This is a genomic window from Haloarcula halobia (assembly GCF_029338255.1).
Taxonomy (GTDB): domain Archaea; phylum Halobacteriota; class Halobacteria; order Halobacteriales; family Haloarculaceae; genus Haloarcula; species Haloarcula halobia.
On the sequence record NZ_CP119787.1, the window covers coordinates 1,434,309 to 1,489,863 of the forward strand.

Annotated in this window: 53 protein-coding genes and 1 pseudogene (2 of these 54 only partly in view); 26 read left to right on the plus strand and 28 right to left on the minus strand. The window is 68.2% G+C overall.

All coding sequences use genetic code 11. The features are described 5' to 3' along the window. The 3 genes from P1K88_RS07610 to P1K88_RS07620 all read right to left on the minus strand — a co-directional run. Positions 1-439, minus strand: the beginning of a protein-coding gene (locus tag P1K88_RS07610) for an MFS transporter (protein ID WP_276413864.1). The gene continues 782 nt to the left of window position 1, outside the view; 439 of the gene's 1,221 nt are visible here — the first part of the coding sequence; the start codon lies at positions 437-439; its stop codon lies beyond the left edge, outside the window. A 3-nt stretch (positions 440-442) separates the two neighbouring features. Next, a complete protein-coding gene (locus P1K88_RS07615; RefSeq protein ID WP_276413865.1) occupies positions 443-856 on the minus strand; it encodes a zinc ribbon domain-containing protein in 414 nt (137 codons plus the stop codon). 1,039 nt (positions 857-1,895) lie between these two features. Next, entirely contained in the window at positions 1,896-2,888 is a 993-nt protein-coding gene (locus tag P1K88_RS07620; protein WP_276412812.1) for a transposase, read from the minus strand. A gap of 624 nt (positions 2,889-3,512) precedes the next feature. Here P1K88_RS07620 and P1K88_RS07625 point away from each other — a divergent pair. Then, complete coding sequence (locus P1K88_RS07625) at positions 3,513-4,889, plus strand: cytochrome P450 (protein WP_276413866.1); 1,377 nt, start codon at positions 3,513-3,515, stop codon at positions 4,887-4,889. A 944-nt stretch (positions 4,890-5,833) separates the two neighbouring features. On the opposite strand, the gene P1K88_RS07630 is transcribed toward P1K88_RS07625, so the two are convergent. Together P1K88_RS07630 and P1K88_RS07635 are read right to left on the minus strand one after the other, a co-directional pair. Then, positions 5,834-7,111 (minus strand): amidohydrolase, encoded by a 1,278-nt coding sequence (locus tag P1K88_RS07630; RefSeq protein ID WP_276413867.1) that lies wholly within the window; start codon positions 7,109-7,111, stop codon positions 5,834-5,836. 25 nt (positions 7,112-7,136) lie between these two features. After that, positions 7,137-7,466, minus strand: coding sequence for an uS10/mL48 family ribosomal protein (locus tag P1K88_RS07635; protein WP_276413868.1), 330 nt, complete (start codon positions 7,464-7,466; stop codon positions 7,137-7,139). A gap of 196 nt (positions 7,467-7,662) precedes the next feature. Here P1K88_RS07635 and P1K88_RS07640 point away from each other — a divergent pair, with 196 nt between their 5' ends. The 3 genes from P1K88_RS07640 (at position 7,663) to P1K88_RS07650 (ending at position 10,018) form a co-directional block, all read left to right on the plus strand. Next, entirely contained in the window at positions 7,663-8,097 is a 435-nt protein-coding gene (locus P1K88_RS07640) for a bis(5'-nucleosyl)-tetraphosphatase (protein ID WP_276413869.1), read from the plus strand. Positions 8,098-8,242: 145 nt separating this feature from the next. Continuing rightward, positions 8,243-8,935 (plus strand): DUF4013 domain-containing protein, encoded by a 693-nt coding sequence (locus P1K88_RS07645; RefSeq protein WP_276413870.1) that lies wholly within the window; start codon positions 8,243-8,245, stop codon positions 8,933-8,935. A gap of 45 nt (positions 8,936-8,980) precedes the next feature. Then, positions 8,981-10,018, plus strand: coding sequence for a DUF5787 family protein (locus P1K88_RS07650; protein WP_276413871.1), 1,038 nt, complete (start codon positions 8,981-8,983; stop codon positions 10,016-10,018). Here the strand turns inward: P1K88_RS07650 and P1K88_RS07655 are convergent, their stop codons facing one another. Next, positions 10,019-10,498, minus strand: coding sequence for a DUF5797 family protein (locus P1K88_RS07655; protein ID WP_276413872.1), 480 nt, complete (start codon positions 10,496-10,498; stop codon positions 10,019-10,021). A gap of 105 nt (positions 10,499-10,603) precedes the next feature. On the opposite strand from P1K88_RS07655, the gene P1K88_RS07660 reads away from it, so the two are divergent. From P1K88_RS07660 to P1K88_RS07670, 3 genes are read left to right on the plus strand one after another with little or no spacing between them, the layout of a single operon-like run. Beyond that, positions 10,604-12,187 carry a COG1361 family protein gene (locus tag P1K88_RS07660; RefSeq protein ID WP_276413873.1) on the plus strand — a complete coding sequence of 528 codons (1,584 nt, stop codon included), beginning with the start codon at positions 10,604-10,606 and terminating at the stop codon, positions 12,185-12,187. Then, entirely contained in the window at positions 12,184-12,924 is a 741-nt protein-coding gene (locus tag P1K88_RS07665; protein WP_276413874.1) for an ABC transporter ATP-binding protein, read from the plus strand. The genes P1K88_RS07660 and P1K88_RS07665 overlap by 4 nt, the downstream gene beginning before the upstream one ends. After that, positions 12,917-14,047, plus strand: a complete 1,131-nt coding sequence (locus P1K88_RS07670; RefSeq protein ID WP_276413875.1) for an ABC transporter permease — start codon at positions 12,917-12,919, stop codon at positions 14,045-14,047. Before P1K88_RS07665 ends, P1K88_RS07670 begins: the two co-directional genes overlap by 8 nt. 1 nt (position 14,048) lies before the next feature. Here P1K88_RS07670 and P1K88_RS07675 read toward each other — a convergent pair whose 3' ends face one another. From P1K88_RS07675 to P1K88_RS07685, 3 genes are read right to left on the minus strand one after another with little or no spacing between them, the layout of a single operon-like run. Then, a complete protein-coding gene (locus tag P1K88_RS07675; protein WP_276413876.1) occupies positions 14,049-14,528 on the minus strand; it encodes a Mut7-C RNAse domain-containing protein in 480 nt (159 codons plus the stop codon). A gap of 60 nt (positions 14,529-14,588) precedes the next feature. Then, positions 14,589-16,331: a DNA polymerase/3'-5' exonuclease PolX gene (gene polX / locus P1K88_RS07680; protein ID WP_276413877.1), complete on the minus strand. Its 1,743-nt coding sequence runs from the start codon at positions 16,329-16,331 to the stop codon at positions 14,589-14,591. 1 nt (position 16,332) lies between these two features. Then, positions 16,333-16,785: a DUF5788 family protein gene (locus P1K88_RS07685; RefSeq protein ID WP_276413878.1), complete on the minus strand. Its 453-nt coding sequence runs from the start codon at positions 16,783-16,785 to the stop codon at positions 16,333-16,335. Positions 16,786-16,967: 182 nt separating this feature from the next. Between P1K88_RS07685 and P1K88_RS07690 the strand changes: the two genes are divergently transcribed. Then, complete coding sequence (locus tag P1K88_RS07690) at positions 16,968-19,043, plus strand: hypothetical protein (RefSeq protein WP_276413879.1); 2,076 nt, start codon at positions 16,968-16,970, stop codon at positions 19,041-19,043. 84 nt (positions 19,044-19,127) lie between these two features. On the opposite strand, the gene P1K88_RS07695 is transcribed toward P1K88_RS07690, so the two are convergent. Then, on the minus strand, positions 19,128-19,262 hold the full coding sequence (locus tag P1K88_RS07695; protein WP_276413880.1) for a DUF7503 family protein: 135 nt from the start codon (positions 19,260-19,262) through the stop codon (positions 19,128-19,130). 390 nt (positions 19,263-19,652) lie between these two features. Between P1K88_RS07695 and P1K88_RS07700 the strand changes: the two genes are divergently transcribed. Continuing rightward, positions 19,653-20,579, plus strand: coding sequence for a response regulator (locus P1K88_RS07700; protein WP_276413881.1), 927 nt, complete (start codon positions 19,653-19,655; stop codon positions 20,577-20,579). 5 nt (positions 20,580-20,584) lie between these two features. Here the strand turns inward: P1K88_RS07700 and P1K88_RS07705 are convergent, their stop codons facing one another. Continuing rightward, complete coding sequence (locus P1K88_RS07705; RefSeq protein WP_276413882.1) at positions 20,585-21,622, minus strand: zinc-dependent alcohol dehydrogenase family protein; 1,038 nt, start codon at positions 21,620-21,622, stop codon at positions 20,585-20,587. Between the two features lie 113 nt (positions 21,623-21,735). On the opposite strand from P1K88_RS07705, the pseudogene P1K88_RS07710 reads away from it, so the two are divergent. The 5 genes and pseudogenes from P1K88_RS07710 (at position 21,736) to P1K88_RS07730 (ending at position 27,432) form a co-directional block, all read left to right on the plus strand. Continuing rightward, positions 21,736-22,695: pseudogene (locus P1K88_RS07710) on the plus strand (rhomboid family intramembrane serine protease). A 3-nt stretch (positions 22,696-22,698) separates the two neighbouring features. Then, positions 22,699-23,505, plus strand: a complete 807-nt coding sequence (locus tag P1K88_RS07715; RefSeq protein ID WP_276413883.1) for an endonuclease V — start codon at positions 22,699-22,701, stop codon at positions 23,503-23,505. 173 nt (positions 23,506-23,678) lie between these two features. Beyond that, positions 23,679-25,244, plus strand: coding sequence for a hypothetical protein (locus tag P1K88_RS07720; protein ID WP_276413884.1), 1,566 nt, complete (start codon positions 23,679-23,681; stop codon positions 25,242-25,244). 50 nt (positions 25,245-25,294) lie between these two features. Next, the gene (locus tag P1K88_RS07725) at positions 25,295-26,113 is read left to right on the plus strand and encodes an SDR family oxidoreductase (RefSeq protein ID WP_276413885.1); all 819 of its coding nucleotides are present in this window, start codon (positions 25,295-25,297) and stop codon (positions 26,111-26,113) included. 2 nt (positions 26,114-26,115) lie between these two features. After that, on the plus strand, positions 26,116-27,432 hold the full coding sequence (locus P1K88_RS07730) for a glycerate kinase type-2 family protein (protein ID WP_276413886.1): 1,317 nt from the start codon (positions 26,116-26,118) through the stop codon (positions 27,430-27,432). On the opposite strand, the gene P1K88_RS07735 is transcribed toward P1K88_RS07730, so the two are convergent. The 5 genes from P1K88_RS07735 to P1K88_RS07750 all read right to left on the minus strand — a co-directional run bounded on the left by P1K88_RS07735 (position 27,429) and on the right by P1K88_RS07750 (position 34,233). After that, positions 27,429-28,490, minus strand: coding sequence for an ArsA family ATPase (locus P1K88_RS07735; RefSeq protein ID WP_276413887.1), 1,062 nt, complete (start codon positions 28,488-28,490; stop codon positions 27,429-27,431). The two genes, P1K88_RS07730 and P1K88_RS07735, sit on opposite strands and share 4 nt — an antisense overlap. A 50-nt stretch (positions 28,491-28,540) precedes the next feature. Beyond that, complete coding sequence (locus P1K88_RS18425) at positions 28,541-28,702, minus strand: DUF7563 family protein (RefSeq protein WP_276276834.1); 162 nt, start codon at positions 28,700-28,702, stop codon at positions 28,541-28,543. Positions 28,703-28,776: 74 nt separating this feature from the next. Continuing rightward, positions 28,777-31,212 (minus strand): ATP-dependent DNA helicase, encoded by a 2,436-nt coding sequence (locus P1K88_RS07740; protein ID WP_276413888.1) that lies wholly within the window; start codon positions 31,210-31,212, stop codon positions 28,777-28,779. A gap of 346 nt (positions 31,213-31,558) precedes the next feature. Further along, positions 31,559-33,823: an amino acid permease gene (locus tag P1K88_RS07745; protein WP_276413889.1), complete on the minus strand. Its 2,265-nt coding sequence runs from the start codon at positions 33,821-33,823 to the stop codon at positions 31,559-31,561. Further along, positions 33,820-34,233, minus strand: coding sequence for a universal stress protein (locus tag P1K88_RS07750; protein ID WP_276413890.1), 414 nt, complete (start codon positions 34,231-34,233; stop codon positions 33,820-33,822). Before P1K88_RS07750 ends, P1K88_RS07745 begins: the two co-directional genes overlap by 4 nt. Positions 34,234-34,441: 208 nt before the next feature. Between P1K88_RS07750 and P1K88_RS07755 the strand changes: the two genes are divergently transcribed. Next, a complete protein-coding gene (locus tag P1K88_RS07755) occupies positions 34,442-35,203 on the plus strand; it encodes an Lrp/AsnC family transcriptional regulator (RefSeq protein WP_276413891.1) in 762 nt (253 codons plus the stop codon). A 118-nt stretch (positions 35,204-35,321) separates the two neighbouring features. On the opposite strand, the gene P1K88_RS07760 is transcribed toward P1K88_RS07755, so the two are convergent. After that, complete coding sequence (locus tag P1K88_RS07760; RefSeq protein WP_276413892.1) at positions 35,322-36,242, minus strand: sodium:calcium antiporter; 921 nt, start codon at positions 36,240-36,242, stop codon at positions 35,322-35,324. A 459-nt stretch (positions 36,243-36,701) separates the two neighbouring features. Further along, on the minus strand, positions 36,702-37,172 hold the full coding sequence (locus P1K88_RS07765) for a YbaK/EbsC family protein (protein ID WP_276413893.1): 471 nt from the start codon (positions 37,170-37,172) through the stop codon (positions 36,702-36,704). A gap of 97 nt (positions 37,173-37,269) precedes the next feature. Between P1K88_RS07765 and P1K88_RS07770 the strand changes: the two genes are divergently transcribed. Both P1K88_RS07770 and P1K88_RS07775 read left to right on the plus strand, forming a co-directional pair. Then, a complete protein-coding gene (locus tag P1K88_RS07770; RefSeq protein WP_276413894.1) occupies positions 37,270-38,259 on the plus strand; it encodes an ABC transporter ATP-binding protein in 990 nt (329 codons plus the stop codon). Beyond that, positions 38,252-39,037, plus strand: a complete 786-nt coding sequence (locus tag P1K88_RS07775) for an ABC transporter permease (protein WP_276413895.1) — start codon at positions 38,252-38,254, stop codon at positions 39,035-39,037. Before P1K88_RS07770 ends, P1K88_RS07775 begins: the two co-directional genes overlap by 8 nt. A gap of 9 nt (positions 39,038-39,046) precedes the next feature. Here the strand turns inward: P1K88_RS07775 and P1K88_RS07780 are convergent, their stop codons facing one another. Continuing rightward, on the minus strand, positions 39,047-40,165 hold the full coding sequence (locus P1K88_RS07780; RefSeq protein ID WP_276413896.1) for a pyridoxal phosphate-dependent aminotransferase: 1,119 nt from the start codon (positions 40,163-40,165) through the stop codon (positions 39,047-39,049). 43 nt (positions 40,166-40,208) lie between these two features. Next, entirely contained in the window at positions 40,209-40,352 is a 144-nt protein-coding gene (locus P1K88_RS07785; protein ID WP_276413897.1) for a hypothetical protein, read from the minus strand. An 86-nt stretch (positions 40,353-40,438) separates the two neighbouring features. On the opposite strand from P1K88_RS07785, the gene P1K88_RS07790 reads away from it, so the two are divergent. Both P1K88_RS07790 and P1K88_RS07795 read left to right on the plus strand, forming a co-directional pair. Then, entirely contained in the window at positions 40,439-40,951 is a 513-nt protein-coding gene (locus tag P1K88_RS07790; RefSeq protein ID WP_276413898.1) for a CinA family protein, read from the plus strand. 36 nt (positions 40,952-40,987) lie between these two features. After that, positions 40,988-41,494: a metal-dependent hydrolase gene (locus P1K88_RS07795; RefSeq protein ID WP_276413899.1), complete on the plus strand. Its 507-nt coding sequence runs from the start codon at positions 40,988-40,990 to the stop codon at positions 41,492-41,494. Here the strand turns inward: P1K88_RS07795 and P1K88_RS07800 are convergent. Beyond that, on the minus strand, positions 41,491-42,291 hold the full coding sequence (locus P1K88_RS07800; protein ID WP_379786846.1) for a PHP-associated domain-containing protein: 801 nt from the start codon (positions 42,289-42,291) through the stop codon (positions 41,491-41,493). The two genes, P1K88_RS07795 and P1K88_RS07800, sit on opposite strands and share 4 nt — an antisense overlap. Before the next feature lie 25 nt (positions 42,292-42,316). After that, positions 42,317-44,800, minus strand: a complete 2,484-nt coding sequence (locus P1K88_RS07805) for a PAS domain S-box protein (protein WP_276413901.1) — start codon at positions 44,798-44,800, stop codon at positions 42,317-42,319. 190 nt (positions 44,801-44,990) lie between these two features. Here P1K88_RS07805 and P1K88_RS07810 point away from each other — a divergent pair, with 190 nt between their 5' ends. Further along, positions 44,991-45,287 carry a DUF7565 family protein gene (locus P1K88_RS07810; protein WP_276413902.1) on the plus strand — a complete coding sequence of 99 codons (297 nt, stop codon included), beginning with the start codon at positions 44,991-44,993 and terminating at the stop codon, positions 45,285-45,287. A gap of 299 nt (positions 45,288-45,586) precedes the next feature. Here the strand turns inward: P1K88_RS07810 and P1K88_RS07815 are convergent, their stop codons facing one another. The 5 genes from P1K88_RS07815 to P1K88_RS07835 form a co-directional block, all read right to left on the minus strand. Next, entirely contained in the window at positions 45,587-46,024 is a 438-nt protein-coding gene (locus tag P1K88_RS07815; RefSeq protein WP_276413903.1) for a transcription elongation factor Spt5, read from the minus strand. 4 nt (positions 46,025-46,028) lie between these two features. Then, a complete protein-coding gene (locus P1K88_RS07820; RefSeq protein WP_276276844.1) occupies positions 46,029-46,208 on the minus strand; it encodes a protein translocase SEC61 complex subunit gamma in 180 nt (59 codons plus the stop codon). Between the two features lie 101 nt (positions 46,209-46,309). Next, positions 46,310-47,467, minus strand: a complete 1,158-nt coding sequence (gene ftsZ / locus P1K88_RS07825; protein ID WP_276413904.1) for a cell division protein FtsZ — start codon at positions 47,465-47,467, stop codon at positions 46,310-46,312. Between the two features lie 103 nt (positions 47,468-47,570). Next, the gene (locus P1K88_RS07830; RefSeq protein ID WP_276413905.1) at positions 47,571-48,926 is read right to left on the minus strand and encodes a D-aminoacyl-tRNA deacylase; all 1,356 of its coding nucleotides are present in this window, start codon (positions 48,924-48,926) and stop codon (positions 47,571-47,573) included. Beyond that, on the minus strand, positions 48,926-50,311 hold the full coding sequence (locus P1K88_RS07835) for a sodium:calcium antiporter (RefSeq protein ID WP_276413906.1): 1,386 nt from the start codon (positions 50,309-50,311) through the stop codon (positions 48,926-48,928). The genes P1K88_RS07830 and P1K88_RS07835 overlap by 1 nt, the downstream gene beginning before the upstream one ends. Positions 50,312-50,423: 112 nt before the next feature. On the opposite strand from P1K88_RS07835, the gene P1K88_RS07840 reads away from it, so the two are divergent. Genes P1K88_RS07840 through P1K88_RS07860 form a run of 5 tightly spaced genes read left to right on the plus strand, consistent with a single transcriptional unit; the run spans position 50,424 to position 54,854 of the window. After that, the gene (locus P1K88_RS07840; RefSeq protein ID WP_276413907.1) at positions 50,424-51,221 is read left to right on the plus strand and encodes a shikimate dehydrogenase; all 798 of its coding nucleotides are present in this window, start codon (positions 50,424-50,426) and stop codon (positions 51,219-51,221) included. A 45-nt stretch (positions 51,222-51,266) separates the two neighbouring features. Beyond that, on the plus strand, positions 51,267-51,857 hold the full coding sequence (locus P1K88_RS07845) for a helix-hairpin-helix domain-containing protein (RefSeq protein ID WP_276413908.1): 591 nt from the start codon (positions 51,267-51,269) through the stop codon (positions 51,855-51,857). A 44-nt stretch (positions 51,858-51,901) separates the two neighbouring features. Next, positions 51,902-53,374 carry an aminodeoxychorismate synthase, component I gene (pabB, locus tag P1K88_RS07850; RefSeq protein ID WP_276413909.1) on the plus strand — a complete coding sequence of 491 codons (1,473 nt, stop codon included), beginning with the start codon at positions 51,902-51,904 and terminating at the stop codon, positions 53,372-53,374. Continuing rightward, the gene (locus tag P1K88_RS07855; RefSeq protein ID WP_276413910.1) at positions 53,371-53,997 is read left to right on the plus strand and encodes an anthranilate synthase component II; all 627 of its coding nucleotides are present in this window, start codon (positions 53,371-53,373) and stop codon (positions 53,995-53,997) included. Before pabB ends, P1K88_RS07855 begins: the two co-directional genes overlap by 4 nt. Next, complete coding sequence (locus tag P1K88_RS07860; protein ID WP_276413911.1) at positions 53,982-54,854, plus strand: aminotransferase class IV; 873 nt, start codon at positions 53,982-53,984, stop codon at positions 54,852-54,854. Before P1K88_RS07855 ends, P1K88_RS07860 begins: the two co-directional genes overlap by 16 nt. 6 nt (positions 54,855-54,860) lie before the next feature. Here the strand turns inward: P1K88_RS07860 and P1K88_RS07865 are convergent, their stop codons facing one another. Continuing rightward, the gene (locus tag P1K88_RS07865; RefSeq protein WP_276413912.1) at positions 54,861-55,301 is read right to left on the minus strand and encodes a pyridoxamine 5'-phosphate oxidase family protein; all 441 of its coding nucleotides are present in this window, start codon (positions 55,299-55,301) and stop codon (positions 54,861-54,863) included. 93 nt (positions 55,302-55,394) lie between these two features. Here P1K88_RS07865 and P1K88_RS07870 point away from each other — a divergent pair, with 93 nt between their 5' ends. Beyond that, a protein-coding gene (locus P1K88_RS07870) for a Rieske (2Fe-2S) protein (protein ID WP_276413913.1) crosses the window boundary here: on the plus strand, positions 55,395-55,555 show its 5' portion. 256 nt of this gene lie beyond the right edge of the window; 161 of the gene's 417 nt are visible here — the first part of the coding sequence; it begins with the start codon at positions 55,395-55,397; its stop codon lies off the right edge, out of view.

Consider the following 55,555-nt stretch of genomic DNA (forward strand, 5'->3'; position numbering starts at 1 on the left):
TGAACGCAGTCGTGACCACCCCCGTCGCCAGTCCGCGGCGGTCGGTGAACCACTTCACGGGCGTGTTGACAGCGACGGTGTAGGCCATCCCGCTGCCGACGCCCCCGAGGCCGTAGGCCAACGCGGCGACCGGGTAGGTCGTCGCCAGCCCCAGGCCGGCGTAGCCGGCACACATGAGGACTGACCCGATACCGAGCACCGCACGAGGACCGTACCGGTCGCGGATGCCGCCGGCCGGGAACTGGACCACCGTCTGGGCGACGACGAACAGGGTGAAGACGGTCCCGAGTGCCGCCGGCGAGGCGCCGACGCGGGCCCCGACGGCACCGCTGAGCGTCGTCCAGACGAACTGGTAGGTCCCGGACGCACCCATCACACCCGCGGCGACGGCGACCAGCACCCACCGTCCCGCCGACCGGTCGGCGACGTCGTCGGCCACAGTTCAGCGGTCGTGCTCGGCGTCGACCGGTTCGAGGCGGGTCGTACACCAGTGACAGAACTCGAGGTCCTCGTCGAGCTCCTGTCCGCAGTTGGGGCAGGTCTCACCGTCGACGACCTCCGTTGCCTGGTTCTCCCGGGTGGCCATCCAGTATGCGTCGGCCATGCTGAGTGCCGTGATGGCGAGCAGCGCTATCGAGGCCTCCAGCGGCAGCGCCCGGGAGGCCGCGACGATCGCCTCGATGGAGAGCTCGTCGGGCATGACGTCGCCGCCCACCAGCAGCGACGTCGTGCTGACGACGAGGCCGAACCACAGAATCGCCCGCAGCCATTCCCGCAGGTAGACGTGCCCGAGACCGGGGTAGACGAAGGCGAGCAAGGCGGCGAGCCACGGCCGCTTGCGTCCTGTCTCGCTCATTAATGGCGTCTCGGTCACGAACCACCCTATATCTTCCCCTTCGGAGAGTTTCGGCTGATTCCGGCGCTTCAGAGGCGCTCCGAATCGTTTGTTTCGCTCCGCTCGGTCCTGATCGCTCGCCGCCGCGTGCGAAGCGCCGCGCCGCCGGGCCGTGCTCGACGCCGTTTGGCCACTGCACCCGGCGACAGTCGCGCTCATACGGCACGTGGGCCCTGGCGAGTCCTCAACGGTTGATAGAACAAGAGTGCTGCACAGAGAAGACTAGCTCAGCACAACGACTGCACGTCTCTCGCACGTTTCCCGCTGAATCGGCCGTTCAAGGCATTACGCACATCCATAGAGCAGCACTATCGATACATCGAGAAGGGAGTTACGCGAGGGGGAACTGATTTACCTTCATTTCGAGAACCTCGTTGCAATCTTCACACCGATATCCGGCTGAGGAGCGAGAATCCGGACTGTCTACCGGCTGTTGAAATTCAACGCCACAGAAAGGACAATAGCTAATCTGTCTCTCCATGAGATGACAACGGCGGGAACCCGTAAAGTGTTGTTCATTTGAGAATCGAGTCGGAATTGTCATACGTTGTACTGACCGGTCGCCGGTACTCTCCGATCGCTCGTCTGAATCTGGTGCATCCGCGACCGCTGTCTTCCAGGGCGCTATCGGCCGCTCTATTCCCCGTCGGCATCACTGTGACCGATTCACGTGTCGTTATCTTGCCCGTCGCGATAGCCACTCGTCCCTGCCTCTGCCGTCGATTTAACAATCTTGACGGAATCGACGAGGACGCTCACCAGAAGGAGTGCCCCACCGACGAGGATCAGGGCGCTTGAAAGTGCGACCCTTCCGGGAGAGAGCGAGAGAGTAACTGGAGTGACCACACCGAGAAGGAACAGGCCAGGCCAATCCAGAACGCTCCATTACGCTGAGAGAGGGCTGTAAGCGGTTCCGGCATAATCCTTTGCAGGTTGATATCTATTACGTCCCTTTCTGTTGAGAGACTTGCGCGCTGTAGAGGGTGTCATAGAAGAGTTCTCACACCGTGATCACGGTACTTCCTGGATTATCTCCGCGTTCGTAGTTGGTGATTGCGACGACGAGACGAAGACACAACGCGAGAAACACCTGTGCTCGCGCGTGGACACGGCCTCGGGCGTGCGTTCGCCCGAGGCCGCAGTCCTTCACTGATTCGTTAGTTCGCTCGACTCCTGTGCGGCGATTGTACGTCTCGTCTAGCGTCGATTGCTTCAGCCGTACATCCTCGCTGTGTTCGGTGATGCGGTCTTCGACTCTGTACTCGATATCTTTCGGCTCGTCGGTGTTTCGCGCGTTGTACGGGGCGACTGGCACGACCCCTGCGGCCAGCAGGCGGTCGTGCCAGTCGAGTGTGTCGTAGGCACTGTCACCGACCATCCACATCGGCTTGGCGACGGCGAGCGCGTCACACGTGACGCGCATCGCCGTCTCCTCTGGTGCTTGCTTACTCTCGGTGAACTCTGCTGCAATTGGGATCTTTGCCCCGGTCGAAACGATCGTGCAGCCGTATCCGTGGTAGTACTCTTCGGCGGTTGGATCGTAGCACTTCGACGCGTCTTGATCGGCTGGCAACGCCCTGATATCCGTTGAATCGATGCAGTAGGTCAAGTCGAGCAGGCCGCGGCGGGCGGCCTGCTCGACGAGGTTGTCGAAGACATCGTCAACAACGTGTTCGAGGTCGGTGAGAAAGCGATCGACCGCGTCTCTCGACGGCGGTCGATCGAAGCCACAGCTCAACCAGACAACCGTGTTCCGAAGCTCTCGTTCAACGGGACGGATGCCGTAGATATCGTGGTAGTAACAATGGAGGAACCCACGCATCATCTCTGGTGGTTCGTGCTCTCGTGTTCGCCCCGTCTGCGCCGGGGCGAACACGTCGAACTCTTCGAGAAACTCGAAGGAGAGATGCTCAAACAGCGCTAACGTCTCGGTCTCCGCGACATTGAAAAACGTCTCTACCGAAGGATCATCTTGCAGGGTCGCTGAGGCCATACCATCTCAGCATTCACCCTGCTCTTTGGTGTGGTAATCGTTCTATGACACCCTCCGCTGTATGCAACAGCGCCTCCGAACGCCCCTCAGTGCCTGTCAACAGCAACGTGCGAGGTATCGAGAACGTATGCGACACGAGACGTCCGTTCTTCCCCTCGTCCAGGGATCCCACACGAACCCTGTGTAGCGACCGACGGGGCGTGGTCACCACCAGTTCCAATTTTAATTTTGCGTGATGAACACGAAGTGATGCCCTCCAGACGCACCGTGCTGGGAGTCGGTGCAGTGGCCAGCTTCTCTCTGGGAACGCTGTTTACGGTTCGCAGCGGCCCGATTCGGACCCACGACCCGCCGTCGGATTCGTGGCCACAGTATCGCTGCGACGCTTCCGATACTGCTCGCACCGACCTGCCAGTCCCGGGTGAACCGACGGTCGCGTGGTCGCGGCGCGCGGTCGGGCCCGTCTTCCCGTCGCCCGTGGTCGGGAACCCCCACCGATAGGTCGGCAAGCTCACTGCTCACCACCGTCACCCGTGAATTAGAGGCGCTAACTTCACCAGGGTGCTTCCATGACTCGCTCTACCGGGAAAATGACTATTAGCAATTATTCACACACGATTACATATGACGGGTGGCGACACCGGCTCGGGCTCGAACGGTGAGACCGACAAGCTTCCGCCGGGCCCGGATGGGCTCCCGGTGCTGGGAAACGCCCATCAGTACGTCAGGCAGCCAGTGGGGTTTTTCGACGAGCTCGCTGAGTACGGTGATGTCGTCCGCTGTGAATTTCCGCGCATCGACGCCGTCGCTGTCTTCCACCCCGAGCACGTCGGCGAGGTATTACTGGGACAGGGTACCTACGAACGGTGGAATTTCGACGAGCTGAAAGAACTCCTCGACTACGAGATCGCTCCGCGAGGTCTCACGTTCACCCGTGGTGAGGAATGGAAACGACAGCGCCACTTCCTCCAGCCGATGTTCGGGCTGAACCGGTTGCGAGGGTTCAGTTCGGCCATGGTTGCTGCCACGGAACAACTCATCGAGGAGTGGGACGACGGCGAAGCGATCGTCATCAACGAGGATTTCTCGGAGTTGACGCTGTCGATACTCACGAATTCGCTGTTCGATTTCGACCTCGGCGAGCACCGGCGAGTGATCACCGAGGCCGCCGACGAGCTACAGACCATGGCCGATATGAGTGGCCTCAGTGCCGTCGAACTGCTCTTGCCGTCGTGGGTGCCGACCCACAGGAACCGACGGTACGAGCAGGCGATGGCTGCGTTCGACGAAACGGTCGATACGCTCATCGAAGAGCGGCGAGCGAACCCCGGCCAGTACGACGACTTCCTGACGATGATGCTCGAAACGGAAGACGACAACGAGTATACGATGACCGACGCGGAGATTCACGACCACTTGATCACGTTCCTCGTCGCTGGGCACGAGACGACAGCGATGGCGCTGACGTTCACGTGGCTGTTGCTGGCGACCCATCCCGACGAGCGGGACCGATTAACGCAGGAGGCCACGACTGTGCTTGACGGCCCACCCACGGCAGAAGATCTCGCCGACCTCACCGTTACCGAGCACGTCGTCAAGGAGGCGATGCGGCTCTATCCGCCAGCGGGGATGCTCTTCCGCGAGGCTGTCGAGGAGACAACGCTCGGCGGGTACCACATTCCGGCAGGAACGAAACTTCTACTGCCACAGTTCACTGTCCACACGGACGACCGGTGGTTCGACGCGCCCGAGCAGTTCCGACCCGAGCGGTTTACCGATGCTCGGAGCGACAGACGGCCGGACTTCGCGTACTTCCCCTTTGGCGGTGGTCCCCACCAGTGTATCGGGATGCACTTTGCGATGATGGAGTTGAAACATATCGTCCCGATGCTCGCCCGAACTGTGGAATTCGAGCTGTTGAGTTCACCTCGCCCCGAGATAAACATGGAGTCGACGTTGCAGCCTTCCGAGGATGTTCGGATGCGGGTTCACAAACAGTGACTCACCGTGGCGAGTTCACGACGAAGAATCCCGGGTCTGAACCATCAGCGGGGGCTGCCACCTAGGTCATCGTGTGCAAGACACGCGCGCTGTACGCACCAGTGTCTTTTCGACTACTCAATCCCTGTCGGTAACGACGTGACCGATGTCGAGGGCGAGGGCAGCGTCGTGGCTCTATCGGTTCAGAATTACATGGCGGACTCAGCGGTTCGCTAGCTGCGCGTCGCGATCGTCCGTACGACCTGTATCTGCCCCCCGATCCTGCGCAGAGTAGTATCGTCACGGCTTCCAACGTGGTCACGCCCGGGAAAACGGTACCGAGAGGCGCGATCAATCGCCCGAGGGTCGACGTTTCGGGGATCTGGCCGACACCGCTCCACAAAATCACCACCACTGAAGCCACGGCACCTGCCCCAGCGCCGCTGTATAGAAGGCGCCTTGGCCATGTTCCGGACTACCTCCACCGTGTATGCACAGCTAACAGTCCACAACTTCCGGGACTGGGGAGTCCGAAAGCCAGCCGCATCGCAAAAAGCGAGACCAGCCAGGCTTGTCCCGCCGGGGCCAAGTTGGGAGTACGTTCTACTTGCGACAAGAGTCGCCAGTACTGAACAGAGCGATGCTCCAACGGTGCCAGTAGCTGACTGGCGAGGAGTCGGCACCCGCCGCATTCCGATAGTTCGCCAACCCGGGGATTGTCAGATTTCTGGACGGAGAGACAACCGCTAGGTCCGCCAGCTGACGTACTTCGTCGTATACCGGGGCTCCCGAACAAGCCACTTCCGCTCGTCGTTACCGGTGCGGTTTCACTGGATTCGCGCCCTCTCTGCAGCACGCCTGCTGCAACCGCTCACCGATGGCGGGTATCGACAGAGCCGGAGTATGGGGCCCGACTCACCCCGAAGCGACGGTGGGACAGCACGCCCCGCCACACGCCAGGAGACTCACTCGGCCGCCGAGAGCCGTTCAATCGCTTCCACGAGCACGTCCACACCGATGTCCAGCGTCCGCTCGTCGACGTCGAAGGTCGGCGTGTGGTGGCCGCCGGGGTGGTCGGTCCCGAGGCCGACGAAGGTGGCCGTCCCGCCGTGGCGCTGGACGCGATCCATGAGGTACGTCGCGTCCTCGCTGCCGCCCAGCGCGGCCTCGTGGCGGCGGCTGTCGACCCCGGCGACGGTCCCGGCGGCCTCGTAGACCACGTCGGCCAGGGTGTCGTCGCTCTCTGCGCTCGGCGCCTCGGCGGTGGTCTCGACTCGGCCCGAGCAGTCGTGCATCGCGGCGGCGTGTTCGACCACCGAATCCGCTCGCTCGCTCATGTACTCTTTCAGTGCAGTGGTCTCGCCGCGGACCTCTCCCTCGATGCGGGCCTGTTCCGGGACGATGTTGGTCGCCGTCCCGCCCTCGACGACGCCGGCGTTGACCCGCGTCGCGCCGTCCTCGTGGCGGCGGATGGCGTGGAGGTTCTGGACGGCCGTCGCGAGTGCCTGGACGGCGTCCCGGCCGGCGGCCGGGTGGCCCCCGGCGTGGGCGGACTCGCCCTCGAAGGTGGCGACGAACTGCCGGACGGCGAGGAACCCACCGACGCCCGCCACCACCTCGCCGGTGGGGTGGTCGAGCCCGACGTGGATGGCCAGCAGGTGGTCCACGTCGTCGAGGTGACCGCTCTCGGCGACGGGCTTGCCGCCGCCGATGACCTCCTCGGCCGGTTGGAAGAGCACCTTCAGTGTCCCCGCGAACTCGCTCTCGGCGACGGCCTCGAGCACGCCGAGACCGATAGTCGTGTGCGCGTCGTGCCCGCAGGCGTGCATGTACCCCTCGTTCTCGGAGCGGAACCCGCCCTCGGTTGGTTCGTGGTGGGCCTCGTCGCTCTCGCGAATCGGCAGCGCGTCGATGTCGACACGGAGGGCGACGGTCGGGCCGGGGCCCCGTTCGAACACCGCCAGCGCGCCCGTGAACCCGCCCGCGACCCGTTCGAGGACGTCCTCGCGCGCGCCGGCCTCGCGTGCTCGTTCGAGCCAGCCCTCGAGTTCCTCGTCGTCGGGGACGGCCATCCGCGCCTCGGCGTCGAGTATCTCCGGCCCCACGAGCAGGTCGTCCACGCCGATACGGTCCAGTTCGTCGACGATGCGACTGGTGGTGTAGTACTCGCGCCACGCCGGTTCCGGATGCCGGTGGAGAGTGCGTCGGAGCGAAACGAGTCGCTCGCGTCGGGCGTCGTCCATACCCCCCGTGACGGGCCGGACGGACTTATGACCCGCTGCCGACCTGCCGGCGCTGTTCGACGTCGACTTCCACGTGGACCCCCGCCGGGAACGACCGCTCGGTGACGTCCCGGGCGAACTCCTCGTACCCGACGATGTCGATGGTCCGCTCGTAGACGGTGTAGTTCCAGGCGTCGAAGCGGGCGCCTGGGCCGAGGGTCTTCGACTGTGGCACCCGCAGGTCCCGTGGCGGCTTGGGGTGCGGTCCCTTCAGCTCGACGCCCTTGCGTTCGGCCGATTCCTTGATGTCCGAGACGACGTCGTCGAGGCGATATCGGTTCCCGCTGGTGAGCGTCAGGGTCGTGACGAAGGGCATCTCTGTGGGATGCAGGCCGGCCGGGGGCAAAAGGGCATCTCTTTGGGCCCGGTCACGCATCCGGTGGCCCACCACACGCCGTGTGGTGGGTTCCGGACCGGCATTCCCGCGTGGCGCTCGCCGACGTGCGGCCCGTAGCACGGTTTCGCTGCCGTCTCCGATATTCTCTTAAGTACCGATGTACTACCTGTCGGTAATGATAGAGGCCACGAGCGCGGGAGCCATCCTCTTTCGCGATACGCGTGGCCGGCGTGAGTACCTGTTGCTCAAGAGTCGCCCCGGGGACTGGGAGTTCCCGAAAGGTGGCGTCGAGGGCGACGAGGAGCTCCAGCAGACGGCCATCCGCGAAGTGAAAGAGGAGGCCGGAATCGGCGATTTCCGGCTCTTGGACGGTTTCCGCAAAGACTACGACTACGTCTTCGAGGCGAACGGCAACACCATCCACAAGACGGTGCACCTGTTCGTCGCGAAGTCGTTCGAGGCATCGGCAGAGCTCTCCACGGAGCACCGCGACCTGCAGTGGCGCGACTACGAACAGGCGGTCAACACCGTCACGCAGGACGGCCCGCGCGAGATACTGAAAGAGGCCCACGAGTTCCTCGACGAGAAGCTGGAGAACGGCGAGGCGTGAGCCCTCGCGGACCGTCGCTCGCCGGCCCGCCTAGCGACAGCCCTCGCGAGCCGGTGGGCCGCCGACCGCGAGAGAGCGGCGCCCCGGGGTAAATTTCCCGTGGATTTATATATGGTTCCTGAGATGTCCGCCTGAAGGTCCCACAATGTTAGAAGACGGACTCTCCTACCCGATGCAGGGCGACAGTTGGATTGGGCGGCTGTTGATCGGCGGTCTCCTGATCTTCCTGTCGGTCCTCGTCGTACCGGCGTTCGCGTTCTACGGCTACCTCCTGCGGGTCCTTGAGTCGACCATCGAGGGCGACGCCGAGCCCCCCGACTGGGGCGACTGGGGCGGTCTCATCGTGGACGGACTGAAGGTGACGGTGGTCGGCATCGCCTACGCGCTGGTGCCGACCATCGTCATCGTCGGCCTCGGCGCGGGACTCATCGGCCTGGGCTCTGCGGCCGGCGACCAGGGCGGCGGCTTCCTGGCCGGGTTCGGCATCGCGACCATCCTCCTGATGATTCCGGTGCTGTTCCTGGTCTACTACGTCGTTCCGGCCGCGCTCTCGAACATGGCCGTCGAAGGCCGCCTCGGCGCTGCCTTCGACGTCGGCATGCTCAAGCGCGTCGTGCTTTCAACCGACTACTTCGTCGCCGTGCTGATGCCGATCGTCGTCGGCGTCGTCGTCAACGTCGTCGCACAGGTGCTCGTGCTCACCATCGTCGGTGGCCTGCTGGTCCCGTTCGTCATGTTCTACGGCCAGGTCGCCGTCTTCCGGATGTTCGGGCTCGCGTTCGCAAAGCAGGTCAACGCAGGCGGCGGGCAGCCCTCGGGCGTCGCGACGACGGTCTGAGACGCCCTCCCCGACAGTTTTTATCCGGCCACGCCAACGAGCGGTGTGGACCACGCCGACTCCGAGTTCGCGTTCGAACTGGCGGTCTGTCAGTGGGCCGAGCGCGCGTGGGACCCCGTCGCCGACGACTCGGCGGTGCTGGTCGCCCGCCAGCTCGGGACCCGGTATCGCCGCTGGGACACGCTCGTCCTCGAGTGTGACCCCGACGGCCTGCGCCAGCGCGCCGAATTCGGCCTCGACGCACTGGACTCGGACCTCCTGCACGTCGTCCGCCACGCGCCGGCCGACTGGGCGTTCTACCGCGACGCGCTCCCGGACCCGGGCTACCCCTGGCGCTACGTCCGGGAGGCGATTCACGAGGCCACCGAGCGTGACGCCCTCGAATCGCGAAAGCGGGGCAACCGCATCGAGATACGTCGGCGGCACGCCTATCCGGACTGGGTGCGACGGGTCGTCGCCATCGAGAACAAACCGGACCTCACCGCGAGCGCCGCGCGCGCACTCGTCCCGCAACTCGAACGGGACGTCGCGCTGGGACTCGCCGACGAGGTGTGGGTCGCGACGGCGGCGACGGGCGAACGCGTCGAACCCATCCTGCTCGCGGACCTGCCGGCCGAGGCGGGCGTCCTGACCGTCGACCCGGACGCGGGGGGCGCCGAGGCGGTCTGGCAACCCCGGACGCTCGCCGTCGACGACCCCGGCACCCGGATTCTGGAGCGCCCGGGCGACGGGGCGAGCGCCGCCCGCTTCGAGTACGCCGACCCCGACTGGAAAGCCGGGAAACGCCTCGAAATCGCCGAACGGGCCTACGAGCGAGGCTGGCGGGCCTACGCCGCGACGATGCGCCCGGACTGCCGGCACTTCCGACTGCACGCGGGCGACGCTGGCGTCTATCCCGCCTGTGAGGCCAAGGGGCGGGTGCCGACGCAAAACGAGTGTCGCGGGTCCTGCGGGGCCTTCGAGCCCGAACCGCCGGCCTGGCGGTCGAAGGAGTGGCCGCTCGAGGGCGGCCCGGGCAAGGCGACCAAGCGATTGCTCGCCCGGCGGCGCCGCCGCCAGCGGCCGGGCTGTGGGTCCGAGTGACTACGCCTCTATCGTCTGGACGTCCAGCGCGTCCCGCTCGACGGCGAGTCTGAACGTCGGCACCGTCTTCTGGACCGTCTCGACGAGGCCCTTGTCGACCAGGTTCCGCAGCGCCGACCGGACGGCGTCCACCTCGGGGTCCTCGCCCGCGTCACGGAGCGCGTGGAGCACCGAGACGACGCTCTGACTCTCCTCGTCCGGGCCCGCGACGACGTCGATGACGACCTGTTGCAGCGGCGTGACAGTCACTGTCTGGACGCGGTCCGGGTCCTCGCCCTCGACGAGGGTCGTCGCCTCCGGGGTCGCACAGATGAGGCTGTCCTCGTTCCGGTAGTAGTACTCCTTGAGCTCTGCCTCGAGGTACTGGTGGACCGCACTCCCGCTGTCCATCCCCCACCGTTCCTGGAGCTCGCGGTTCTTCGTCGGCTGGAGCGCGACGATGTCGGCGAGCCGCTCGCTGGCCTCCTCCGAGAGGGTCATCGGGAGTACCTAGCCGGAGGGGTGTAACAAGCGTTCTGAAGTCGCGTCGGCCGAGTTCGTTCACCCAGACAACATACTTGTCGCTCCGGCCCCTCTATCCAGTAGATGGAGACGGCTCCTCTCGCTAGACTGGTACTCTCTGTAGCCCTCCTCGTTTCGCTGCTGTCGGCGTCGGCCGTCGGACCGGCGGTCGGCGCGGACGCGCGAGTCACGCTGACCGACGCGACGGTCACGCCCGCGACGCCGGTCGCGGGCGCCCCGATAACCGCCGAGGCCACGGTCAGGCTCTCGGCCGGCAGCGATACCCAACTCCGACTCGACACCGTCAGCGTCCGTGACGCCGACGGCGATACACTGGGGACGGCGTCCGACCTGGGCCGACTCTCGCCCGGCGAGACGCTCTCGGTCCCGGTCACGTTCAGCGTCTCGGACCCTGGCACCTACGACCTCACGCTCGTCGTCGAGGGCCGCGACGGCGACGGGGAGCGCGTCCGTGCCACGCGCCCGCTCTCGGTCGGCGTCGAGCGCGCGGAACCGCTGGTCGAACTGCGGACCGACGGCCTCGTGGCCGGCGCAGAGGCCCCGGTCCAGGCCGTCGTCTCGAACCCGACGACGGCCCAGCTCCGGGGCGTCACCGTCCAGGTGACCGACCCCGCGACCGGTGAGCGCCTCCGCCGGACGGCGCCGGCGCTCGCGGCGGGCGAGTCGACCACGCTGAACTTCTCGGTCCGGGCGAGCGAACCCGGCACGACCAATCTGACCGTCGCGACGACGTACACGACGCCGACGGGCGCCGCGGTGACCGCGACGTTCGCGCGCCCGACGCCCGTCGACCCGCTGACCGACGACGTCGGCGTCCGCGTCAGGCGCGCCCCGGCCGACGACACACAGCAGCAGGTGACGACGGGCCTGGCCGGCATCCTCGGCGGGGCCGGCGGCGGCGGTGCGCTCCAGCAACAGCAGGACGACGGGGCGTCGGGTAGCGAGGACACCGTGACCGTGACGGTGACCAACTTCGGGAACGCTGCGGTCGAGGACGTGGTGCTCGCCGGCGAGTCGGAGAACGGAACCCACCTGCCCGCTGTCGGTCGGTTCGCCGTGACCGACCGACTCGACCCCGGCGAGTCGGCGACCGTCGAGGCCGACCTCGCGAGCGTCTCGGCCAGTCGTGTCGCCTTCGTCGCGACCTATCGCGCCGCGAACGACTCGACCGGGCGCGCCGTGGGCGAGTTCGCGCTCGACAGGGGCGTCGGGCAGGCGACGCTTTCCGGCCTTGACGTGGTCGTCGACGACGACGGCCGGGTGGCCATCAGCGGGAACCTGGCAAACGTCGGCGACGGCGACGTGCGGAGCGCGCTGGTCGCCGTCGAACCGACCGAGGGCGTCGAACCGGCCTACCCGCAGCGGACCTACTTCGTGGGCACCGTCGCAGCAAGCGAGTTCGCCCCCTTCGAACTGGTCGCCCGAGCTGACATGGACAACGCGACGGCGGTGACGGTCCGGCTCGAGTACACCGCCGGCGAGGCGCGCGTGACCGACCGGGTCGCGGTCCCGCTGCCGGCCGACGACGGCACCGACCGCGACGCCCCCCTCCAGTCCGGGACGCTCGTGGCGTGGGTCGGCGGCGGCCTCCTCGTGACCGTCGCGCTCACGCTCGCGTTCCGACGGCGCGTCTCCGGGCAGCGATGACGGGGACGCCGGGGGTCGGTGACGCGGCGGCGCGTTCCGACGACGTCGCTGGGGGGTCGACGGGTCCCGGGGTCCCGCCGCTCCGCCTCGTCGACGTCACGAAGCGTTACGACAGCGGTCGGGCCGGCTACGTGACGGCGCTGTCAGACGTGGACTTCGCCGTCGAACCCGGCGAGGTGGTCTCGGTCGTCGGCCCGAGCGGGAGCGGCAAGTCGACGCTCTTGAACCTGCTTGGCCTGCTCGACGACCCGACGCGCGGCCGGGTCGAGCTGAGGGGTCGGTCGACGGCCGGCCTCTCGGCGGCCGCGCTGACAGACGCCCGCCGGGAGTCCATCGGCTTCGTCTTCCAGGACTTCCACCTGCTCCCGACGCTGACAGCCCTCGAGAACGTCCGCTTGCCGACGGCGTTCCTCCCGGGCGACGCCACTGACCGGGCCCGCGACCTGCTGGAACGCGTCGGCCTCGGCGACCGGATGGACCACACGCCGGACGAGCTCTCGGGCGGGCAGAAACAGCGCGTCGCCATCGCGCGCTCACTCATAAACGAACCCGCGGTACTGCTGGCCGACGAACCGACCGGCAACCTGGACCGGGAGACCGGGACGCAGATTCTAGAGGAGGTCCGTGCCATCAGCGACACCGGCGTCGGCGTCGTCGCCGTCACCCACGACGACCTGGTCACCGACTACGCGGACCGGACGGTCGAGCTCGTCGACGGGGTGATACAGCGTGGGTGACCGCTTCCCGGCGCTGACGCTCGCCACGCGGAACCTCTCGCGCCAGCGGGTGCGGGCGGCGCTGGCGGCGCTGGGTATCGTCATCGGCGTCTTCGCCGTCGTGACGCTGGGCCTGCTGGGCAACGCCCTCAGCGTGGCGGCGACGGAGGAGCTGGGCGGTCTGGGCAACCAGGTGATCGTCAGTCCGTCGGATGCCTCGGGGAGCGACTCGCTGGATTCCCGTGACCTGGCGACGATCCAGCGGGTCGCAAGCGGGCGCGGGACGGTGGTGCCCCTCAGGGTGACCGGGGCGCAGGTGCGCGCCAGCGGCGGCCAGACGTTCGCCCAGGTGTACGGCACCGACCGGCCCGGGGAGCTGTTCGGTAACGGGAGCGACGGCGTCCCGGCGTTCCACCGGCAGGGCGCGCTCGTCGGGGCGGACGTGGCCGCCGCCCTCTCCCTGCGCGAGGGGAGTACCGTCACCGTCGAGGAAAACGAGTACCGCGTGGTCGGCGTCCTCCCGGCGGTGTCGAGCATCTCGCCGCTCCAGCCCGACTCGTCGGTCATCCTCCCGGCCGACGAGTTCGCCACCTCGGGGTACTCGCAGGTGGTCGTCCGGGCGAACTCCCCGTCAGACGCCAGGGCGGTCGCGAGCGGGGTGGAGGCGCGACTGAACGCCCGCCAGCAGCGGGTCTCCGTGTTCTCGCTGACGAGCGTCCTCGACCGCATCTCCGAGTTCTTCGACCTGCTCAACGGGTTCCTGCTGGCCATCGCCGGCATCTCGCTGGTCGTCGCCGGCGTCAGCATCTTCAACGTGATGCTCATGTCCGTCTCCGAGCGCCGCGGCGAGATCGGCGTCCTCCGGGCAGTCGGAATCCACCGCCGACAGGTGCTCCGGACCCTGCTCGTCGAGGCGACGCTGCTGGGCGTCGTCGGCGGCGCCGTCGGGGCGCTCCTCGGGGCCGTGACGGTCGTCGTCACGGCGATGCTGACGGAGCTGCCGCTGTGGGCGGTGCTCATGCCCGGAAACGTCGTCGTGCCGCTGGGGGCGTTTGCCTTCGGCGTCGTCATCTCGCTCGTCGGCGGCCTCTATCCCGCTTACCGGGCGGCCTGGGAGCCGCCGGTGTCGGCGCTGCGCGGGTGACCTACAGGGACTCGACCGTCTCGACGACCGAGTCCCAGTGGCTCCCCTTCCAGAAGTGCTGGCCGCAGTCGCGACACCGCCAGACCGTCTCCTCGTCGGGGTCCGGGGCGTACTCGGGCGTGGGTTCGGTCCGGTCGACCTGCTCCAGCGGCGCGTTACAGGTCCCACAGTAGCGCGGTTCGTCGGTCACCGCGAGCGCGAACCCGGCGGCCGCGAGTTCGCGCAACTGGTCGGCCACCTCACGCTCGGTCAGCAACACCCCGTCGGGCGCCCGCCCGGCCAGCTGCCGGTCGCGGGTGACCACGCGTCGCCCCTCGGTGTGTGCGAGGGCGAGCATCGCGTCGTCGGTCTCGGCGTCCCGGTCCAGCGCGTAGGCGGCGTCGTAGCCACACATCCGCAGGTAGGTCGCCAGTTTCCCGAGCATGGCGTCCAGCAGGAGTGGGGCCCCACGGGGGTCCTCACCGTGATCGCTGTCCGTCATGTCGGTATCGACCGCCCGACGCCGGCTGGTCCCATCGGAACACAGGGACAGCAATCACGATCAGCCATCGAGGAACTCCCGGACGTCCTCGGCGTCACGCGCGTTCAGCACGTCGGGGGCTTCCGCCCACCCGCGCCTGGCCGTGTGGACGCCGTAACGGACCTGTTCGAAGCTGCTCGGGCTGTGGGCGTCGGTGTTGACGACGATGGTCGCGCCGGCCTCGATGGCCTGCTTGACCGCGCTCCCGCTCAGGTCCAGCCGGGCCGGACTTGCGTTGACCTCGAGGGCGGTGTCGTGTTCGGCGGCCACCTCGGCGAGGCGTTCGACGTCGACGTCGAGGCCGGGTCGCCGGTTGAGGAACCGCCCGGTCGGGTGGCCGACGACGTTCACGTCCGGGTGCTTCGCGGCCGCGACGAGTCGCTCGGTGCCGTCGCCGTCCAGGGCGACGTGGGGCGAGGCGACCACCACGTCGAGGGCCGCGAGCAGGTCGTCCGCGACCGAGATGCTCCCGTCCGCGGCGACGTTCGCCTCGACCCCGCTGAACACGTCGATGGGCGCGTCCTCGGCCACCTCGCGCACCGCGTCGAGTTGCTCGCGCAACTCCTCGTCCGGCACGCCGACGCCGCCGACCATCCCTGGTCCCGTGGCGTGGTCGCTGATGGCGATGTAGTCGTGGCCGAACGCCGCGGCGCCGTCGACCATCTCCGCGATGGAGTACCCGCCGTCGGACCAGTCGGTGTGGACGTGCAGGTCGCCCCGAACCTCGGCTTCCTCGAGCAGGTCCGGCAGGTCACCGCTCGCTGCGGCCTCGACCTCACCCCGGTTCTCCCGCAGTTCCGGGGGCATCCACGCCATCCCGAGGGCCTCGTACACCCCCTCCTCGGTCTCGCCGGCGACGCGCTCGCCGGCCCGCTGGCCGTCTTCTTCGTCGTCGACCGCCGAGACGTCGAAGACGCCGTACTCGTTTACCTTCAGGTTGCGCTCGATGGCGCGGTTGCGGACCGCGACGTTGTGGTCCTTGCTCCCCGTGAAGTACTGGAGGGCGGCCCCGAACTCCTCGGGCACGACCACGCGGAGGTCGACGCGGACGCCGCCGGCGCGGACGCTGGCCTTGGTCTCGCCGGCCTCGATGACGGTGTCGCCCCCCTCCCACTCGGTGAAGGCGTCGACGACGGCCTCGCCGTCGGTGCTCCCCACGAGCACGTCCACGTCGCCGATGGTCGGCCGAAAGCGCCGGAGCGACCCGCCGAGCTCGCACCGCTCGACGACGTCGAGGTCCGCGAGGAACGCTCTGATCTCCTCGCCGTACGGGCGTGCCTCCCCCAGCAGCGCCCGCTCGTGAGCCTCGCGGGCGAACTCGAGGTTGTCGAGGATGTTCTGTTCGGTCTTCTCGCCGAAGCCCTTCACGTCCCGGATCTCGCCGGCTTCGGCCGCCGCCTCCAGTTCGTCCAGGGTCGTGATCCCGAGCGCCTCGTACAGCGTCCCGACGGTCTTTGGCCCGACGCCCTCGACGGCGGTCAGGCCGGCCATGTCGACGGGCAGCTCCTCGCGGAGGGCCTCGAGTTCTTCGATGGCGCCCGTCTCGACGTACTCGGCGACCTTCGCGGCGATGGCGTCGCCGACACCCTCGATATCCTCGATGGCGTCCTCGCCCTCGCTGGCCAGGTCCTCGATCGCCACCGGGTGGTCGCGGATGTTCTCCGCCGCCCGACGGTACGCGCGTGGCTTGTACTCGACACCCTTCGCGTCCAGCAGGTCGGCGAACGCCTCAAGTTCCGTCGCGACGTCGTCGTTCAGGCGCATCTCAGAGACTCCGCCCGGCACGGCCGGTTCCGGAATCCGCGTCCTCCTGGCCCAGTGCCTTCTGCAGGAACTTCATCCAGCGCTTCTTGTCGGCGGCCTCCTGTGCCCGCTGCTCCGCCTCGAGGTCGGCCGACCCGAGCTGTTCCAGCGCGTTCAGCGCCCGGTCGATCCCGATTATCGCGTCGGCGAGCTCCGTGCCCTCCTCGTAGCTCACCTCGCCGTCCTCGATGCGTTGCTTGCGCTGGAGGCGCTCCCGCCGGAGGTTCGTCTTCGCCCGTTCGACCCGCTCGCGTTCGCCCTCCGGAATCGTGTCGCGCCGCTTTATCTCGAAGACGAACGACTGGAGGTCGATCTCCTCGCCCTGGACGGTGATGCGGTCGGGAATCGCGGCACCGACTGTCGCGCCCTCCCGTTCGATGCGCTCCAGCAGCCGTTTGCGCTCGAACTCTCTCACTACCGGTTCGTTCGGTCCGGGGGCTCTTACTCGCTTCGCTCGGCCACCCCCGACCACCGAATCGCCCGCTGGGCCGCCCTCACAGTTCGACTGTGTGATACGTTCTCGCCGGTATCTTTTTGATTTTCTCCCACGTGGATTCGAGACGAGACAGGGTCGACCGCCCGCTCCCCGCTCTCCCCATGACGCTTACATTCGAACCACTCGACGACCAGTCGGGGCTGGCAGTCATCGACCGGGTCGAGCGACAGCGCTACCGCATCCACACCCCCGAACCCGTCGCCCCGCGCCCGACGGCCGCGGATTCGTTCCTGTTCCCGGTCGGGGACGCGGTGACGATTCGGACCCGTTCTATCGTGCTCCCGACGGTCGTTCCCGTCTACGTCCGCGACGCTGGGGGGTCGATGGTCGCCGAGGTCACGCAGTTCGACAGCCAGACTCTCCCCGACGGCGAGTACAGCCTCGACCTCTGTACGCGCATCAAGACCTACCTGCGCGTCGAGTCTGCGTTCGAGGTCAGCGTCGACATCGACCGGACGCGCGTCGAGTTCGAGGAACCGACCGAGGTCCGAATCGGCGCCCGCTCGCGCCACGACCGGCCGGCCGCGACGGTCACGACGACGGCGGACCCCCGCGACGTGATGGCGGCCGTCGAGACGTTCGGGTCGGCGCTGAAGACGACCGACCCGGAGCGGTCGTACCCGACGCTGCGGGGCCACCCGCCGGCGCTCGAACTGGGCGACTCGCTGTCGATTCCGTCGAGCGTCGAGCGGCCGGAGACGGGGGTCACGCTGGAGCTCCCCCCGCGACTCGTGTCGGTGTTCGTCGCGGCGCCGCTTTCCTACTACCTCGGCGCGCGACTCGTCCCGTCTTCGACGCCGCGGCTGACGACCGAGACCGGGTTCGAGTACGCGCTTGACTCGCCCCGCGGGTTCGAGACCGAGGTCGAACGGACATTGAAACAGCTGTTCTTCCTCGACTGCGTGACTCGCACCGAAGGGTACTACGAGATAGACCTGCACGAGCGAACCGCCATCGAACCCTACGTCGACCTGGACTTCGCGAGCCTGTACGACCGGCCGCTCGCCGAACAGGTTGGCGCGTACCTCGATGTCCCGTACGAACTCATCGAGGAGCACATCCCCGAGTGGCGACTGACGACTCACGTCGAACCCACCGCGGCCAACGCCGAGCAGTTGCCCTTCGTCGTCGACGACCTGGCGGTCGTCCGGACCCACGACCACCGACAGCGGACCCGGGCGACGGTGCCCGCGGAGGTCGAGGCCGAGTTCACCCGCGACGACGTCATCACCCGGTCGGCCAGCGCCAGCGACGGGCCGGCCGCAAGCGAGTACGTCGAACCGACCTCCGAGGGCACCCTCGAACAGGCCTGGATCGGCGAGCGCATCCCCATCGGCGCGAGCAAGCTCACCGTCGAGGCGTTCCTGAACCGCCTGAACCGGGAGAACACGGACGAGGACATCTCCATCACCGTCGTCCAGAACGACGCCCGGATGGACGCCGAGCGGCAACTCGTCGACGACGTCTATGGCACCCGGTCGGACCTCCCGTTCGACATCAGGGCCCACAAGAACCTGACGACGGCCGAGCTGACCGACGTGCTCACCGGCCGGTGTGATTTCTTCCACTACATCGGCCACACGGATCGGGAGGGGTTCACCTGCAGCGACGGGAAGTTAGATGCGACGACGCTGGACTCGGTCGGTGTCGACACGTTCCTGCTTAACGCCTGCAACTCCTACCACCAGGGCCTGGGGCTCGTCGAACACGGGGCCATCGGCGGCATCGTCACGCTCAACGAGGTGGTCAACGAGCGGGCGGTCCGCATCGGCGAGACCATCGCGCGCCTGCTCAACGGCGGGTTTCCGCTCCGGGCGGCGCTGACCATCGCGCGCGAGCAGAGCGTGATGGGCGGCCAGTACATCGTCGTCGGAGACGGTGGCATCACCGTGACTCAGACGGCCGGCGGTGCGCCGAACCTCCTCGACATCACTCCGGTCAGCGATGGGTTCGAGGTCGAGATCCAGACGTACTCCACGGACGACCGCGGGCTCGGGACCATCTTCATGCCGTTCCTGGAGGCAACCGAGACGTACTACCTGAGATCCGGGACCATCGATACGTTCCACGTCTCGAGACCCGAACTCGCGCAGTTCCTCAGCATGGAGGAGGTTCCGGTCCGCATCGACGACGAGCTGTACTGGAGTACCTCGGTGGACCTGGACGGCGTTCTCTGAGCGGGCGCCGCTGGCGCTTCTCTGCGGTATCGACCGGAAAAATCCGCGCTGTTGTCCGTGAAACGTGCGTCGCTGGTGGTCGTTTTATGGGCCGCTGATAGCTGCGTTGTTCGCCGCCGCCGCGTTCCCTGCCTGCGTCAGCAGGAGGAGGACGGTGAACAGGACGCCGGCCATTCGTGGGTGCTCTGCGAGGTACTTCGCCATTGTACTGTCTGACATGGTACGACCTGACTGTCGGGAGATGGGAAATTAAATATTTTTGATTGTAACCTACATATATTTACTAATATTAAGTCGCTAATAACTGCGATTTCGGTGCCCGCTCACCATTCCGGCCCGAGAGCCGGTCCAGCGACCGATTCGCCTCCGGTGGCTGTCACGACGACAGTTGGCCTCGTGTCCCCGCTCGGCCTCGTAGCGGCCCCGGTCCGGCGCGACCTACCAGTATCGTTTTGTGACTCCCTACACAACTGGAGTCCAGACTATTCGACAGATGGCTCTCTCCAGCACTTACATCGCGGGCGAACCGGCGGCATCTTCGCGACGGTCTCGCGGGTCGGGCGGGACCGTCGGCGCGCCGCGGCCGTCGCGCGAGCGAGGGGTGGCACGATGACGGGGGACCGGGTCCTGCACCTGGACGGGGAGACGGTCAGGCTCTCGCGGTCCGTCCTGCACAACAGCACACGGGCGGCCGGTCACGACGCACCCCTGTTGCGGACGGAGTCCACAGACCAGCCCACCGACAATGCCATCGAGGTGCCCGTCCCGCTCGCGAAACTGCGCGAGGAGCGTACGATCCGCGTCCTGCACGTCGACGACGACCCGGACCTCGGCGAGATGGTCGGCACGTTCCTGGAGCGAATCGACGAGGATCTGACCGTCGTCACCGAGACGAGCGCCGTGGCGGCGCTCGAACACGTCCGCGAGGGCGACGTCGACTGCGTGGTCAGCGATTACCAGATGCCAAACACCGACGGCCTTGAGCTGCTTGAGCTGGTGCGCGACCAGCACCCGGACCTCCCTTTCATCCTCTTTACCGGCAAGGGCAGCGAGGAGATCGCGAGCGAGGCCATCGCGGCCGGCGTCACCGACTACATGCAGAAGGGGACCGGGACCGACACGTACGAGGTACTCGCGAACCGGGTGCGAAACGCCGTCGAGCAGTACCGGACCGAACAGCAGTTCTGGAGCGCGCTCTCGTGGTACCAGCGCCTGGTCGAACAGGAGCTGGCCGGGGTCTGTATCGTCCAGGCCGGTGAGTTCGTCTACGTCAACCAGCGACTCGCCGAGATTCTCGGGTACGGTCAGGACGAACTCGTCGGCCAGCCCCCCTCGTTCGTCGTCGGCACCGACCGGGCCGACTCCCTGGAGGTGCTCCAGACCCCAGACGATGACCAGGCCGATTCCTTCGAGACCGAGTGCACCGTCCTCCGGGCAGACGGCGAGTCGGTCACCATCGAGGTCTCCGGCGGGGCCATCGAGTACGACGGCGACCCGGCCTGGATCTGTGTCGCCCGGGAACGCGACGACGCGTAGCGGGTCTACACCTTGACGAGGACCTTGATAGCCTCCCGCTCGTCCATCGCGCGGTAGCCTTCCGGGACGCCCTGGAGGTCGACCGTCTTCGTGAACACCGGCGCGGGGTCGAGCACACCCTGCAGGACGTCGTCCATCAGGTCCTCCACGTAGGCCCGGACGGGTGCGACGCCGCCGGCCAGCGTGATGTTGTCGCTGAACAGCGAGTACAGCAGGTCGCCACCCTCGACGCCGTAGGGGACGCCGACGTAGCCGATCGTCCCGCCCGGCCGGCAGACGTCGACGGCCGTCTCCATCGACGACTGTGCCCCGACACACTCCAGTACGTGGTCGACGCCGCCGGCGGTCAGCGCCTCGACTTCACGGACGGCCTCGTCGCCGCGACTGGAGACGACGTCGGTGGCGCCGAACTCCTCGGCCAGTTCGAGGCGGTCCTCGTGGTGGCCCATCGCGACGATGCGGTTCGCGCCGAGGCGCTGGGCCGCGAGCACGCCACAGAGGCCGACCGCACCGTCGCCGATCACCACGCAGGTGCTCCCCTGCTCGACGTCGGCGCTGACCGCTGCGTGGTGGCCCGTACACATCACGTCGGTCAGCGGGAGCAGCGACTCGAGCATGTCCTCGTCGTCGGCGTGTCGGTCGGGCACCCGGACGAGCGTCCCGTCGGCGTACGGGACCCGGACCTTCTCGCCCTGCGCGCCGTCGTGTTCGCCACCCCACCCCTCGTCCTCGATACAGGAGGTGTAGATACCCTTCCGACAGGGCCCGCACTCGCCGCAGCTGATGGCAAAGGGCGAGAGGACGCGGTCCCCGACGTCGACCGAGTCGACGTCGTCGCCCACCGCCTCGACGATGCCCATCGGTTCGTGGCCGGTTCGCCACCCCTCCTCGTAGTCCCGCTCGCCGCGGTAGAACCAGAGGTCCGACCCGCAGACGGCGGTGTGCGTGATTCGGACGACGGCGTCGGTCGATGCCTCGAGCTCCGGGTCCGGAACTTCCTCGACGCGAACGTCTCGCGTGCCGTGGTAGACTGTCGCTTGCATCGGTCACCCATTCGAAGCGGGGCCACAAAAACACGCCACCTCGAGACTGTCGTTCGTGCCGGCGACCCGCACAAACACAACCCCTTTTGTCCCGTCCCCACTACACTCGCCCAATGGCGAAGTGCGACGTGTGTGGTAGGTCGGAAAGTATGCCCTACCAGTGTGGGCACTGTGGCGGGACGTACTGTGGGGAACACCGACTGCCCGAGGCACACGACTGTCCGGGGCTTGACAGCTAGGGCGACCCCGACGGCGTGTTCGACAGCGGGTTCGACGACAGCGTGACGACCGGCGGGTCCAGCCAGTCGGGCGGGCTGGCCGACCGCGTCGGACTCGACACCGGGCCGGGCGGCGTCTTCGGCTACTTCCGTGGGAACATGACCTACGTGTTCCTGGCGCTGATGGCCATCACCTTCATCGCCGAACAGGTCGTCGGCCAGCTGGTCGGCATCTCGAACCCTGTCTTCTACTCGCGGTCCGAACTCTGGCGCTCTATCTTCCTGTTGCACCCGGACAACCTCCTGTACGTCTGGACGTGGGTGACCTCGATCTTCGCCCACGACCCGGCGGGGTTCTACCACATCCTCGGGAACGGCATCGTCATCTACTTCTTCGGCCGGCTGGTCGAACAGCAGCTGGGCTCGAAGCGGTTCACCGTCTTCTTCCTGGCCTCGGGGATGCTGGCGGGGCTGGGACAGGTCCTGTTGCAGCTGGTCCAGGGGGCCAGTTACGGCGTCCTGGGGGCGAGCGGGGCCGCGCTGGCCATCCTCGGCTTCCTGACGGTGCTGAACCCGGACCTGCGGGTGTACCTCTACTTCCTCATCCCGGTGCCTATCTGGGCAATCACCGGGTTCTACCTGCTGGCGAGCGTCTTCGGGATGCTCTCGCCCGGCAGCGTCGGCCTGCTCGGGGGCAACGTCGCCCACACGGCCCACCTCATCGGGCTGGGAATCGGCCTCTGGTACGGGAACAAGGTCAAGAGCCGGGCACACGTCCCGTCGTCGCTGCAGTTCGGCGGTGGCGGCCCGGGTGGTCCGGGCGGTCCCGGCGGCCCCGGCCGACGCCGCCCCTGACCGATGGACGTCGTTCGCCCGGAGTTCGTCCCGGACCCGTCGCTCTCGCGCGCGGCGATGGAGGCCCTCCAGCGCGACATCGCGGCGGCCGCCGTCTTCGAGGACGACCTCTCGTTCGACGTCGCGTCACTCCGGACCGACAGCGACCAGCGAACGCTGGCGGACGCCCCCGGGGACGCTGCCGACGAGGCGCCGCTGGTCGCCGGCGTCGACCAGGCCTTCGTCGACGACCGGGCCGTCTCGGCCGTCGTCGTCCTGCAGGACGGCGCCGTCGTCGAAGAGGTCACCGCCGTCGCCCCGGCGGTCATCCCCTACATCCCCGGCCTGCTCTCCTTCCGCGAGGGCGGGGCCATCCTCGCGGCCTTCGAGCGACTCGACCACGACCCCGACGTCGTCCTCGTCGACGGCAGCGGGCGGGTCCACTTCCGCGAGGCCGGCCTGGCGACCCACGTCGGCGTCACGCTCGACGTGCCGACGGTCGGCGTCGCGAAGAACCTGCTCTGTGGCCGGCCGCGCGCCTCGCTGGACCGGAAACTCCCGGTCGGCGAACGCGTGGCCATCGAGGCCGACCCCGACGTCGAGACGGCCGCCGAGGGGACGGTCATCGGCTACGCCGTCCAGAGCCGCCAGTACGACTCGCCCGACCGCCACGTCAACCCGCTCGTCGTGAGTCCCGGCCACCGGGTGAGCGCGACGACGGCCGCCGACATCGTCCTGGCGACGGCTACCGGCTACAAGTTGCCCGAACCGACCCGCCTCGCCGACCGGGCGGCCGACGCCGCACGGGAACGGGTCGAGACGGGCGAGTGAGCGGCCGTCGCCCGACAAGCGGCGACTAACTATGACCCTCGACCGTCTCGACGACGGCAGATGGCCACGCTCGCACGGGTCGGCGACGGGGGCGTTACGACGGGACGGCCGTCGGCGTCGCTCCCCTCGTCACCGACCGATCCAGCGAATCTGACGGCCGAGGAGGAGAGCCCATGGCATCCGACCAAGAGATAGAGACGAGCGCGCGACGCATCACCCCCGTTCGCGAGGCGGCGACGGTCGCCCCCGGGACGGAACTGCTGTTCGAAGTCGGCGTCCCCGAGTCGGCCGCGGGCCGGGCCGGGACGCGCTGGACGGTCGACGGCCGGGAGGCGACCGACGTCGGGCCGCTCCACGACGAGTACCTGCACCACGGGATGGACTTCCTCCGGCGGACCTTCGAGTCGCCGGGCGAACACGAGGTGACCGCCGTCGTCGTCGACGAGGCCGGCGAGGACGTCGATACGGTCGCGTGGACAGTTACCGTCGCGGACGGCGGCAGCCAGGCACCGGTCCTCGAGCGGCCGACCGCGGTCCAGGAGGTGACCTACGCCGACGACACCGACGCCGTCGACCTGACGATAGCGGTGCGGGACCCCGACGCCGACCTCCACCGGACGGTGTGGTTCCTGCGGGGCGGCGACGTCTACCTCGGGGCCACGTCCGTCCAGGGCGACCGGGACACGGCCACGCTGTCAGTCACGACCTTCTGTGACTACTGTCGCGTGTTCGTCCTGCTCGTCGACGAGAACGGCGCCGTCCGTTCGACCGCGCCCTACTACTTCCACCGCGTCGCGGACGCGAGCTCCGAGGCCGTCGGCGTCGACCAGACGCTGGTCGTCCGGAGCGACGACGGCGACCGGGTCTTCTACGAGTTCGAGGTCAGCGGCACCCTCGCCTACGGGCCCGCGGGCGACGAACCGGCCCACCCGGAGTTCATCGAGGGCGCCCGTGCCCGCAGTTCCGTCGCGGGGGCCAGCGAGGACGTCTTTACGTTCACCGGCGAACTCACGGACGTCCGGACCGAGGGCCCCGCCGTCGTGACGGTCGACGACGACCGGGTCGACCTCTCTGTGTTCGACGACGGTCGGCTGGACCTCTCGGTGTTCGACGCCGACCTGCGCCCCGAGTCCGCCGCCGGCACGGACGCCGAGGTCCACGACCTGGTCGTCGAGAGCACCGGCGCCGAACGGGCGGAGTACGCGCTCGCTGTCAGCGGTGACCTCGAGTACGACGACGACGAACGGACCGACCCGTTCCCCCAGGACCGGGACGGGGCGACCGCGACCGGGACCGTCGCCGACGGCGAGCGCGACCGGTATCAGTTCACGGGCGAGGTGACCGAGTGCTCGGTCGTCGGCCCGGCGACCGTTCGCATCGACGACCAGGTGGTGACCAGCGCGGCCGAGTCGGCCCCGCCACCCGACGACGGTGCGGCGGTCAGCATCCAGGTCGTGGAGTCGGACGTGTCGGTCGAACGCGGCGCCGACGTCGAACTGCGGGGGCTCGTTCGCAACGAGGGGGACGCGGCCGGCGAGCGACGGGTGTGGACCAGTCTGACCGGCCCGGACGTGCTGCAGTTCCGGCGGGACCTGGTGGTCGACCTGGACCCGGACGACCTGCGGTTCGTGGACCTCGAGCCGTACGACACCGCGGCCCTCCCGCCGGGCGAGTACACGTTCTCGGCCACCACCGGGGACGACACCGCCTCGACGACCGTCACCGTCGACGCCGAGTGACCGTCCCTGACAACGTATAACTGCCCGGGGCGTGTTCGCCCAGACGACACATGGCGAAGACGGTGCTGATAACGGGTGCGTCCTCCGGAATCGGGCGAGCGACTGCAGAGGCCTTCCTGGCCGACGACTGGACGGTCTGGGCGACCGCACGCGACGAATCGGACCTGGCGGACCTGCCGGACGGGTGCGTGACGGCCGAGCTCGACGTGACCAACGCCCGCGAGTGCGAGCGGGTCGTCGAGGATCTGGTCGACGCGGAGCGGCGCGTCGACTGCCTCGTGAACAACGCCGGCTACGGCCAGTTCGGAGCCGTCGAGGACGTCTCGACCGGACAGGTCGACGCCCAGTTCGACGTCAACCTCTATGGCCCACACCGACTGATTCGCGAGGTGCTCCCGCACATGCGGGCCCGCGAGAACGGGACCGTCGTCACCCTCTCCGACGTCGCCGGGAAGCTCGCGCTCCCCAGCCAGGGCGTCTACGCCGCCTCGAAACACGCGGTGGAGGGGCTCCACGACGCGCTCCGCGCTGAGGTCGCACAGTACGACGTCGACGTGGTGCTCGTCGAACCCGGCCCCGTCGAGACCGGGTTCGAGGAGCGGGCCGTCGCGGAGCGCGAGGCCACCGACGCGACGGGGGCCTACGACTGGCTCTACGAGGCCGCCGCCGACGCTCGGCTCTCGGGGGTCACCGACGCCTTCGCCGTCTCACCGGAGGCGGTGGCGCTGACGGTTCGCGACGCCGCGAACGCCAGCGACCCGCGCCCGCGCTATCCCGTCGGCGAGGCGGCCCGCGTCCTGCTCCTGGCCCGGTATCTCCCCCCGCGCTGGCGAGACGCCGCCGTCGACCTCGTACGGAAGTTCGTCTGACCATGATACGCGACTCCGACACCCTCGCTCGCTCGCCCGCCCACGACTGCGCGCTTGACTGCCTCGAGGCCGGCATCGAGGCCGCCCGGCCCCGGACCGTCGTCGCCGAGGCGGTCCAGCGCACGGGCAGTCAGCTCCGAATCGACGACGCCGTCTACGACCTCGAGGCCTACGAGCGCGTCGTCGTCCTCGGCGGTGGCAAGGCCGCCGCCCAGGTCGCACGCGAACTCGAGACGGTCCTCGGCGACGCTATCACGGGGGGCGTCGTCGTCACCGACGACCCGGATGCCTGCGACCAGGTGACCGTCCGCGAGGGCGACCACCCCGTCCCCAGCCAGCGTGGCGTCGAGGGCGCCAAAGCGGTCCTCGAACAGGCCCGGGCCGCCGACGCGTCGACGCTGGTGCTGGCCGTCATCACCGGCGGGGGGAGCGCGCTGCTCCCGGCACCGGCCGAGGCGGTGGGTCTCGAGGCGCTCCAGTCGGTCACCGACGCGCTGCTCGCATCGGGCGCGACCATCGACGAGATAAACGCCGTCCGCAAGCACTGCTCGCGGCTGAAAGGCGGGCGACTCGCCGCGGCGGCCACACCGGCGACGGTGGCGACGCTGGTCTTCTCGGACGTCGTCGGCAACGACCTCTCGGTCATCGCCAGCGGCCCCACGGTCCCCGACGGGACGACGTTCGCCGACGCGCTGGCGGTCCTGGACCGGTACGACATCGACGCCCCCGCGGTCCGCGGGTACCTGCAGGCCGGCGTCGACGGCGACGCGCCCGAGACCCCCTCGGCGGGCGACCCCGCGTTCGACAGGGTCTCGACGCACGTGCTCGCGGACGCCTGGACCGCACTCGAGGCGGCCCGGTCGACGGCCCTGGAGCACGGCTACGAGACGATGGTCCTCTCCTCACGACTTCGCGGCGAGGCCCGCGAGGCCGGCCTGGCCCACCTCGCGGTGGCCGAGGAGGTGGTCTCGACCGGCAACCCCGTCGAGCCACCCGCCGTCGTGCTCTCGGGTGGCGAACTGACCGTGACGGTCCGGGGCGACGGCGAGGGCGGACCCAATCAGGAGTTCGCGCTCGCGGGCGCCATCGACCTGCCGGCCGGGGCCGTCCTGGCCGCCGTGGACACCGACGGCCGCGACGGCGCGAGCGACGCGGCCGGCGCCATCGTCGACAGCGAGACGGTCACCGACACAGCGGCCGCCCGGGATGCCCTCGACGACAACGACGCTGGCGGCTTCCTGGACGGCCGGGAGGCCCGCATCGTCACCGGCCGGACCGGGACGAACGTCAACGACCTGCGCGTGCTGGTGGTCGACTAGTCGAGACAGGCCGCGACCACCGACAGCAACCGCTCGCCGTGGACCTCCTCTGCCAGCAGCGGCACCCGGCGGACGTCGTGGCCACGGAAGAGGTCCTGGGAGCGCCGGAGCGCCTCCTGCTGGACGTCCCACCGGCGGGCACAGAACGAGCAGTCGGCGTGGTTGGGCCCCTCGATGTCGACGTCCTCGCCCAGAATCTCTTTCGGGTCCTGCATCAGGCGGTTGACGACGACGGTGCCGACGGGGATGCCGAAGGCGTCGAGCTGGTCGAGCAGGCGCTCGGACTCGACGACGGACAGCTCCTCGGGCACCATGACTACCCGGAAGTCGGTCTTGGTGGGGTCACGGAGGACCGCCCGCAGGTGTTCGATGCGGTCGCTCAGTTCACGCAGGTCCTCGATGCCCGCCTCCGGGTCGACGTCCTCGCTGTCCCCGAACATCCCCGTGAGGTTCCCGAGCATGCCGGAGAACCGCTCGCGAAGCTGGAGGATCTTCCCGACCATCGAGTCCATCGTCTCGGGGAGTTCCAGCAACCGGAGCGTGTGGCCGGTCGGCGCGGTGTCGATGACGACTCGGTCGAACTGGTCGTCGTCGACGTACTCGAGCAACAGCCGCATCGCCGCGGCCTCGTCGGCCCCGGGCATCGACCCGCCCAGCAAGCCGTCCTCGCCGGCCACCGGGTCCTCGCCGCCCGCGCCGGGCATCCCCTCGCCGCCGAGCATCTCGCCGAGGCCGCCGAGTGCGCCCTCCTCCATCCCGAGCGGTCCCTCGCCCATCGCGGCCTCGGGGTCGATCTCGGCGGCAAAGAGCGGGACGTCCTCGCGGATGCGGGTCGGCGTCGCCGCAATCTCCGTCTCGAGCGTGTCGGACAGCGAGTGGGCGGGGTCAGTCGAGACGACGAGCGTCTTCGTCCCGTCGCGCGCGGACGCGAGCGCCGTCGCGGCCGCACACGTCGTCTTCCCGACGCCACCCTTCCCGCCGTAGAGCACGTAGTCTGGGGCGTCGATCCCCTCCGGTGGTGCCACCTGGTCGACTGCTTCGACGTCGAGGTCGGTCATAGCCGTGGCTACGGTCGGCCGGCCTTGAGTACTTCCCGAAAACGTCTCCCCTACTGTCGCGACGACCGCGCCTCACGAACGTCCGCGCCGTCCCTGAGTTTGTCCTCACAGTTCGGGCAGACCCGCGGTCCCTGTGACTCGACTGCTTCTGGCGTAAAGACCCGTACGTACTGCTCGGTGACGAAGTTTCCGCAGTTCTGGCACTCGGGCATCCTCAGATAAAGGCAATTAGTCGGATAAATGTCTTTTGTTGCCTACGAAATGAACCGGTATTCGATAGCGGGGCCTACCCGTGCTCCGGCCAGAACCGGTCGAGCTGGCCCGCGAGGAACTCCGGTGTCATCGTGGTGAACTCCTCGCGTTCCCCCTCGGGGAGGTATGGATACACCGAGTGGCGCGCGTCGGGCGTGTAGCGGCGGCCGACGAACGCGCGGACACCCACCTCGTCGACGCCCCGGATTACCCGCCCGATGGCCTGGCGGGCCCGCCGGACCGCCGGCACCGTCAGCGCGTACTCGAAGGCGTTCTCCTCGCCGAAGGCGTCGCCGTAGGCCCGCTGGACCGCCCGGACGCGGGGCGACCCGATGTTCACCAGCGGGACCCCCACGACCGCACACGTCGAGAGTTTCGCCCCGTCGTAGTCGACGCCCTCGGTCAGCGTCCCGCGCGTGGAGGTGACCAGCACCTTCCCATCGCCGCGGAAGAACCGTCGCTTTCGGCGGTCGGTCGCCTCGTTGCTGGACGCCTCGTCGACGACGACTGGTTTCTCGACGGCCTCCTCCAGGTATGCGCCCGCCCAGCGTGCCTCGCGGTAGTTCGGCATGGCCAGCATGACGTTGCCGGGCGAGCGAGCAAGGGCCCGCAGGGCCTGTGCGTACTCGTCGCGCGTCGGGTTCCAGTTCTCGCCAAGCGGTTTCATCTCGTCGGGGTCGCCCCGATTCCGGGCGGTAAACGGGCACGCGTCGACCAGGTAGGAGGCCCGGTTCTCCGGCGGGAACGGGAGGTCGTACGTCGTCGAGCGGACCGGCCGGGGCGCCTCGTCCTCCGTCGACGACTCGCCAAGCGCCTCCAGGCCGGAGACGCGGGTGAACACGTCCAGCGGTTCGAGCGTGGCACTCATCAGGACGCCCCCGCCCAGCTCGTCGAACACCTCCTTCAGCGCCGTCGCGGGCATGCAGTTGTAACAGAGGAGGCCGGGCGTGTAGACGGCCTGGTAGTCGGCGTCGACGCGGCGGCGATCCGTCGGGGAGTGCTCCAGTTCGATCTCGCGGAGGAACGTCGCGTGATCGCGCTCCCACCACTGGCCCGCGATGACCCCGACGGCGGCACACACGGGCTGGCGCGTCAGGCCGAGCTGGTCGATGACGTCCTCGACGGCCGCGCCGATCTGGGCGAGCGAGCGCCAGAGCCGCCCGTCGTAGCCCCGCTTTTCGGCCCACTCCGTCAACTCGTCTTGCTCGACCGTGTCGGGGTCTCTGAGGGGAATCTCCCGGTCGTGCTCCGGGAGGACGCTCGGCTCCGCGCGCCACCCCTCGTGTTCCGCGTCGAGGTGTGACTCGACGCGGTCGTCCAGCCACCGGAGCAGGTCGTCGTAGAACTTCCGGGCGCGGTCTACCGCGTCCAGAGGCACTTCCCGGGCCGAGAGCACCTCCCGGACCTGTCGCTTGTGGTCGCTGCTCTGCTGGGCCCGCTGGACCAGCAGGTTGCAGTCGTTGCGGGCCTGTTTCAGCGTCTGTCGCCCCACTCTATCGGAGAGCAGGTCCCGCACCCGCTCTTCGAGGCGGTGGGCCTCGTCGACGACGACGAACGTCCGGTCGTCGAGCAGCCCCGAGAGGAGGGGACGCGACCCGGGGTCGAAGAGGTGGTTGTAGTTGCCGACGACGACGTCGGCCTCCTCCAGCATGACGCTCATCACCCGGTGGGGACAGGTACCCCGCTCGACGGCCGCCGGCAGGTACTCGTCTATCGTGGCGACGTTGTGCTCGCCGACGCCGAAGTCGACGGGCGACCCCCTGTTGCGGGCGTACCAGTCGGCCTCGAAGGGGCAGTACAGCGGCGGGTCGTCGCTCTCGGCCATCGACTCGGGGGCGGTCGGCTGGGTGGGACGGTAGGGTGAGGCCGCGCCAGCCGTCGCCAGGGTGTCTTCGCCCAGCGTCGACTGGTCGACGGCGTCGGGCCGGGCGGCCGTCGCGAGGTCCTGAGCCGCCCGCGGGTCCCACCACTGGTCCTCGTCGTCGACCTCGGTCTCGATGGCCGCCTCGGCGACGGCGGCGCCGCTCCCGCGCCCGTCGTCCTCGACGAGTCGCGCCGTCGCCTCGCGCAGGTCCTCGCAGCGCTCGTGCGTGCTGGCGTCCTCGGGGAAGAGTCCCTCGCGGCCGTACGGACAGAGGTCGCGCTTGCCGACCAGCGCGATGCCGGACAGGGGCTCCTCGAGCCCGGCGTTCAGCGTCCGCAGGTCGTCGACGAACTGGTCGAGCTGTTGCTTGACGGGCGTGACGACGAGCACCCGCTCGTAGAGGTCGGTGTCCCGGACGAGCGTGGCTGCGGCGGTGAGCGCCGCCATCGTCTTGCCCGTCCCGCAGGGCCCCTCCATCGCCAGGAAGCCCCGCGACTTGCCCGCCTCGATGGCCCGTTCGACCGCGTCGGCCTGGTTCTCGTAGGGCTCGTCGAACCCGAAGTACGAGCGCCATGCCTCGTCGCCGGTGGCGGCCGAATCTCGCATCGAGACAGGGTTGGGCGGCTTGGTATTTGAACCGCCGGGTTCGCTATCGGGGAACGCAGACGTTCTCGGTCGTTCCACCGTGGCAGCTTACCGGTGTGTTGCACTCGCTGTGACCGATACCGGGGTATCTGGAGCACCGGGGCTGTGTTCAGTCCCTGGCGGGATGGACGGGACAACCGTACGATGGCTGTCTCTTTTCTGATCGCACCCTGGCCCCACCATTCAAACCCGACGACCGAAAGACCCCCGTCTCACTTGATCAGGAGCAGCGACGAGTTCCGTCGGGCTGCACCAGCCCACCCTGTCGGTCGACCGAGTCGAGAGTCATACCGAAAGCAGTCTCCGTTCAGCGACGACCGAAGATTCGCTCTCTCAACGTTCGCGAGGACGGCCGTTCTGCCAACAGGACCGGCGTCTCGAGCGTCTCGAGCGTCTCGAACGCGAGGGAGTCGCGAACGATCCGAGACAGCAACCCGCGCTCGGTGGCACCGATGATCACGAGGCTGTACGCCGAACCAACAGTCCCGATCGCGGTCTCGACGTCACCGGTTTCGATCAGGAGTTCAGCATCGCCCAGCTGGTGGCCGTCAGCCCAGTCCGAGAGAAACTCTCGACCCGCCGCTTCCTCACCGTCGTCCACGATGTGTAACAGAGATACATCCACACCGATGGTTTCGCGGAGCGCCCGGGCCACTTCCGCGGAGAGGTCCGACGATGGACCGCCCGCCGTCGGCACGAGTACGTCGGAGAGATCGAGATCCTCTCCGTCCAATACGAGGAAATCACAGGGGAGGTCGTGCGTGAGCTCCTCCAGAGCGCCCTCCGCGCGGCCGCCCGCCAACTTTGCGCCGCCGTACCCCATCACGACGCGATCAACGTCGTTCGACCGGGCAGCGTCGAACACCTCCTGAAAGCCCCGGTGGGACAGGATCGTCCGTCGTTCGATCGGCACGTCGAACGCTTCCGCATCCGCCTTCGCGGCAGTGAGGAGCTTTTCGGAGGCCGATTTCAGCCCCGATTCGTTCTCGGCTGCCGTCTGAAGCGATGTCTGATCCGGGACGGTGACGATGTGGGTTGCGAGTACACGACCGCCCTCGTGTTGCGCGAGTGCGCCAGCCAGCGTAATCAGGTCGCTTTCGGTTCGCGGGTTCGACAGCGCCACCATCGTCGTTGGGCCCTCGTCCCCCGATGGTGCGACTGCCTCAGCGGCGCCGACGACCTCGTCCGGCAGTTCGCCCTCGCGACTCCGGATATAATCGGCGAGCACTCCGTGCTGGGTCGTTTTGTCCCGGGCGTACACGAAGTACCACAGCACAGCAGCAAGCACGAATCCGCCGGACAGCGCAATCTCCAGTGCGTCCATGAACGCGACCAGTCCCAGCGATAGCACTGCCCCTAGGATCGGCGTGATCGGATAGAACGGGACGGTGAACTCCGGGTCGTACTCGGGTACGTCTGCCTCTCGGAACACGATCAACCCCACGTTCATGAGTGCGTACACGATGAGGTGGAGTACGCTCGCGGCCTTCGCCAGGACCTCGATGTCACGGCCGAGGAACGCGATGAACACGATGATCAGGCCACCGGTCACGAGAATCGAGCGGTACGGCGTCGCGTAGTTCGGGTGGATCTCGTTGAGCCAGTTGGTGACGATCTTGTCTCGGCCCATGGCGAAGTTGATACGCGCCGAGGCGAGAATCGAAGCGTTGGCCGAGGACGCCGTCGCGAGGAGTGCGCCGAGTGTCATCACCGCGGCAGCAGCGGCAGCGATCCCACCGATCGGCCCGATCGAGACGGGGAAGGCAACCGAAGCGGCCTGTGCGACGGGGGCGTCTTGACTCAGATCCGGCCACGGAACCACCCCGAGCATCGTCGTCACGAGAATCGCGTAGATGACGGTGACGATACCGACGCTTCCGATGATCGCGATCGGGAGGTTTCGTCCCGGGTTCTTCAGTTCCTCCGCGACGGTGGCGATCTTCGCATAGCCGAGAAACGAGACGAACACGAGGGCGGTCGCCGGGAGAATCGCCCCTGTACCGAACGGAGCGAGTCCGTCTTCCCCGGCGAGTGTGGCGTAGTCGAACGAGAGAAACCCCGCGATTGCGAACGCGGTGAGAATCGAGAGCAGAACGAAGACGATGACAGTCTGGACGCCCCCCGTCTCCTTCGCGCCGATGTAATTGACACCGACGAAGACAGCGCCTGCGAGGAGTGCGCCCAGCTGAATCGGGTTCAGGAAGGCGATTTCGGGGAGGCCGACGAAGACGGCGAGGTACTGGCCGAAGCCGATACAGTAGAACGCAGACGCGAACGCGAGCCCCATCCAATCGCCCATCCCGGCGATCGATCCGAACATCGGCCCCAGCGACTTGTTGATGTAGTAGTACCCCCCGCCGGCTTTCGGCATCGCCGTGCCGAGTTCGGAGACAGACAGCGCGTTTACCATCGCTATCAACCCGCCGACGATGAAGGAGACGACGACGACCGGCCCGGCGGCGTTCGCGGCGACGCCCGGCAGGACGAAGATTCCGGCCCCGATCATCGTCCCGATACCGATCGTCATCGCCGAGACGAGTCCCAGGTCTTTGGCGAGTTCCTCGTCGCTCATTCCTCTGACTCAACTCGCGGGAGCGCGATAACCGGCAGTTCTGCGTTTAGAACGAGTTTGAGAGAGAGGTCGCCGGAGAGAAACTGCATGAGGCGGCCACCGCCGCGGGAGCGATAGGCGATCGCGCTCGCCTCGACTTCATCAGCTGCCGCGAAGATGGCGTCGACGATATCTCGGCGATAGGCGGTATGCGTATCAGCGTCGGGGAAGACACGCCGGACAGCCTCGTAGGATTCTTCGGCCAGCTCTTCTGATTGTTCGACCGGGGTCTTGTCCGGGACGCCGCCACCTTTCTCGACGACGTGCAACGCCGTCACGTGTTCCGGCTCGTACGGTTCGAGTTGCCTTGCCGTGGCCTCGGCGTCTTCTTCGTTGGCGACCGGGAGTAATACGTGTTCGAGTATGTTCATCTTCATACCACTCCGTGACAGGAACAGACGGGTGCCGGACGATTCATACAACAGAGTCAGTCGCCTTGTATATAAAAATCGGGTTCTGATTGGGCATTCAGTAAAAAGTAGCAGTTATTAGCGCGGTTCGAATATCACTGGCCGGTGTATTTTCTCAAAACCTGAATCTGGACAATAGTATAAAGTCTCCGTCCGGTAGACCTGTGGTATGGGCTATCGATTGGACGAAATCGATCGGCGGATCATCTACGAACTGATGCGCAACGCACGCGATACGTCCGCGCCGAAGATCGCCGAGGCGGTCAACGTCTCGCCGGGAACGATCCGGAACCGGATCGATCAACTCGAAGACCACGGGATCATCCGCTCGTACACCGCCGAGATCGACTTCGAACGGGCCGACGACCGGTTGACGAACCTCTATATCTGTACTGCCCCAATCTCGGAGCGGAAGTCCCTCGCGCGGGAGGCCCAATCGATTCCGGGCGTGACCAACATCCGGGAGCTGATGACCGGCCGCAAGAACCTCCACGTTCTGGCTGTCGGCGAAGACACGGAAAGTCTTCGCCGCGTTGCACGGGCGCTGTCGGGACTCGGCATCGAAGTCGAGGACGAGACCCTCCTGGAGGCCGAGACGCACGTTCCCTACGCTCGGTTCGGTCCCGATAAAGAGGGTCCCACGAGCGATCCGACAGACGCGATCAGCCTCACGAGCGATGCGAAAGTCGTGGACGTGACTATCCCGGCCGAAGCCCCTATTGCCGGGTATACGCTAGAGCGGGCGGTCGCGGAGGACGTTCTCGACGAGGATACACTCGTGATTGCGGTCGAACGGGACGACGCCGTGATCACGCCGAACGGAACGACCACGATCCAGGGCGATGACATCGTGACCGTGCTCTGTCGAGGCGGCGACACCGATCGGGTGTTAGAGCCGTTCGTCGCGGAGGAAGCGACCACAGACCGATGAACTGCGGACGGTGTGGGGAAGCTACTCGGCTTCAGCGGTGCGACGTCGATGGCCGTATCGATCACCGTTGTGACGAGTCCGCGAGGACGTGAGACACCGGTGCTATCGACAGCAGCCGTCACGAAAGGACGAACGTCGGCGCGTACAGGAGCAGACAGACCACCGCGGCCGGGCGGTCGATGCCCCGCCGCCAGTAGAACAGGCCGAGCACGAGGATGGAGACGGCGAGCATGTACAGCAGCGATGGCCGGATGGCCGCCGGATCGGCGACGACCACGTCGAAGAAGACGGCGCCGATGCCAAGCGAGAAGACCGGGTCGGTGATGTTGCTGCCCAGAATCGAGCCGACGGAGATGCCGGTGCGTCCCTCCGAGGCGGCGATGCCGGCGATGACGATCTCGGGGAGCGTCGTCCCCAGGCCGGTCAGCAGGCCGACGAGGTACTCCGGGAGGCCAAAGCGCTGGGCCAGCACGACGCCGTTGGTGACCATCAGCTGGCCGCCGACGACCACCAGCACCAGCCCGCCGAGGATCCAGGGGAACGTCTCTCTGGGCGTCTTCGGTTGCTCGATGACCTCCTCGGTGATCTCCTCGCCGCCCTCGTTGGTGTAGAGGGTGTAGATGAACTGGACGTACGCGAGCATCATCAGCAGTCCCTCCGAGCGGTTGACGACGCCGTCCTCGAGGGTGAGGATCATGATTATCATCGCCAGGATCATCGCCGACCCGTAGACGAGGACGTCGCGACGCTCGGCGACGAAGGGGGCGATGAAGGCGACGACGGCGATCGCCAGCGTGATCTGGGCGGTCTCCGAGCCGACGATGTTGCCGACCACGAGGTCGCCCGCGCCGTAGAAGGAGGCGTAGACGGACGTGACCATCTCCGGGACGGACGTGCCAACGGAGATGAGCGTGACCCCGATGAAGAACGGCGAGACGCCGTAGTACAGGGCCAGGTCGCCGGCCGAGGTCACGGCCCGGTCGGCGCCAACGACCAGGCCGGCGAGGCCGGCGAGGAACAGCGCGATCTCGACGAGCATCTGTCGGGAGAGACTCGCGGCGGGGAGTAAAGTATTGCTCCGGGAACAGGTTCGGCCGTCGCTCTCGGTGGCCGCCAGGTCGCGCTCGGGTCGGCCTTCACCGAGCCCCGCCGTCCGGTGCTCCTCGAACAGCGGCGCGTGGGCGCGGGGGTCGTCTCGCTTCTCTCGGTGGGGTTGCCGACGACGGTCACCGGGCCGTCGGCGCTCTCCACGAGGTCGAGTCGGTCACCGAGGTCAAGCGCGAGGACACCGCCCCCGTCGTCCTCGATGGCCAGGTTGTCGACGAGGCGACCGACACGAACTTCGCCGACACCGTCGAGACGGTGCGCGCCATCGACGAGACAGACCCCATCCAGACCGCCGGATTCTACGACGACGACCTGCTCGGGCAGGCACCGACGGTCGATGATATTCAGGTGAGTCGACCGGCCGCCCGGTGTCGACCGGCCTGGGGGACGCTCACTCGACGAACGCCGCCGGGGTCGCGTCCGCGAACGCTATCAGGTCGTCGGGCGCGATCGGGAAGACCGCCTCCGGGACGCCAGCGCCGGCCCACACCTCGGCGTGGTCGGTGAGCGTCTCGTCGACGTACACCGGTACCGGCCGGTCGTGACAGATGGGCGGGACGCCACCGATAGCCCACCCCGTCGTCTCCTGGACAGTCTCCGGGTCGGCCATCTCGACCGTCTCGGCGCCGGCGACGCCGGCGAGTGCCGACTCGTCGACCCGGTTCGCGCCCGACGTGACCGCGACGACCGGGTCGCCGTCGACGAGAAAGACCAGACTGCTCGCTATCTGTGCGACCGAACAGCCGATTGCCGCGGCGGCGTCGCCCGCGGTTCGCGTCGTCTCCGAGAACTCCGTGACCGCCGCGTCGAACCCGTGCCTGTCCTCGACACGGGCGACGAACTCGTCCACTCGGGGGTGCATACGCCGGGAGAAGGAACCGGGGAAAATGCCGGTTTCGGTCGGCCGCTCGAGCCAGTCGACGAATCCCTCAAGCCCGTCCGGTCCCTTGTCCGGACGAATGAACGCCATCGAGGTAGCGAGACTGACACGGCGCTACGGCGACCTGGTCGCCGTCGACGAGGTCTCGTTCTCGGTCGCCGAGGGCGAGATTCTCGGCCTGCTGGGCCCGAACGGTGCCGGCAAGTCCACGCTCGTCAACACGCTGTGTACCCTCCTCCGGCCGAGCGACGGGACCGCTCGCGTCGCCGGGCACGACGTCCGCGACGACCCGGGTGCAGTCCGGGCGAACATCGGCGTCGTCTTCCAGGAACCGGCGCTGGACGAGGAACTCACCGGCGTGGAGAACCTCCGGTTCCACGGTCGGCTGTACGGGATGCGTGGCGAGTACCGGCGCGAGCGCGTCGAGACGGTCCTCGACCTCGTCGACCTCGGCGCAGACAGCGACAAGCCGGTCGGCGAGTACTCCGGCGGGATGGCCCGCCGGCTGGAACTCGCCCGCGGGTTGCTCCACGAACCCGCCGTCCTCTTCCTCGACGAACCGACCGTCGGACTCGACGCCGGGACCCGAAAGACCGTCCGCGAGTACGTCGCGCGACTGAACCGCGAGGCCGGCGTCACCGTCGTGCTGACGACTCACTACATGGAAGAGGCCGACGCGCTCTGTGACCGCGTCGCCATCGTCGACGATGGCCAGGTGGTCGCGCTCGATACGCCCGAATCCCTGAAGGCCGACCTGGGCGGTGACGTGGTCCGCCTGAGCACCGACGACCCTGCGGCAGTCGCCCGCGCCGTCCGCGACCGTCCGTGGGTCCGGTCGGTAACCGAGACGGACGACGGCGTCACCGTCGGCGTCGACGACGGCGAGGCACGGGTCGCGGCGCTCGTGACGACCGCCAGCGAGGTGGCCAGTGTCGCGACGGTCTCGGTGGACCGCCCGACGCTCGAACGCGTCTTCCTCTCGCTGACCGGGCGGACGGTCGACGAGGCCGAGGCGTCGGCCACCGGGCCACCGGTCACGCCGGTGGCCGGGGAGGACGACGATGACTGACGGGGGGCGTCCCGGTGGCGACGCCGTCGCGGTCTACGGCCTCTGGAAACGGGACCTCGTCAGATTCTGGCGGGCCAAGAGCCGCGTCGTCGGCCTCCTGCTCGGGCCCTTCTTCATCCTGGTGTTCTTCGGCTTCGGGTTCAGCGACGCGCGGTTCGGGGCGGTTCCGTCGTCGCTGTCGTATCTGGACTACCTCGTCCCCGGCATCCTGGGCTTTACGATGCTGTTCTCTGCCTCCTTCACCGGGCTGGCGGTCCTCTCGGACCGCGAGGTCGGCTTCCTCAAGGAGATTCTGGTCGCGCCGGTGAGCCGGACCGCGGTGGTCGTTGGCCGCATCGCCGGGGGCGCGACGACGACGCTGCTCCAGGCCCTGCTCGTCCTGGTGCTCGCCGTGCCCCTCGGGTTCCGCCCGGTGTCGCTCCGGGGCGTTCTCGTCGCCGTCGTATTCCTGGTCCTCATCGCCGCGACGTTCATCGGCCTCGGCCTGGCGATGGCCTCGCAGTTCAAGGACACCCAGGGGTACAACCTCATCATCAACTTCGCGCTCTTCCCCCTGGCCTTCCTCTCCGGGGCGTTCTTCCCGCTCTCGAACCTCCCGCTCCCGGTCCGCGCCGTCGGCTACCTCAACCCGCTCACGTACGGCGTCGACGGCCTCCGGGGCGCGCTCGTGGGCTTCTCCGAGCGGGCGCTGTTCGTCGACTTCGGGGCGATGGTCGTCGCCGCCACGCTCACCATCGCCGTCGGCGCGGCGCTGTTCCGCCGGGTCGAACCGGTCTGAGGGAGTCGGTCACCCGAAGTGCGCGGCCAGCCGCGTCGCCGCTTCCTCGACCCGCGGGGAGACCAGCGCGAACCGAATCCAGTCGGCCCGCGACTCGCCGAACGCCTCCCCCGGCATCCCCGCCACGCCGGCCTCGTCGACGAGCTCGTAGACGTTCTCGAACGTTCCCGGGAAGTCGGGGAAGCGCGCCATCACGTAGAAGCCGCCCTCGGGTCGGTCGTACGCTGCGCCGCTGTCGGCGAGCGCCCCGCAGAACGTGTCGATGCGGGATTCGAGGCGGCTACGACACGCCGCGTAGTAGTCCGGCGAGGTGGTCTCGAGCGCCCGAGCGACGGCGTACTGGGCGGGCCGACTCCCGGTGACGTTCGTGAGCATGTGCTGGGTCCGGGCGCGGTCGAGCAGCTCCCCGTTCGGCCCGTCCTCGCGCGGGAAGACGGCGTAGCCGACCCTGAAGCCAGTGATCGCGAGCGACTTGGAGACGGAGTTCGTCGCGACGACGTTCGGAGAGTCCCGTTCCAGTGCCGAACTGAACCGGCCCGAGTAGTCGAAGTGGTCGTACACCTCGTCGCTGACCAGCAGAGCGTCGGTGGCCTCTGCGACGGCGGCGAACTCGGCCATCGCGTCGGCGTCGTAGACGGCGCCGGTCGGGTTGTTCGGCGAGTTGACCACGATGACCGCCGTCTCGTCGCTCGCGGCCTCGCGGACGGCCGCGGGCCGGAGGTGGCCGTCGTCGTCGACGGGGACGAGCGTCAGGTCGGCCCCGAGGTAGTTCACGCGACCCGCGTAGTACGGGTAGACCGGGTCGGTCAGGATGATCTCCGACCCGGGGAACGACTCGAGGCCGCCGCTCATCGCGAGGTGGTTGGCCTCGCCGGCGCCGTTGGTGACGAGGACGCGGTCGACGTCGACGCCGCGCCGGGCGGCGATCTCCTCGCGCAGGCCACGGAGACCGACGCTCGGCGGGTACTGGAACGAGTCGGCGTCGGCCTCGGCGTACTCGCGGAGGCCCGCACGGAGCCCCTCGGGCGGGTCCCAGTCGGGGTTCCCCGAGACCATGTCGACGACGTCTCGGTCGGCCCGCTGGGCGTACCGCATCACCCGGAAGAACTGTGGCGTCTCGTAGTCCATGGTGACCGGGGATTCGTCGCGGGCGGGCTTTCCACCTTCGGTGTCACTGCCGGACGTACAGCGTCACGACGCCGAGGCCGAGCAGGAGCAGCCCCCACAGCAAGTCCGACCCCGGCAACAACCCGAGCAGGAGCGTCACGAGACCCGAGGACACGAGCGACCAGCCGAGTGTCGTCTGATACGACATGGGTATCCTATCGGCCGGGAACGGAAGATACTATCGTTCGGTTGTCAGGACTGAACGCTTTTGTCCGCGACCGACCAACGGCAGGTATGCCCGACGAACGAGACAGTCCAGTCGAGGAACGCGTCGGCGACGTGCTCCGTGGTCGGGGCGAGACCGTCGCCGTCGCCGAGTCCTGCACCGGTGGCCTGGTCGGGTCGCTGCTCACCGACGTCCCCGGGTCCAGCGACTACTTCGACCGCTCGCTTGTCACCTACTCCAACGACGCGAAACAGGACCTGCTGGCCGTCTCGCGCGAGTCGCTGGACGCCCACGGCGCCGTCTCCGAACCCGTCGCCGGCGAGATGGCGCGCGCGGTCAGAGACACCGCCGGGACCGACTGGGGCGTCGCGACCACGGGCGTCGCGGGTCCCGACGGCGGCACCGAGGCGACGCCCGTGGGCACGGTCTACGTCGGCCTCGCCTTCGCCGCGCCCTGGACGACCGGCGACTCGTGGGTCGAGGTCACGCGCCACGAGTTCGACGGGTCCCGCACCGAGGTGAAAGATCGGATCGCCCGGCAGGCGCTCGCGGACCTCCTCGCGGCCGCGGACGAGGAGTGAAAACACCTTTCGGCGCCGAGTCCGTCCCCCCGCTGGATGAACAAACGCGGGCACGTGCTGAACGCGATTCTGTTGAGTATCGGCCTCGGGTACGTCCTCGACCCCTCCGGCGACGTCACGACGTTCGCGACCATCGCCGAGGTGTTCCTCCCGGTGGTGCTGGGGGCGCTCTTTCCCGACGTGGACACGGCCTTCGGGAAGCACCGCAAGACCCTCCACAACCTGCCGGTCCTCGTCGTCTTCCTGGCACACCCCATCTACCACGCCGGCAACCTCCAGTGGGTCTGGCTCGGCGTCCTCTCCCACTACGTCCTCGATTACCTGGGGTCGCGGCGCGGCATCGCGTTGTTTTACCCGCTCTCGGACCGCGAGTACGGCTTCCCCTCGGGCGTCACTACCTCCAGTGAACACGCCGAGCTGGTGACCGTCGCCATCACGGCCCTCGAACTGGCCGCCATCGCGGTCCTGGTCCACGTCCTCCCGACGTACCTGCCGCCGGACGTGACCCAGCTGCTCGCCGAGAACACCGCCCTGGTCGCCTAATACACCTTCACGTCGTCGAACTCGCCACCGTAGGCGACGTGGTCCGGATGCGTCGGGGCCGTCCCCTGGAGCATCACCCGGTCGAACTTCTCCCAGGTGTTCTCGTAGCCGAGGTGGGCGAACTCCATCGCACAGCGCATCTGGTGGCCGACACCGTGGCGATGGAGGACGCGTCGCGGGTCGCCGTTCCGGAGCGCCTCGGTGACTGCCTGCTCGCCCTCGAGGGGGCGCTCGAACTCGACCCACGCCTCGCCGACGGTCCCTCGCAGGTGGGCGTACGACGACGTGAACGTCGGCAGCCCCATCTCGCTGGCGAACTTCCGGGCCCGCCGGTTGTGGTGCGGGAGGTGCTTTGGGTTGTACACCTCGACGGCGTCGATGACGTCCCGGCAGTGGCGTAGCTCCTCCAGGCCGAGGCTCACGCTCAGGAAGCCCGGATGGGGGACCAGCACGGCGGCCTCCTGCCGTCGCAGTTCGGCCATCGTCGCCGACAGCGTCAGGAAGTCCGGGACCGGTTCCTCGAGGCCGACGGCCAGGACGTGGCGCCGCTTCTGCCAGGAGTTCGCGAACAGCTCGCGGGCGGGGACGACGGTCAGCTGGTCGTCCGAGAACTGCCGGGCGCGCTTTCGGATCTGGGGCAACCGCGTGAAGTGTGGCGCGTACGCGATGGCGTCCAGTCCACGGTCTTTCGCCCGTTTGACGACCTGCTCGTCGAGTACCTTCACGTGCAGGTCGACGGCGTACCCCTCACTCGTCACGCCATTCGGTACCCGGGTCGGTACATTAGTAATTTCCATTCGTGGCGCCGGCGACACCGACCCGTTACTCGGCCGTCGGGAGCTCGACGGTGAAGACGGCACCCTCCGGGTCGTTGTCGGACACCCACACGTCGCCGCCGAACTCCTCGACGAAGGTGCGGACCAGGTAGAGACCCAGACCGGTGCCCGTACTGTCCAGCCCCCGCTCGCCCTTCCCGAATATCGCGTCCTTCTGGTCGTCGGGGACGCCCGGGCCGTCGTCGGCGACGTCCACCCGGACCGACCCGTCCCGTGCCTCGACCGCGACGCGAACCGTCGGCTCCGACCCGTCGTTGTGCTGGACGGCGTTCCGGAGCAGGTTCCGGAACACAGAGGCGAGCATCTCGTTTCCCTGGACCGTCACGTCCGGCAGGGGGTGGTCGACGTGGACCGTCGCTTCCTCGTGTCCGGAGCGGACCTCTGAGACCTCTCGTTCGAGGATCTCGGCCAGTTCGACGGCGCCGTGTTCGGGCCCCCCCTCGAGCATCCGCTCCATCAGCGTGCGGACCGTCTTCGTCAGCTCGACGACGTGGTCGCCGTGTTCGATCAGCGTCTCGAGGTGCTCGCGGCCCGCGTCGTCGACGTGGTCGGAGAGCAGTTCCGCGTGGCCGGTGACCACGGACATGTCGTTGCGGATGTCGTGCCGGACGACCCGGTTGAGCAGCTCGAGCTGCTCGTTTTGCCGTTCGAGGCGCTCTCTGGTTCGCTCGCGCTCGGTGACGTCGTGGAGAATCGAGAACAGCAGCGTCCCGTCGCCGGTCTGGATGGGCGAGGAGTCGACTTCGACCTGCCGGACCGACCCGTCGGCCAGCTCGTGGGGGAAGATGAACCGGTTGGTCTCGCCTTCGCTGGCCGCCCGGCGACGTTGTGCCACCGCCTCGTCGTCGAGCTGGTTGATGTCTTGGATGGTCATCGACTCCAGCGTCCCGGTGTCGTAGCCGTACAACGACGCGGCGGCGCCGTTGGCCCGGTCGATGCGGCCGGTCTCCGGGTCGATGAGCAACATCGGCGCGTTGTGGTCCTCGAACAGGCGGCGGAACCGCCGTTCGCGGAACTTGAGCTCGCGCTCTTTCTCCCTGCGATCGGTGATGTCCTGCACGATGCCGTCGTAGTAGACGGTGCCCTCGACCTCGCGACGAATCGCGGTCACGGAGCCCCAGAAGGGCTCGCCGTCCATCGTCTCCAGCCTGAGCTCTTCCTCGACGACCTGACCGGTGCGTTCGAGTTTCCGGCCGAAGAGCTCGCGCTGGCCGGGCGTCCGGTAGCGTTCGGCCACGTGGGTACCGAGCAGGTCGTCGGCCGACTCGGCGTCGAACATCTCGACGAGCGCGGGGTTGACGTCGACGAACGTCCCGGCGAGCCCCGCGGTACTCCGGTAGACGCCGACCGGAACGTTCTCGATGAGCCCGTGACACCGCTCCAGTTCGGCCTCGCGTTCCTTGCGGCCGGTGACGTCCTGCTGGATGGCGACGAACTTCTCGACGTCACCGTCGCGGACGATCGGTGCGATGGTCTGGTCGGCGTAGTATCTCCCGCCGTCGGCCCGTTCGTTCTCGATCTCTTCTTCCCAGACGTCGCCGTCCAGGATGGTCTCCCAGAGCGCCTCGTAGTAGGTCTCGTCCTCGATGCCGCTGCTGAGGACGGCGGGCGTCTCGCCGAGCACGTCGGCCGCCTCGTAGCCGGTCAGACGCTCGAACTCGGGGTTGACGTACTCGATGGTCCCGTCGACGTCGGTGATGTAGACCGCGTGGCCCGCCTGTTCGACCGCCTGCTCGAAGATCCGGAGTCGACGGGTTCGCGCCTCCCGCTCGCTGACGTCTCGGGCGACCCGCAGGGACGCTCGCTCGCCGCGGTAAGTCACCGCGCCAACGGACACCTCGACGGGGACCGTCTCGCCCGACTCGGTGACGTAGGTCGTCTCGACGACGCCGGCGTCGGCCTCCGGGGCGTCGGGCCGCTCCGCCCGGTAGTCGGCGTCCTCGGACGGCCGGATGTCCGCCGGCCCCATCGAGAGCAGCTCCGACCGCGAGTACCCCAGTCGGTCGACGGCGGCGCCGTTGACCTCGCGGAAGGTCCCGTCCGCGCCGACGACGAACGCCGCCGCGTCCAGCTCTTCCAGCAGTTCGCGCCCATCGAGGGGGGTGGCGGCCGGTTCGCGACCCCTGCCCTGTCTCCCGGTCCGCTCGCGGGCCGTGACGACAGCGTGACCGTCCGCCTCGTCGACCTTCATCGCACACGCGAGCGTGACCGTCGACGCGTCGGGCCGGGCGATCCGCCACTCGAACGTGGCCCGGCCGTCGTGCGCCCGCTCGACGAGCGTCTTCAGGTCCGCCTCGGGCACCCAGTCGTCGGGGGCGAGCGATCGGAACGACTCGCCTTCGAGGGACGAAGGCGTGTGCCCACAGAGTCGCGCACAGCGGTCGTTCGCCGCGACGACGTCGCCGGTCTCGGTGTCGAGTACCGCCGCCCCCTCGGGAACGTGTTCGACGACTGCCCCGCTCCCTGTCATGTCTCCGCCGTACGTGTTCGGGGTACAATTAATTCGTATCGCGTTCCACGAATCTGAGAATACGATTCCCAGAATACTGTGGGCTCGGGCCGCTGCATCCCGCTCTCCGGGGATCTCGACACGCCCGGCGCACGAACCGGGATGCCTGGGGGCGAACGTTTTTATCGCCCCGTGGCCTGTCTCCGCTCGTATGCCACGCTGGGAGTGCGCTATCGAGGGGGACGACCACCAGTTCGACCGGGTCGAGGAGCTCATCATCCACCAGTCGACCGAACACGAACGCATCAAGTGCAAAGTCTGTGGCACCGTCGTCCCCGACGGCTACTTCGCCATCAAGCACACCTTCGACGAGCACTCGCGTGCCGAGTACGTCCGCGCCTACGACGCGTCGGCCACGGAGGTCCGTGCCCGCGAGAACGTCAAGGAGACCATCGAGGAGACGGCCGATATGAGCGAAGTCATCGAGCGACTCGAGGGCGGGACCTGATACTGTCGGCTGTACCATGTAGCAAATACTCGGCACCCCGGGGTGCCGAGAATTGTGACGAACGTACAGCCGGAAGTATGAGACGGCGGTCTCGCGTGGCGGGTTTCCCCGTTCTGGGTATCAGTCCGACGCTGCGGAGTGTACGACGCCGCCGAAAGCGTCCCGCTCGCGTCAGCGCTCTTCGCTATGCGTTCACGGGCGCTCTGCGCCCGTTCACTATTCTCGAGGAACGCTTCGCTCCGTTCAGCGTTCCTCGCGATTCTCGCGGCTCCGCCGCTCGAACTGCATGAAGAGCGCTGTCAGCGCTCTTCACTATCCAGCACCCGAATCTGGTCCCCGCGGACCGTCACGGGGATCGGGACCGTCGCCTCGTACAGCTCGACGGTGACCTGGTCTTTGCCCTCGTCGATGCGCTGGACCTGCGCCTTCTCGCCCTTGAACGGGCCGGCGATGAGCTCGACGATGTCCCCCTCGGCGATGCCCTCGACGTCCGGTTTCGGCGAGAGGAAGTGCTCGACTTCCGCGATGGAGGACTCGCCCTGGACCACGCCGTTGGCGTGGGGAATCTCGTCCAAGATGCGGTCGAAGACGGCGATGTCGCCGGCCTCGACCATCACGTAGCTGGTCAGCGAGTCCGGCGCCAGTGCGGCGTGGATGTCCGGCTCCTCGCGGTTGATTATCATGTCGGCGACGGTGCGTTCCTGGCTCGCGGTGGTCTTGACAGCGTAGATACCCATCTGTTTACACCGGCTTTGCGCCAGGGACGAAGCTCATCACGGCGAAAATGATGAACCCGAGCAGTCCGACGAGTACGATACCCGCACCGGCGATCTTCGCGATCGATGAGAACTCGTTCCAGGACGGCGTACTCGCAAGTTTGAGCACGCGTATGTAGGAGTTGAGGTCGAACGGAACGTCCATACCGGGTGGTATCCACTGATGGCTTTTCTATATTGTGGTAAGTGTCCGCGCCGGAATCGGGGTGGTCTCGGCCGGGTCCGGACGTCGCGAGCGGTCGCCGGTCAGTCGACGTAGTCGATGTCGTCGCCGATCTGCTGGGCCTCTCGCTCCCGTTCGGCCTCGCTCTGCCCGTAGATCTGTGGGCTCTCGACGCCGGTGACGACGATCATCGTCTCCATCTTGCCGTCGAAGTCGCTGTTGACCGACGCGCCCCAGATGATGCGGGCGTCGGGGTCGATGCGGTCGTAGATCTCCTCGACGACGCCCTCGGCCTCCTCGATGCTCATGTCCGGGCCGCCGACGACGTTCACGAGTGCGGAGTTCGCGCCGTCGAACTCCACGTCCAGCAGCGGCGAGCGCAGCGCCGAGCGGATGGAGTCCTGGGCCTTGTTCTCGGAGTCGGACTCGCCGAGGCCGATCATCGCGACGCCGCCGTTCTCCATGATGGTGCGGACGTCGGCGAAGTCCACGTTGACGAGGCCGGGCTTGGTGATGAGTTCGGTCATCCCCTTCACCGAGCGCATCAGGACGCGGTCACAGATCTTGAAGGCGTCCTGCAGGGGCATCGACGGGGCGTAGTCGAGCAGGCGGTCGTTCGGGACGACGATGACGGTATCGGAGACCGCACGGAGGCGCTCGAGGCCGGCGTCGGCGTTGGCCCGGCGGCGCTCTCCCTCGGCGGTGAACGGAATCGTGACGATAGAGATGGTCAGCGCGCCGGCCTCCTGTGCGGCCTGGGCGACGACGGGTGCCGACCCGGTCCCGGTCCCCCCGCCGAGGCCGGCGGTGACGAACACCATGTCCGAGCCGTCGATGGACTGCTGGATGTCCTCGATGTTCTCCTGGGCGGCTTCCTCACCGATTTTCGGGACCGACCCCGCGCCGCGACCGCCGGTTCGCTTGCGGCCGATGAGAATCTTCGTGTCGGCCTCCACCTCGTCGGCGAGGTGCTGAGCGTCGGTGTTGGCTGCCACGAGCTTCGCCCCGTGGATGCCCTCGTCCATCATCCGCGTGACGGTGTTCCCCCCGGCACCGCCACAGCCGACGACGGTGATCTTCGTCTCCAGGTCCTTGACGACGCTGGCCAGCTCGTCGTCGGTCATCTGCCCGGACGTCGAAACCTCGTCCCGTGGTGGTGCTGTCTCCGCTGCCGTCTCCGACGACGATTCCTCCCGTTCCTGCTCGGCCTCGTCGATGGCGTCGTCGATGATCGAGTCCATATTTAAATCCCCTTTGCGTACGAGCTGTTATTAACGTTCCCCCTGTGTCTGACGCTCGGCTGACGCGTTCGACCGCCGTCTCGCCGCCTCTCGCGGCCGTTTCCTACAGCGTAAATCGACGTATACGCTCGCGCTGGAACCGCTCCGGCCCGATTTCCTCCCCGTCGACCTCCACCGACTGGCCCGCCGCGAGCTGGCCGAACTTCGGGCCTTCGGGGACGCCGGCGGTCCGTGCGAGCTCGGGGTCGAAGGTCGTCTCGCGGGCGACGAGCGTCCCCCCCTCGCGCTCGACGCTGTCGTACTGGTCCCGCAGGACGTCGGCCAGTCCTCCGAGGAGTCGGTCGCGGGGGACGTCGGCGGGACAGACCACCGGCGTGGTCACGACGGTGCCGCTCTGTTCGGTGGCGAAGGCGACCGCTTCGGCCTCGACCAGCTCGCGGACGGCCGCGTCGTCGATACCGCGGGCTTCGGCGAGCAGGGCCGCCGGGAGGTCGACGACGGTCCAGTCCCCCTCGAACCCATTCGCCGGGTCGCCAAATCGGAGGCCGGCGTCGACCGACGCTATCTCGCGCTCGAGCGTCTCGACCAGGTCGAGTGGGACGCCGGTCGTCGCCCGCACGAACGTCTCGTCGACGACGCGGTACCCCAGCGACTCGACGGTGGCCACGAGGTCCGGCCGGTCGTCTTCGAGCAGGGCGACGTCGGCGGCGCTGGCCGCGAACGCCCGCCGGAGCACCCCCTCGTACGCCGTCTCGTCGTCGGCCCACTCCGAGAGTGCCTCGAGCCCCCAGTCGGCCGCGACGTGCCCGACGGCCCAGTCCGTCTCGCGTATCACCCGCTCGAACCGCGGGGCGTAGTGGCCCCCGCCGACGCCGAGCAGGTGGCGCCGGGTCCCGTTCTCGGGTGGTGCGTCGGCGGCGATGTCCGCAAGGTCGAGTATCGCCCGCGCGACGGCGGCGGCCGCCTCGGGGTCCTCCCACTGCGGTTCGGCGCTCCCGACCTCGACGAACATCGACGGGACGCCGACGTCCGTCGGACCGTGGTGGGTGCACTCGATGCCGACGTCGTATTCCGCCGGCGCGTGCTCGTCCATGGCGTCGACGACGGCACGGAGCGCGTTCGGGCAGGCCCGCGCGAAGCGGCCGGCGGCGCCGCCGTACTCGGCGGCCCCGAAGTTCCCGGTGTGGTGGGCCGTCAGCAACGGTCCCGTCTTGCCGGCGTGTTTCGAGGCGAACACCAGCAGGTCGGGGTCGTCGAACGCGTCGGCCGGGGCCGCGATGTCGACGTGTGAGTCGTCGAACACTCGCAGCTCGACGCCCTCGCGGCGGTAGACGGTCCCGCCGCCCTCGCCGTCCGGCCGTCCCTCGTCTGTGTGGGTCGTCCAGCCCTCGACGTCGAGCAGGCACTCGCCGATGTGGACGGACGCCTCGTCTGCCCGGGAGACGACGATAGCGAGCATCAGTCGGCGTACTCCGGGTGGACGGGCTCACGGCCCAGGGCGGTTCGCACGGCGTCGCCGGCCAGTCCCAGCAGGAGGAACAGCGACCGGCGGCGAATGACGAACAGTGCCGTCCCGACGAGCATGTACACCGCGGTGTATCCGAGCAGCAACTCGTGGCTCGTTATCGGCAGCACAAGCAGTTCGCGGATGAGGGCAAACTCCACCAGCACCTGCGAGATGAACAGGGCGAACAGCACGATCGACTCACGGACGGATATCTCGAAGTTGACCAGGATCGAGAGCGCGAAGAACGACTGGGCGGCCGTGATCCATATCTCGGCGGCCTGTCGGGCGTCGAAGGGGAGCACGCCGTACCGGCCCAGCGCTAGCGAGTAGACGACGGCGATCGTCCCGATGAGCAGCGTCCACTGGTTGAGCTTCGAGGAGATGAGGGCGTTGAACCCGGCCGTCGAGCGGGCCTTGTTGACCAGCACGGCCACGACGATCAGCTCCGGTGACTCGCTGGCCAGCGGCGCGATCCACTGGATCATGAAGAACCCGGGGATGCCCAGGTTCAGGCCGATCTCCTCGAGGCCGTGGGCGAACGGTTCGACGGCGGTAAAGATCATCGCGCCCGAGTACCCAAAGAGCAGCAAGACGACGATGGGCCGCCAGGGCAGCGACCAGTTCTGGAAGTACTTCGGGACGCCGACGTGTTCATCCTCGTGTTCGATGTCCGATTTCAGCACCAGGCCGATGTACGCGACGTAGAGGCCGACCAGGAATATCGTATCGGCGGCACCGATGCCGCCGCCGAGCGGGACGAAGAAGGCCCACAGCGTCGCCAGGAAGAGGAACGTGATCTCCGTGGCGATGTCACGGTCCAGGCGGACGGCGTCCGCGAGGGTCCCCTCGCGGTCGATGACAGCGGGGTCTCTCGTCCGTGCCGCCCGCCAGACGGTGAAGACGGCGATGCCGGCCCACCCGATGCCGATGAGGATGCGGTTGGCGCCGGTCATGTTGGCGATGGCCAGGTTCGCGTCGTGACAGGCCCGGGCCAGCGGTGTCGCCCCCGCCTCGATCTCGGCGGCCGTCAGCGCTGCACAGGCCTCGGTCGTCGCCCCACCCGCGCCGGCCTGCCAGGCGAACAGCGCGTCGACGGCGTACTCCGGGGCGACGGCCAGGACCGCCAGCACGGCGATAGCGAAGGCCCGCGGGACGTCCTTCTCGGCTGTCTCGGCCCCCCACGCCAGCAGGAACGACGCCCCCAGCACGGCGAGACCGCTGACGGTCACCGTCGCCACCGTCCCGAGCGACGTCCCGGTGAGGAGGGTGCCGACCCAGCCAGCGGTCAGGGCGACTGTCGCGGCAACCTGGACCAGGGGGTGGCGCAGATAGCTCACTACGAGAGTCGTACACTGGTCCGCGTGAAAAGGTTGCGAAAGGCGGTGGGGGGTGGCCGGCCCCCGGGGCGAGAGCGTGGCGTTCATGCCGCCGGCGTGCGCCCGGGGACGTATGGACGTCTACGGTCTCATCGGGAACCCGGTCGAACACTCGCTGTCGCCGCCGATGCACGAGGCGGGCTACGAGGCGCTCGACCTGGACGCGCGCTACGTCACGTTCGAACCGGCGAAAGCCGCCGGCGGGGCGGCGATCTCGGCCGCCGAGACGCTCGCCGTCGACGGGCTGAACGTCACCATCCCGTTCAAACAGGCCGTCTTCGAGGCCGTCGACCCGGCACCGCTGGCCGAGCGCATCGGCGCGGTCAACACCGTCGACTTCTCGGGAGAGACGCCTCGCGGGTACAACACCGACGCCGTCGGTGCCGTCCGGGCCCTGACCCACCACGGGGTCGACCTCGAGGGCACGGCCGTCGTCGTCGGTGCCGGTGGCGCCGGACGCGCCGTGGCCTTCGGCCTCGCAGACGAGGGGCTTGTGGTCCGCGTCGCCAACCGGACCGAGGAAAAGGCGACGGCGCTCGCAGCGGAGGTCGAGGGCGCCACCGGGCACGGACTCGACGGCCTCGAGGCCCTGCTCGCGGACGCCGACGTGCTCGTCAACTGCACCAGCGTGGGGATGGACGAAGCCGCGACGCCGGTCCCCGCGTCGGCGCTGCACGGCGACCTGGCGGTGCTGGACGCCGTCTACTCGCCCATCGAGACGCGCCTCTTGCGAGACGCCGCGGCTGCTGGCGCGACGACCGTCGACGGAGCGTGGATGCTCCTCTACCAGGGCGTCGAGGCCTTCGAACTGTGGACTGGCGAGACGGCGCCCGTCGAGGCGATGAACCGGGCGCTGCGCGCTCGTCTGTAGGCCGTACCAGCAAGAGATTAGTGTCGGGGGGGTCTACGCCGACCTATGGGTCTGCTCCAAACCATCAAATCTCTTCTCGGGCTCGACGGAACCCGGTCTGCTGCTTCCGGCGGAACCAGCGGCGAGCAGGACGTGGACGTCACCGTCGAGCACGAGCCATCTACCGACTCCGAGGACGCGGTCAAGGGGACAGAGACGGCCTCGAGGCCCCCCGAGACCGACGAGCTCGAAGCGGACGACGAACGGGCAGGTGACGACGAGCACGGCGCTCCGTCCGCCGACGGCACCGACTCGGCACCTGCCGAGGCGGCCGACGCCGCGTCGGACGCCGACACCGAATCCGTCTCGACGGCTTCGTCTGCGGTCGACGCCGCGCAAGAATCAGCAGACGAACCCGACGCCGACGCCGACGCCGAAGCGGACGCGGCCGACGAACCCGCGCTCGCCTTCGAGGGGGCCGACGACCCGGTGACCGAAATCAAGGGCATCGGCCCCGCCTACGCCGACCGGCTCGCTGGCCTGGACATCGAGACGGTCGGCGACCTCGCCGTCGCCGACGCGGCCGACGTCGCCGCCCAGACGGACCTCGCGGAGACCCGCGTCGCCGGCTGGATCGAGCGCGCGAACGACTACTGACCGAACCGCAAGGGAATTAGTCGCGCAGCTGTTCTCTCCCGGTAATGGTATCGGTCGAGACCGACCGCGAGACGTTCACCGCCCTCGCGGCCGGTGCTGACGGACGGACACGGATACCCGTCGAGGTCCGCGTCACCGTCGCGGACCCGTTTACCGCCTACCGGCGGGCCCGCGAGGACGTCGGTGGCGTCTACCTGGCGACCACCGGCGGGCAGTCCGGGTGGGGCTACTTCGCGACGGCGCCGGCCGGGTTCCTGTCTGTGTCGCCCGACGACGGGCCGGCGCTGGACGCGCTCTCGGACCTGCTGGCCGGGTCGGCCCTCGAGCGCGGCGACTGTGAGGTCCCCTACCCCTGCGGGGCGTTCGGGTGGCTCTCCTACGACGTGGTCCGGGACCTCGAGACGCTCCCCGAGCACACTGTCGAGGACCGTGCGCTCCCGCGGCTACAGGTCGGCGCCTACGACCGCGTGGCGGCCTGGGAGGAGCCACGCGGCGACGGCCCGGTGAGGCTCCGGGTCACCGCCTGCCCGCGACTGAGCGATCACGAGGACGCGACGGCCGCCTACGAGTTCGGGAGGCAACACGCGCTGGCGCTGGCGCGGCGGGCCGTCGAGGGCGACCCGGCGGTCGGCGCCCCTCCCGTCGAGGCCGACGCGGCCCGCTTCGAGAGCGACTGCACGCGCGACTCGTTCGCCGAGCGGGTCCGGACGGTCAAGGCGTACATCAGGGACGGCGACACGTTCCAGGCCAACGTCTCCCAGCGGTTGCGGGCACCCGCGGCGGTCCACCCCGTCGAGGCCTTCGACGCCCTGCGCGAGGTCAACCCCGCGCCGTACTCCGCGCTCGTGGAGTTCCCGGGCGTGGACCTCGTGAGCGCGAGCCCCGAACTCCTCTTGCACCGCGAGGGCGACCGCCTGGTCACCGAACCGATCGCCGGCACGCGACCCCGCGGCGAGACGCCCGCCGCGGACGACCGCCTGGAGGCCGACCTCCTGCGCGACGAGAAGGAACGCGCCGAGCACGCGATGCTCGTCGACCTAGAGCGCAACGACCTGGGGAAGGTGAGCCGCTTTGGCACCGTCGAGGTGACCGACTACCGGCGCGTCGACCGTTACTCCGAGGTGATGCACCTCGTCTCGGTCGTCGAGGGCCGGTTGCGCGAGCGGGCGACCCTGCAGGACGCCGTCACCGCCGTCTTCCCCGGCGGGACCATCACCGGCGCGCCCAAGCCCCGGACGATGGAGATAATCGACGAGGTGGAGGGGACCCGCCGCGGCCCCTACACCGGCTCTATCGGCGTCTTCGGCTTCGACGGCGACGCGACGCTCAACATCGTCATCCGGACGCTGGTCCGGTACGCCGACCACTACGACCTCCGCGTGGGCGCGGGCATCGTCCACGACTCGGACCCGGACCGGGAGTACGAGGAGACGCTGGACAAGGGTCGGGCGCTCGTCACCGCCATGGACGAGGCCCTGGGCAAGCGAGCGGACCTCTCCGTGGAGGGGACGCCGTGACCGCCTCCGGTAGTGGCACCGCACCGACGGTGCTGGTCGTCGACAACTACGACTCCTTCGCGTACAACCTCGTACAGTACGTCGGCGAGGTGGTCCTCCGTCTGGGCGGGTGCGAGGACGACGTGGCCGTCCGGCGCAACGACGCCATCGACGTCGCGGGCGTCCGGGCGCTCGACCCGGACGGCATCGTCGTCTCGCCGGGCCCGGGCACGCCGGCGGACGCCGGCGTCTCGATGCCCATCTTCGCCGACCTCACGTACCCGACCCTCGGCGTCTGTCTGGGCCACCAGGCGCTCTGTGCGGCCGCGGGGGCCCCCGTCGGCCACGCGGAGTCCGTCGTCCACGGCAAGTCCTCGCAGGTGACCCACCACGGCGAGGGTGTCTTCGAGGACGTCCCCGACCCCGTCGAGGTCGGGCGGTACCACTCGCTGGCGGTCGAACGAGTCGACCTCCCCGACGAACTCGAGGAGACGGCCTCCACCGACGACGAGTCCGCTATCGTGATGGGCGTTCGCCACCGCCAGAAGCCCCACGTCGGCGTCCAGTTCCACCCCGAGAGCATCCTCACCGAACACGGCAAGACCATGGTCGAGAACTTCTGTCTCCGATGTACTACCACGTAGACGGCGACCTCGTCCCGGCCGACGAGGCGACGGTGTCGGTCCGCGACCGCGGGTTCATGTACGGCGACGCGGCCTTCGAGACGCTTCGCGTCTACGGCGGGACGCCCTTCGAGTGGGACGCCCACCGTATGCGCCTCCAGCATACCGCCGAGGCGCTGGGCTTTGCCGACGCCGTCCCCGACGACCTGCGCGAGCGCGTCGACGCAACGCTCGCCGAGAACGACCTCTCGGAGGCCTCGGTCAAGGTCTCGGTCAGCCGGGGCGTCCAGCCCGGGAAGCTCACGCCCGGGGCCGACGTGGACCCGACTGTCGTCGTCACCTGTGTGTCGCTCCCGCGGGGCGGCCGCGACGGCCAGCGGGTGTGGGACGACCCCGCCGAGGTCCAGACGGTCCGGACGCGCAGGGTCCCGAGCGAGGCCGTGCCCGCGGACGTGAAGACCCACAACTACCTCAACGGCATCCTCGGCCGCCTCGAACTCCGCCGGGCGGCCGCTGGCCGCGACGCCGCCGACGAGTGTCTCATGCGCGACCTCGACGGGAACGTCGTCGAGGGGGCCACGAGCAACCTCTTTTTCGTCACGGAGAACGGTCTGCGCACCCCCAGCGACGACCTGGACCTGCTGCCGGGCGTGACCCGGTCGGTCGTCCTCGACCTGGCCCGCGAGGAGTCGTTCCCGGTCGAGACCGGCCACTACTCGCTGGACGCCGTCCGGGACGCCGACGAGGCGTTTCTGACCAACTCGACGTGGGAACTGCGCCCCGTCGCGAGCGTCGACGGCATCGCGGTCGGTACCGGCCCGATGACGACGCTGCTGCAGCGCCTGTTCGACGAGCGGGTCGAGGCCCAGTACTACTGACCCCCGTCAGTCGGCCATCTGGCCCTCGACGATGCCGTTGAGCTTCGTCACGCGCATCCGCAAGATGTCGAACTCGAGCTCGCTGACCGGGCGTTCGTGCACCTCGAAGTACGGGATGTCGAGGCGTCTGGTCACCTCCTCGATGGACGCGTCGACGTTCTCCTCGGCGAGGACCTCGAGTTCGCCCTCCGCGAGCACGCTCTTCCACCCCTCGTCGGTGTCGGCGTAGACGACGAAGGTCACGTACTCCGCGGCCTCGATGAACTTCCGCTTTTGACTCCCCGGTCCGTACCCCAGCCGGAAGTAAAAGCTCGTGTCGTCGTCGTCGAACCAGTACGCCAGCGGCACGCCGTAGCCGTCGTTCTCGCGCCCCATCGAGAGAACGCCGGTCCGCTGGCTATCGAGGAACTCCGCTATCTGGATGGCGTCCATGTCGACTCGACTCATATCTGTTCCTACTGTTCGTGTGACAATAAGGCTACGTGCGCCCGGCAACGCTTCCGAACGTTGAAATCGGGGACCGTCCTACGGGGAGACGAGATGGACGAGGACAGTCGTATCGCCCCCCTCGAGGCGGTGCCCGACGACGGGACGCTCCTGTTTACGGTCCGGGACGGGTTCGATACCGAGGAGGCGCTCCTGGTGTCGCTGTCTGACGGTGTCGTGGCCTTCGAGAACTACTGCCCCCACTGGCGGGACGT

Bases quoted from the DNA above. Each gene is read 5' to 3' on its own strand.
- P1K88_RS07615 (WP_276413865.1), bottom strand. From the start codon at position 856: ATGAGCGAGACAGGACGCAAGCGGCCGTGGCTCGCCGCCTTGCTCGCC.
- P1K88_RS07620 (WP_276412812.1), bottom strand. From the start codon at position 2,888: ATGGCCTCAGCGACCCTGCAAGATGATCCTTCGGTAGAGACGTTTTTC.
- P1K88_RS07625 (WP_276413866.1), top strand. From the start codon at position 3,513: ATGACGGGTGGCGACACCGGCTCGGGCTCGAACGGTGAGACCGACAAG.
- P1K88_RS07630 (WP_276413867.1), bottom strand. From the start codon at position 7,111: ATGGACGACGCCCGACGCGAGCGACTCGTTTCGCTCCGACGCACTCTC.
- P1K88_RS07635 (WP_276413868.1), bottom strand. From the start codon at position 7,466: ATGCCCTTCGTCACGACCCTGACGCTCACCAGCGGGAACCGATATCGC.
- P1K88_RS07640 (WP_276413869.1), top strand. From the start codon at position 7,663: ATGATAGAGGCCACGAGCGCGGGAGCCATCCTCTTTCGCGATACGCGT.
- P1K88_RS07645 (WP_276413870.1), top strand. From the start codon at position 8,243: ATGTTAGAAGACGGACTCTCCTACCCGATGCAGGGCGACAGTTGGATT.
- P1K88_RS07655 (WP_276413872.1), bottom strand. From the start codon at position 10,498: ATGACCCTCTCGGAGGAGGCCAGCGAGCGGCTCGCCGACATCGTCGCG.
- P1K88_RS07660 (WP_276413873.1), top strand. From the start codon at position 10,604: ATGGAGACGGCTCCTCTCGCTAGACTGGTACTCTCTGTAGCCCTCCTC.
- P1K88_RS07665 (WP_276413874.1), top strand. From the start codon at position 12,184: ATGACGGGGACGCCGGGGGTCGGTGACGCGGCGGCGCGTTCCGACGAC.
- P1K88_RS07675 (WP_276413876.1), bottom strand. From the start codon at position 14,528: ATGACGGACAGCGATCACGGTGAGGACCCCCGTGGGGCCCCACTCCTG.
- polX (WP_276413877.1), bottom strand. From the start codon at position 16,331: ATGCGCCTGAACGACGACGTCGCGACGGAACTTGAGGCGTTCGCCGAC.
- P1K88_RS07690 (WP_276413879.1), top strand. From the start codon at position 16,968: ATGACGCTTACATTCGAACCACTCGACGACCAGTCGGGGCTGGCAGTC.
- P1K88_RS07695 (WP_276413880.1), bottom strand. From the start codon at position 19,262: ATGTCAGACAGTACAATGGCGAAGTACCTCGCAGAGCACCCACGAATG.
- P1K88_RS07700 (WP_276413881.1), top strand. From the start codon at position 19,653: ATGACGGGGGACCGGGTCCTGCACCTGGACGGGGAGACGGTCAGGCTC.
- P1K88_RS07705 (WP_276413882.1), bottom strand. From the start codon at position 21,622: ATGCAAGCGACAGTCTACCACGGCACGCGAGACGTTCGCGTCGAGGAA.
- P1K88_RS07715 (WP_276413883.1), top strand. From the start codon at position 22,699: ATGGACGTCGTTCGCCCGGAGTTCGTCCCGGACCCGTCGCTCTCGCGC.
- P1K88_RS07720 (WP_276413884.1), top strand. From the start codon at position 23,679: ATGGCATCCGACCAAGAGATAGAGACGAGCGCGCGACGCATCACCCCC.
- P1K88_RS07725 (WP_276413885.1), top strand. From the start codon at position 25,295: ATGGCGAAGACGGTGCTGATAACGGGTGCGTCCTCCGGAATCGGGCGA.
- P1K88_RS07730 (WP_276413886.1), top strand. From the start codon at position 26,116: ATGATACGCGACTCCGACACCCTCGCTCGCTCGCCCGCCCACGACTGC.
- P1K88_RS07735 (WP_276413887.1), bottom strand. From the start codon at position 28,490: ATGACCGACCTCGACGTCGAAGCAGTCGACCAGGTGGCACCACCGGAG.
- P1K88_RS18425 (WP_276276834.1), bottom strand. From the start codon at position 28,702: ATGCCCGAGTGCCAGAACTGCGGAAACTTCGTCACCGAGCAGTACGTA.
- P1K88_RS07740 (WP_276413888.1), bottom strand. From the start codon at position 31,212: ATGCGAGATTCGGCCGCCACCGGCGACGAGGCATGGCGCTCGTACTTC.
- P1K88_RS07745 (WP_276413889.1), bottom strand. From the start codon at position 33,823: ATGAGCGACGAGGAACTCGCCAAAGACCTGGGACTCGTCTCGGCGATG.
- P1K88_RS07750 (WP_276413890.1), bottom strand. From the start codon at position 34,233: ATGAACATACTCGAACACGTATTACTCCCGGTCGCCAACGAAGAAGAC.
- P1K88_RS07755 (WP_276413891.1), top strand. From the start codon at position 34,442: ATGGGCTATCGATTGGACGAAATCGATCGGCGGATCATCTACGAACTG.
- P1K88_RS07760 (WP_276413892.1), bottom strand. From the start codon at position 36,242: ATGCTCGTCGAGATCGCGCTGTTCCTCGCCGGCCTCGCCGGCCTGGTC.
- P1K88_RS07765 (WP_276413893.1), bottom strand. From the start codon at position 37,172: ATGCACCCCCGAGTGGACGAGTTCGTCGCCCGTGTCGAGGACAGGCAC.
- P1K88_RS07770 (WP_276413894.1), top strand. From the start codon at position 37,270: ATGAACGCCATCGAGGTAGCGAGACTGACACGGCGCTACGGCGACCTG.
- P1K88_RS07775 (WP_276413895.1), top strand. From the start codon at position 38,252: ATGACTGACGGGGGGCGTCCCGGTGGCGACGCCGTCGCGGTCTACGGC.
- P1K88_RS07780 (WP_276413896.1), bottom strand. From the start codon at position 40,165: ATGGACTACGAGACGCCACAGTTCTTCCGGGTGATGCGGTACGCCCAG.
- P1K88_RS07785 (WP_276413897.1), bottom strand. From the start codon at position 40,352: ATGTCGTATCAGACGACACTCGGCTGGTCGCTCGTGTCCTCGGGTCTC.
- P1K88_RS07790 (WP_276413898.1), top strand. From the start codon at position 40,439: ATGCCCGACGAACGAGACAGTCCAGTCGAGGAACGCGTCGGCGACGTG.
- P1K88_RS07795 (WP_276413899.1), top strand. From the start codon at position 40,988: ATGAACAAACGCGGGCACGTGCTGAACGCGATTCTGTTGAGTATCGGC.
- P1K88_RS07800 (WP_379786846.1), bottom strand. From the start codon at position 42,291: ATGGAAATTACTAATGTACCGACCCGGGTACCGAATGGCGTGACGAGT.
- P1K88_RS07805 (WP_276413901.1), bottom strand. From the start codon at position 44,800: ATGACAGGGAGCGGGGCAGTCGTCGAACACGTTCCCGAGGGGGCGGCG.
- P1K88_RS07810 (WP_276413902.1), top strand. From the start codon at position 44,991: ATGCCACGCTGGGAGTGCGCTATCGAGGGGGACGACCACCAGTTCGAC.
- P1K88_RS07815 (WP_276413903.1), bottom strand. From the start codon at position 46,024: ATGGGTATCTACGCTGTCAAGACCACCGCGAGCCAGGAACGCACCGTC.
- P1K88_RS07820 (WP_276276844.1), bottom strand. From the start codon at position 46,208: ATGGACGTTCCGTTCGACCTCAACTCCTACATACGCGTGCTCAAACTT.
- ftsZ (WP_276413904.1), bottom strand. From the start codon at position 47,467: ATGGACTCGATCATCGACGACGCCATCGACGAGGCCGAGCAGGAACGG.
- P1K88_RS07830 (WP_276413905.1), bottom strand. From the start codon at position 48,926: ATGCTCGCTATCGTCGTCTCCCGGGCAGACGAGGCGTCCGTCCACATC.
- P1K88_RS07840 (WP_276413907.1), top strand. From the start codon at position 50,424: ATGGACGTCTACGGTCTCATCGGGAACCCGGTCGAACACTCGCTGTCG.
- P1K88_RS07845 (WP_276413908.1), top strand. From the start codon at position 51,267: ATGGGTCTGCTCCAAACCATCAAATCTCTTCTCGGGCTCGACGGAACC.
- pabB (WP_276413909.1), top strand. From the start codon at position 51,902: ATGGTATCGGTCGAGACCGACCGCGAGACGTTCACCGCCCTCGCGGCC.
- P1K88_RS07860 (WP_276413911.1), top strand. From the start codon at position 53,982: ATGTACTACCACGTAGACGGCGACCTCGTCCCGGCCGACGAGGCGACG.
- P1K88_RS07865 (WP_276413912.1), bottom strand. From the start codon at position 55,301: ATGAGTCGAGTCGACATGGACGCCATCCAGATAGCGGAGTTCCTCGAT.